The organism is Nostoc sp. NMS2 (assembly GCF_017115105.1).
Taxonomy (GTDB): domain Bacteria; phylum Cyanobacteriota; class Cyanobacteriia; order Cyanobacteriales; family Nostocaceae; genus Nostoc.
The window spans coordinates 1-45,068 of record NZ_JABXKH010000113.1 but is presented as its reverse complement, the minus strand read 5'-3'; the positions used below and the strand labels follow the sequence as shown (position 1 = coordinate 45,068).

At 41.6% G+C, this 45,068-nt stretch carries 40 protein-coding genes and 1 pseudogene; 12 read left to right on the top strand and 29 right to left on the bottom strand.

What is annotated here, in order from left to right; all coding sequences use genetic code 11:
* Nucleotides 1-117: 117 nt before the first annotated feature.
* Nucleotides 118-567 (top strand): annotated as a pseudogene (locus HWQ36_RS20550) (type ISP restriction/modification enzyme); the annotation flags it as partial.
* On the opposite strand, the gene HWQ36_RS20545 reads toward HWQ36_RS20550, so the two are convergent.
* From HWQ36_RS20545 to HWQ36_RS20520, 6 genes are all read right to left on the bottom strand, one after another.
* Nucleotides 545-850: a hypothetical protein gene (locus HWQ36_RS20545; protein ID WP_292705792.1), complete on the bottom strand. Its 306-nt coding sequence runs from the start codon at nucleotides 848-850 to the stop codon at nucleotides 545-547. The pseudogene HWQ36_RS20550 and the gene HWQ36_RS20545 overlap by 23 nt on opposite strands.
* Entirely contained in the window at nucleotides 837-1,115 is a 279-nt protein-coding gene (locus HWQ36_RS20540; protein ID WP_366829374.1) for a BrnT family toxin, read from the bottom strand. Before HWQ36_RS20540 ends, HWQ36_RS20545 begins: the two co-directional genes overlap by 14 nt.
* A gap of 1,079 nt (nucleotides 1,116-2,194) precedes the next feature.
* Nucleotides 2,195-2,335 carry a hypothetical protein gene (locus HWQ36_RS20535; RefSeq protein WP_292696868.1) on the bottom strand — a complete coding sequence of 47 codons (141 nt, stop codon included), beginning with the start codon at nucleotides 2,333-2,335 and terminating at the stop codon, nucleotides 2,195-2,197.
* Nucleotides 2,336-3,195: 860 nt separating this feature from the next.
* Nucleotides 3,196-4,581, bottom strand: a complete 1,386-nt coding sequence (locus HWQ36_RS20530) for an ATP-grasp domain-containing protein (protein ID WP_292705789.1) — start codon at nucleotides 4,579-4,581, stop codon at nucleotides 3,196-3,198.
* Between the two features lie 106 nt (nucleotides 4,582-4,687).
* On the bottom strand, nucleotides 4,688-5,521 hold the full coding sequence (locus HWQ36_RS20525; protein ID WP_292705786.1) for a class I SAM-dependent methyltransferase: 834 nt from the start codon (nucleotides 5,519-5,521) through the stop codon (nucleotides 4,688-4,690).
* Between the two features lie 4 nt (nucleotides 5,522-5,525).
* Nucleotides 5,526-6,758 (bottom strand): sedoheptulose 7-phosphate cyclase, encoded by a 1,233-nt coding sequence (locus tag HWQ36_RS20520; protein WP_292705783.1) that lies wholly within the window; start codon nucleotides 6,756-6,758, stop codon nucleotides 5,526-5,528.
* A gap of 969 nt (nucleotides 6,759-7,727) precedes the next feature.
* Between HWQ36_RS20520 and HWQ36_RS20515 the strand changes: the two genes are divergently transcribed.
* From HWQ36_RS20515 to HWQ36_RS20495, 5 genes are all read left to right on the top strand, one after another.
* Entirely contained in the window at nucleotides 7,728-8,444 is a 717-nt protein-coding gene (locus HWQ36_RS20515; protein ID WP_292705780.1) for a class I SAM-dependent methyltransferase, read from the top strand.
* A gap of 413 nt (nucleotides 8,445-8,857) precedes the next feature.
* The gene (locus tag HWQ36_RS20510; protein ID WP_292705777.1) at nucleotides 8,858-9,940 is read left to right on the top strand and encodes a M4 family metallopeptidase; all 1,083 of its coding nucleotides are present in this window, start codon (nucleotides 8,858-8,860) and stop codon (nucleotides 9,938-9,940) included.
* Nucleotides 9,941-10,107: 167 nt separating this feature from the next.
* Nucleotides 10,108-10,407 (top strand): protealysin inhibitor emfourin, encoded by a 300-nt coding sequence (locus tag HWQ36_RS20505; RefSeq protein ID WP_292705774.1) that lies wholly within the window; start codon nucleotides 10,108-10,110, stop codon nucleotides 10,405-10,407.
* Nucleotides 10,408-10,509: 102 nt separating this feature from the next.
* Entirely contained in the window at nucleotides 10,510-11,427 is a 918-nt protein-coding gene (locus tag HWQ36_RS20500) for a DUF4437 domain-containing protein (protein WP_292705771.1), read from the top strand.
* Nucleotides 11,427-11,888 (top strand): antibiotic biosynthesis monooxygenase family protein, encoded by a 462-nt coding sequence (locus HWQ36_RS20495; RefSeq protein WP_292705769.1) that lies wholly within the window; start codon nucleotides 11,427-11,429, stop codon nucleotides 11,886-11,888. Before HWQ36_RS20500 ends, HWQ36_RS20495 begins: the two co-directional genes overlap by 1 nt.
* 134 nt (nucleotides 11,889-12,022) lie before the next feature.
* On the opposite strand, the gene HWQ36_RS20490 is transcribed toward HWQ36_RS20495, so the two are convergent.
* Nucleotides 12,023-13,492, bottom strand: a complete 1,470-nt coding sequence (locus tag HWQ36_RS20490; protein ID WP_292705766.1) for an amidohydrolase family protein — start codon at nucleotides 13,490-13,492, stop codon at nucleotides 12,023-12,025.
* Nucleotides 13,493-13,609: 117 nt separating this feature from the next.
* Here HWQ36_RS20490 and HWQ36_RS20485 point away from each other — a divergent pair, with 117 nt between their 5' ends.
* From HWQ36_RS20485 to HWQ36_RS20475, 3 genes are all read left to right on the top strand, one after another.
* Nucleotides 13,610-14,404 carry an aspartyl/asparaginyl beta-hydroxylase domain-containing protein gene (locus HWQ36_RS20485; protein ID WP_292705797.1) on the top strand — a complete coding sequence of 265 codons (795 nt, stop codon included), beginning with the start codon at nucleotides 13,610-13,612 and terminating at the stop codon, nucleotides 14,402-14,404.
* Between the two features lie 302 nt (nucleotides 14,405-14,706).
* A complete protein-coding gene (locus HWQ36_RS20480) occupies nucleotides 14,707-15,714 on the top strand; it encodes a quinone oxidoreductase family protein (protein WP_292705763.1) in 1,008 nt (335 codons plus the stop codon).
* Between the two features lie 12 nt (nucleotides 15,715-15,726).
* Nucleotides 15,727-16,125 carry a nuclear transport factor 2 family protein gene (locus HWQ36_RS20475; RefSeq protein WP_292705760.1) on the top strand — a complete coding sequence of 133 codons (399 nt, stop codon included), beginning with the start codon at nucleotides 15,727-15,729 and terminating at the stop codon, nucleotides 16,123-16,125.
* Between the two features lie 43 nt (nucleotides 16,126-16,168).
* Here the strand turns inward: HWQ36_RS20475 and HWQ36_RS20470 are convergent, their stop codons facing one another.
* The 6 genes from HWQ36_RS20470 to HWQ36_RS20445 form a co-directional block, all read right to left on the bottom strand.
* Complete coding sequence (locus tag HWQ36_RS20470; protein ID WP_292705756.1) at nucleotides 16,169-16,645, bottom strand: hypothetical protein; 477 nt, start codon at nucleotides 16,643-16,645, stop codon at nucleotides 16,169-16,171.
* A gap of 150 nt (nucleotides 16,646-16,795) precedes the next feature.
* Nucleotides 16,796-19,192 (bottom strand): response regulator, encoded by a 2,397-nt coding sequence (locus HWQ36_RS20465; RefSeq protein WP_292705753.1) that lies wholly within the window; start codon nucleotides 19,190-19,192, stop codon nucleotides 16,796-16,798.
* A gap of 616 nt (nucleotides 19,193-19,808) precedes the next feature.
* Nucleotides 19,809-20,390: a hormogonium polysaccharide biosynthesis acetyltransferase HpsU gene (hpsU, locus tag HWQ36_RS20460; RefSeq protein ID WP_292705750.1), complete on the bottom strand. Its 582-nt coding sequence runs from the start codon at nucleotides 20,388-20,390 to the stop codon at nucleotides 19,809-19,811.
* A gap of 41 nt (nucleotides 20,391-20,431) precedes the next feature.
* Nucleotides 20,432-21,388 (bottom strand): glycosyltransferase family 2 protein, encoded by a 957-nt coding sequence (locus HWQ36_RS20455; protein WP_292705747.1) that lies wholly within the window; start codon nucleotides 21,386-21,388, stop codon nucleotides 20,432-20,434.
* Nucleotides 21,389-21,411: 23 nt separating this feature from the next.
* Nucleotides 21,412-22,344, bottom strand: coding sequence for a glycosyltransferase family 2 protein (locus tag HWQ36_RS20450; RefSeq protein WP_292705744.1), 933 nt, complete (start codon nucleotides 22,342-22,344; stop codon nucleotides 21,412-21,414).
* Between the two features lie 134 nt (nucleotides 22,345-22,478).
* Entirely contained in the window at nucleotides 22,479-23,288 is an 810-nt protein-coding gene (locus HWQ36_RS20445) for a hypothetical protein (protein ID WP_292705741.1), read from the bottom strand.
* Nucleotides 23,289-23,758: 470 nt separating this feature from the next.
* Between HWQ36_RS20445 and cobU the strand changes: the two genes are divergently transcribed.
* Together cobU and HWQ36_RS20435 are read left to right on the top strand one after the other, a co-directional pair.
* A complete protein-coding gene (cobU, locus tag HWQ36_RS20440; RefSeq protein WP_292705739.1) occupies nucleotides 23,759-24,334 on the top strand; it encodes a bifunctional adenosylcobinamide kinase/adenosylcobinamide-phosphate guanylyltransferase in 576 nt (191 codons plus the stop codon).
* A 45-nt stretch (nucleotides 24,335-24,379) separates the two neighbouring features.
* Nucleotides 24,380-24,799, top strand: a complete 420-nt coding sequence (locus HWQ36_RS20435; protein WP_292705736.1) for a hypothetical protein — start codon at nucleotides 24,380-24,382, stop codon at nucleotides 24,797-24,799.
* A 125-nt stretch (nucleotides 24,800-24,924) separates the two neighbouring features.
* Here HWQ36_RS20435 and HWQ36_RS20430 read toward each other — a convergent pair whose 3' ends face one another.
* From HWQ36_RS20430 to HWQ36_RS20365, 14 genes are all read right to left on the bottom strand, one after another.
* The gene (locus HWQ36_RS20430) at nucleotides 24,925-25,644 is read right to left on the bottom strand and encodes a DUF4079 domain-containing protein (protein ID WP_292705733.1); all 720 of its coding nucleotides are present in this window, start codon (nucleotides 25,642-25,644) and stop codon (nucleotides 24,925-24,927) included.
* Between the two features lie 325 nt (nucleotides 25,645-25,969).
* The gene (locus HWQ36_RS20425; RefSeq protein ID WP_292705730.1) at nucleotides 25,970-27,619 is read right to left on the bottom strand and encodes a glycosyltransferase family 39 protein; all 1,650 of its coding nucleotides are present in this window, start codon (nucleotides 27,617-27,619) and stop codon (nucleotides 25,970-25,972) included.
* Nucleotides 27,620-28,390: 771 nt separating this feature from the next.
* Nucleotides 28,391-29,221, bottom strand: coding sequence for a GNAT family N-acyltransferase (locus HWQ36_RS20420; RefSeq protein WP_292705728.1), 831 nt, complete (start codon nucleotides 29,219-29,221; stop codon nucleotides 28,391-28,393).
* A 550-nt stretch (nucleotides 29,222-29,771) separates the two neighbouring features.
* A complete protein-coding gene (locus tag HWQ36_RS20415) occupies nucleotides 29,772-30,692 on the bottom strand; it encodes an NAD(+) kinase (protein WP_094346551.1) in 921 nt (306 codons plus the stop codon).
* Nucleotides 30,693-30,698: 6 nt separating this feature from the next.
* Nucleotides 30,699-31,004, bottom strand: coding sequence for an NADH-quinone oxidoreductase subunit NuoK (gene nuoK / locus HWQ36_RS20410; protein ID WP_006199065.1), 306 nt, complete (start codon nucleotides 31,002-31,004; stop codon nucleotides 30,699-30,701).
* A gap of 59 nt (nucleotides 31,005-31,063) precedes the next feature.
* Nucleotides 31,064-31,678: an NADH-quinone oxidoreductase subunit J gene (locus HWQ36_RS20405; protein ID WP_292705677.1), complete on the bottom strand. Its 615-nt coding sequence runs from the start codon at nucleotides 31,676-31,678 to the stop codon at nucleotides 31,064-31,066.
* A 110-nt stretch (nucleotides 31,679-31,788) separates the two neighbouring features.
* Nucleotides 31,789-32,373 (bottom strand): NAD(P)H-quinone oxidoreductase subunit I, encoded by a 585-nt coding sequence (gene ndhI / locus HWQ36_RS20400; protein ID WP_292705675.1) that lies wholly within the window; start codon nucleotides 32,371-32,373, stop codon nucleotides 31,789-31,791.
* 87 nt (nucleotides 32,374-32,460) lie between these two features.
* On the bottom strand, nucleotides 32,461-33,579 hold the full coding sequence (nuoH, locus tag HWQ36_RS20395) for an NADH-quinone oxidoreductase subunit NuoH (protein ID WP_114083481.1): 1,119 nt from the start codon (nucleotides 33,577-33,579) through the stop codon (nucleotides 32,461-32,463).
* 408 nt (nucleotides 33,580-33,987) lie between these two features.
* The gene (locus HWQ36_RS20390; RefSeq protein ID WP_292705672.1) at nucleotides 33,988-35,124 is read right to left on the bottom strand and encodes a citrate synthase; all 1,137 of its coding nucleotides are present in this window, start codon (nucleotides 35,122-35,124) and stop codon (nucleotides 33,988-33,990) included.
* A 108-nt stretch (nucleotides 35,125-35,232) separates the two neighbouring features.
* A complete protein-coding gene (sixA, locus tag HWQ36_RS20385) occupies nucleotides 35,233-35,727 on the bottom strand; it encodes a phosphohistidine phosphatase SixA (protein WP_292705671.1) in 495 nt (164 codons plus the stop codon).
* Between the two features lie 231 nt (nucleotides 35,728-35,958).
* The gene (locus tag HWQ36_RS20380; RefSeq protein WP_292705669.1) at nucleotides 35,959-36,210 is read right to left on the bottom strand and encodes a UPF0175 family protein; all 252 of its coding nucleotides are present in this window, start codon (nucleotides 36,208-36,210) and stop codon (nucleotides 35,959-35,961) included.
* Nucleotides 36,211-36,294: 84 nt separating this feature from the next.
* Nucleotides 36,295-36,765, bottom strand: coding sequence for a DUF29 domain-containing protein (locus HWQ36_RS20375; RefSeq protein WP_292705667.1), 471 nt, complete (start codon nucleotides 36,763-36,765; stop codon nucleotides 36,295-36,297).
* 241 nt (nucleotides 36,766-37,006) lie between these two features.
* Nucleotides 37,007-38,293, bottom strand: coding sequence for a bifunctional oligoribonuclease/PAP phosphatase NrnA (locus HWQ36_RS20370; RefSeq protein WP_292705666.1), 1,287 nt, complete (start codon nucleotides 38,291-38,293; stop codon nucleotides 37,007-37,009).
* Between the two features lie 284 nt (nucleotides 38,294-38,577).
* Nucleotides 38,578-39,075 (bottom strand): HNH endonuclease, encoded by a 498-nt coding sequence (locus tag HWQ36_RS20365; RefSeq protein WP_069070622.1) that lies wholly within the window; start codon nucleotides 39,073-39,075, stop codon nucleotides 38,578-38,580.
* Between the two features lie 559 nt (nucleotides 39,076-39,634).
* On the opposite strand from HWQ36_RS20365, the gene HWQ36_RS20360 reads away from it, so the two are divergent.
* A complete protein-coding gene (locus tag HWQ36_RS20360) occupies nucleotides 39,635-40,549 on the top strand; it encodes a DUF1338 domain-containing protein (RefSeq protein WP_292705664.1) in 915 nt (304 codons plus the stop codon).
* 348 nt (nucleotides 40,550-40,897) lie between these two features.
* Here the strand turns inward: HWQ36_RS20360 and HWQ36_RS20355 are convergent, their stop codons facing one another.
* Together HWQ36_RS20355 and HWQ36_RS20350 are read right to left on the bottom strand one after the other, a co-directional pair.
* Nucleotides 40,898-42,007 carry an S-(hydroxymethyl)glutathione dehydrogenase/class III alcohol dehydrogenase gene (locus HWQ36_RS20355; RefSeq protein WP_292705794.1) on the bottom strand — a complete coding sequence of 370 codons (1,110 nt, stop codon included), beginning with the start codon at nucleotides 42,005-42,007 and terminating at the stop codon, nucleotides 40,898-40,900.
* A gap of 363 nt (nucleotides 42,008-42,370) precedes the next feature.
* Nucleotides 42,371-45,068: DUF4114 domain-containing protein (locus HWQ36_RS20350; protein WP_292705662.1), on the bottom strand; the 2,698-nt coding region annotated here is incomplete at its 5' end.

Below are 45,068 nucleotides of genomic sequence, written 5' to 3'. Positions count from 1 at the left end.
GAATTAAATCTTACCCTACCTCGGATGGTGTCACTTTGTTTCCAACAAAGATTGCTGATCAGGCAAGTCCTCTTGTCAATAGGCTTTGAGACGCGCTAACCCTGCACCAAATACGAACTTAATTTGAAACGAGAATTTCCCCGCATACCCTTCTACGAAGACTTTCAGCAATGGGTTAACTGGGGTAAAAAATTGATGAATTTGCACATCAATTATGAAACCGTTGAACCCTATCCATTAAAACGAATTGATTTACCTTTCGCTAAAAATAGGACACCAAAGGCAAAACTAAAAGCCAATACAGTCAATGGAACCATTACTTTAGATGATGTCACAACTCTACAAGGTATCCCCAAAACTGCTTGGGAATATCACCTTGGCAACCGTTGTGCTTTAGAATGGATATTAGATCAATACAAAGAAAAGAAACCTAAAGACCCTACTATTGCGGAAAAATTCAATACATATCGCTTTGCAGATTATAAAGAACAAGTAATAGATTTACTACAAAGAGTCTGCACTGTCAGCGTGGAGACAATGCAGATTATTCAACAGATTGAGATGTAATCGATTTGTTATTTTTCGGGAACAGACTAATCAATGTGCGTAAAGCCTGATTGACAGCTTCTCCATTAGGAAAATACTCCCGGACATCAGGATCAAGTATCACTGCCCCATCTTCAAGGGTAAAATGCTGTACAACAGTTGTGTCATCAGCTTGATGAATGGTGACAGTATGTCCACGCCGATAAGCTTGATAATGCTTTCCAAGAACACCATCTGTGAAATCGTATTCTGGGAGCATATCGTTATCTGTGATATCAGGCTGCTCAGAATTAACTTTGTTCATAAACTTTCCGTTCTGCTTTTGTGGCTTGGCGGCAACTGATAATGCGAATTTTGGCTTGACGTTCTGTATAAACTACAACGAGTAACTGTCCTCGTAAAGAAAGACCAATATCAATGTATCGTTCTTCGTCAAGTGAGTGGTTAGGATCAGTAATAGTAATCGAAAACGGGTCATTGAATACAGTTTTTGCTTCCTCAAAGCTAATTCTATGCTTCTTGAGGTTTTCTTTGGCTTTTTCTTCATGCCATTCAAACCCCAATTCCACAGAATTACCCTCTTTTTGACGATTTTAGCAACTTCTCAGCAATATTGTAATTGTACGTTGTTTTTGAATCGGTATAAGAGGATGTTTTAAAAGTAGTTAACTGTGATTTTAGGCACTTGTTGCTCCCCCCTAACTCACGCCAGTCGCTCCACTACAGCGCTTCTGGTACGTCCGCTTTGCACTAAGCGAAGCTATGCCGTAGCACTTCGTGGAAGCAAGCTAGCAAGAGCGTCTCTAAGAGTTGGCTTTACGCGCATCCTGCGGCGGGGGAGACCCCTGTTCCCGCGCTGGCTCCCCTTAAAAAAGCAGGGCCGATTCATTCCCTAAAAGGCTTTAAAAATCAAGAGTTCTAGCAATTTAAATTTGATTATTTTGCTAAGAGCGTGTCGAGAGAACAGATAATTACACTGTTGTTTATGTGCTTAAAAGTCTATTCAGTCGCTACTCATACTTATGATTTTTATCGCTAACTATCTTGACAAATCCTGTTTAAGAGGGAACGAAACAGCCCTGCCCTTAAAAAGGGGGGAAAACTTCTTAAAGTCCCCCAATTTATCGGGGAGCCACTGCGGTCTTGGGGTCTCCCCCGCCGCAGGATGCGCGAAGCGCTGTAGTGGAGCATCTGGCGTGGTTTCCCCCATGAGCAGGTGGCATGGATTTAGGGGGATCTACTACGATTTTGGTTTTATACAAAGATGTGTGTACACCGTAGCCTAAAAGGAGAGAGGCTTTGAATCTTACTCCCCAACGCTACAAGGGTTGGGGCTGGGGGTTAGGTCTGTATTGCACTCAACTGAGAACCGCTATAGCTTATCTTTAACGCTCTTCTATTACTCTCGTTAAATAAAAATTCAGAACCCTTGATTTTTAAGGCTTTGATAAATTTACGAGTAGGTTGGGTTGAGGGACGAAACCCAACACGAAAAACCCTTGGTTTTGTTGGGTTTCACTAAAGTTCAACCCAACCTACATTTTTTCTTTCATCAGAGTCATAAAAGAGCGTTAGTCATTGGGCATTGGTTATTTCTACCAAAAGTAAACCACTCAAAGAGTTGCTTTGCAAGGATTATAGTCAATCACTATTGCGCTTCCCGACCTATCCGCTTTCGCATTTCTGCTTCCAGTTCTTCTGGGGTGGTTACTGCCACACGTCCCGGCGCGGTTTGCAACAAATCCATGTATCTATGAAATGCTTGCACGTCATCAGGGTGCGATCGCACCTAATACCAATTTTTTATGAAGCTGCATAGAATTCGATCCCCCCTAGCCCACGCCAGTCGCTCCACTACAGCGCTTCTCTGCGAGACGCTTTGCGAACGCGCATCCTGCGGCGGGGGAGACCCCAAGACCGCAATGCAGCGCTAAATCCCCGTCACAAAACTTAATTACGAATTACGAATTACGAATTACGAATTATTTAACCTGATGCCAAGAGGCTTACCCTATCAGAAACCTCCGGGAATTACTACTTTGATTCGCGGATTGTATCAGTTTGAATCTACCTTTTTTGGCTGGAAACTCGCTCTAGGACTACTTGTGTGTACACCGTAGGATCTGGGAGAGGGATTTAGGGTGAGGGCGAAAACTACGGTTCTCAACTTAGATGAGGTTTATAAGCTAACTTTCGCTTTCATTCTTGGTTGTCCTAAAAAATATTCATGATGAAATCTAGGTAATATTTCTTACATTCTATTTTTTGTTAATATAGCGGTTCTCGAATGGAAGCAATACAGTTTGACCTCACTTCCATTCCTCTCTCCTCTTAGGAGAGAGGCTTTGAATCTTACTCCCCAACGCTACAAGGGTTGGGGCTGTTCTTGTTAGGTCTGTATTGCACTCAACTGAGAACCGCTATAAGCGAGGGATTTAGACCCCTCAAAAATGTTAAAAAATTGATATAAAAAAATAAAGAGAGTAAACCCGCACTAAATATAAGTATAAATGCGGGATGATTTTGATGGTTTTGTGAGATGGGCATCTTGTCCGTCCCTTGTATTGCAGGGCGGGCAAGATGCCCACCCCACAAGATTCATCCCTTGATTTAGCAATTTGGAATTACGAATTACGAATTACGAATTACTTAGTCTCCACCTAATTCCACGAGTTTACCGATATTAAAATCAATTTTTACCCAGCCTTTTAGCTGTTGCAGATTTTGTAGCAAAAGTAAAGTAATCTGCCAATGGTGCAAAGTTAAAAATGGTATCGGATCATCCAGGCGATAAATGGCATCTGTACCTCGTATTAACCTCCCAAACCACGTTTGCAATTGTTGCCCAGAACGAATCCCAGTCAATCGCCAAATTTCGTGATATATCCAGTAAGTAGGCTTGCTATCTGCCAGAGGTTCCAAAGGTGCGGCTAGGGGAGTTTTCCCAAAATAGGCTTCTGCAACACCTGGATGATTGTAGAACATTGTAATCGCCGAATGGGTGCGAGGATTACATTCAATGGCATAAGCTGTACCATCTTCAGCTTGGATAAAGTCAAGAGATATTTGTCCAGTCAGCCGCAAACTTTTAACGAAATGTTGCACCCATTCTTGAATTTGGGGATTTTCGACATTTTCATAGTTAATCTGAAATGCAGAAGAATTTGAGCAGCAATGCAACCTTAATTCGCCGTCTCGGACTGTGCTATGGGTGCATAATTCTTTCCCAGGAATAAATTCTTGCATAATCCAAGGTTTTTCTGGGCTGATGGGTAAACTTTTGACAAAGGCTGCTGTCTCTTCTGGGGTAGCACAAGGAAGTTTGGTTAAATTTAAGCGGCGAACTGAGTCGTAAGAAATACTTTTAAGAATATATTTGCGCGTTTCTTTGCTAAAATCGAAGTTGATAACTTGTTCAGGATCGGTAATTTTAAAAGATTTGGGGACTGATAAACTAAGCGATCGCGCCTGATCGGTAAAGGCAAATTTATCATCCAGCATCTTGGTTATATCAGCATCGAAGTGGAAAACCTCACAATATTCTGAGAGTGCAGACTTTGCTAAAGAGTCGTAATAACTAGCTACAGGGCTGCATACGGGTACATAAACGTCAATCTTCTCTTGTTTGACAATTTCTAATAGCGCCTGGGTGTAGCCTTCTGGGTCATCTTGTGGTGCAGGAACTGTATAAAAACGACTCACAGCATTTGAGAATCTATGCCCTGATAACCAGTATTTATGACCTTCAATCAGAATAACTCTGTGTCCGGCTGCATGGAAGGAGCGGGCAAGTTGTAATGCTTTGGTCATTTTGCCGCCACTGACCAAGATATTCTGAGGATGGGCGGCTACGGCAGGTTTTTTTGTAAATGGCCCCCACATCAGCGATAGCAATACTATAAAAGCATTAAGCGGCAAGGCTATCAGCAGTAGTGTTAGAGTCCCGATAGTCTTGAATAGAGCTACTATTTTTATCCTCACACCCTGTGATGGCGTTGGGGATTGAGGAAGAGATAAAGGGATTGATTGTGCCATAAATTTTTCCTTGACGTGGAATGCGGTTCTTTTGTAGGGATGCACAGATGTGCGTCCCTACCGGATATTGCATCCAAATTAGAACTATTTGAATTTTTTGCGCCTGTTATACCAAGCGTCTAATCAGGGTTATGCCATCTCGGATGGGTAACAGAACTTGCTCTACACGAGAATCTGCGGCGACAATGCGGTTGAATTGAGCGATCGCATCACCATTGGCTGTACGCTGTTCTGATGGCAGGTAAACTTGTCCTTGCAACAAAGTATTATCTACGCAGATTAACCCGTCGGCAGCTAGTAAATGGCTATCCAAGATAATTTGGAAGTACTCTACATACTCCTTTTTATCGGCATCAATGAAGATTAGATCGAAGGATTCTTTTTTAGCCGCCAGCTTGTGCAGCGTCTCTAGTGCAGGTGCTACTTCTACAACAATCTTGCCGCCGTGGGGAGACTCTTGAAAGCAAGTTTGAGCAAATTCGGCCACATAAGAGTCTACTTCACAAGCAATGAGTCGCCCATCATCTGGTAACGCCTCCGCCATTGCCAAAGCTGAATATCCTGTGAACATTCCCACTTCTAAGATGCTTTTGGCCTTGGTAATATGCACAAACATCTTTAATGTCTGTCCTTCAAGATGTCCTGAGAGCATTTCTTGCTCTAATTGACGCACTGTTTCACCATCACTAAAGCGTTTACTCCAGTCTTCTTTGCTGGTTTTCTGTGCTAGTGCTGTCAATGCGGTGGATTCCGGGGTAGTGCAATCATCCAAATAGGGATCTAAACCTGCTGCTAATTGCAACCCTTGGCGCAGAGATGTCAATATCTCTAAAGGAATATTATTTTCTTCTGCCATTCTGAGGGTTTTTTGTAACTGTGCTACCAGAATACTATGTGGCGTAATGGGTCTTGCGGTATCTCGTCCTAAAATACTGGTCATGTTTTCACACTCCCAATAGTTTGGATTCTTCTTGAGTTTCTATGTAAGCGTCAATCCCATCTCCGCCACGAGGATATGTAGCACACAGACGTTTGTGTTCAGCTAAAGCTGCATCTAGTTCTTCACGGGTGAAATCGTTGACAAAGAAGCACTCACCAATGGGTTTGGGCATAGCTGCGCGTTGTTTACCGTCTCGCGTTAAGCTAATAGATTGGGTAGCATACCAGAGCAAATCACCATCTAGTAGAGGATGATCGATTGATAAACCGATACGACTCATCAAGCTCAAAATGCGATCGCGTTCTCCTGATGTAATGTAGCCACGTCTTCCAGCAATGGTTGCAGACAATGCCATGTCTATATTGACGGCATGACCGTGAAACAACGGTATCATTGGAGCTAATTCTAAGGTAGGACTCCAAGTATGACCGTAGGCGATGACGCGATCGAGGTCTAACTCATGCAAGTTTGGAGTCTCCAATTCCAGCATAGTTTTAATTGCCGCGTAATTGAGTTTGTGTGCGATCGCTTTCAGTTCCTTTGTGCCATTCACATATCCAAAGTGAGTGGAAAGCAACTCTTCGCCATACTCATACAGCAATTCAAAGACTTCAGAGTTCGCCACAACAGCAATTTTCACCAACTCTGCCATCCCATTCCGAACTTGAGCCGTTGGTAATGTTTGCAAAAAGGAGAAATCGAGGATAACTTTCAAAGGAGCATGATATGCACCCAAGCGATTTTTTAACTTGCGATGGTTGACTGCAACCTTAATCGCCACACCTGCATCAATCAAACCAATCAGCGTTGTAGGAACCCGAATGTAGTTACTCTTGCGACGGTAAGCAGCACATGCAAACCCAGCTACATCAGTGACTAAACCACCACCCACTACTAATACTGGTTCCTTGCGGATTAAGCCAAAGTCAGAAAAAGCATCAACAATTTTTTCAAAGGTTGCAAGGGTTTTCGTAGGCTCAGTAATCACAATGGGAACTACGGTCAGATCAATGCTATAGTGTCTAAAATATGACTTGATTTGCTTGCCATATAGTCTGTTTACATTGGCATCAATCACAGTCAGACAGCGACCAAACTTCTCATAGCTGTCTGCAATTTCTCTGTTACTGATATCAAATGCACCATTCACATAGACAAGACTAAACTCAATTTTTTCGTAACCTTCCACCCGAAATTCAGCTTCCGTTGCTTCAAACGATGCTTGAACATTACTCATTATTATTGACCTTGGTAGAACTGAAAAATTTGTGAAAATTCAGGCAATATTTGAGATTTCCCCTGATGTATGGGAATAACAAATTATGCTCATGAACGCCGAAAATTTTAGGCATTCTAAAGCAAGCTTTTACTAGAAAAGCTGATTTTTATTACCGAGCGATGCCACTAAATAGCACCGTTATTTATCTAAATTCTGTAAGCTAACCTCTGATTTGAAGTTGCCTCAAGACTAATCAACTAGTCCCAATAAAAATTTATCGTCATAACGCTTGCGCTCTTTTGGGATTGTTGACCTGAATCCGGCGAGTTAACCTTAAATTTAGATTAACTCCAGTATAGACCTGTAGTAAATTAACCTGAATGCAGATTAACTTCACGATGAACTCTGCTATGTCTATCTATAGATATAGAGATTTTACAACTGTTTTAATTCGCAAAATTTCTGACAGAGAAAATTGGATAAATAGCTTATCTCCGGGCTTCCATTTAAGATTACAGCCCTGATTAACCTTCAGTTCGCTGTTTTTTAGCATTAGTCTCGAACCTTTTATCACTAAACTTGCTACACTCTGTTTTACTCAGAATGCCAGTGGACTTCTAGTTTGTTTTAGTTAACTTTCTGTTCAGTATTTAATATACCAACGTCAGTAACTTTTGAAAACCCAAAATTTTAATTAATCAGAGTTACTAATTACTCATATCAGTTTAACTCAATACGTGAGCAATTTTATATTTACAAATCTTAAAAAAGAGTTAAGCTGGCTTTTTTGCTCAAAATCATAAGATTTCAGCTTAAATTAATAGATGACTTTCTGTTAGATAACATAAAATGTGATATATGTATTCTGCCAAAAGTATATGAAGTGAATATTTTTTAATACTAAAAGTTGCTCATACCGATGTAATCTGTACCTCAGTAATGATGGATGATTAATATTGATTAGTCTGTATATTTGTTTTGATCCCTATGCAACAGTTATTTCCCGGAGAGGTATTCGCCAGCACTGCTGATTTTGACATTGGTATTCGCCAACTGATACCTAGATACGATGAGATGTTGGAGGTAATTACCCGTTGTCTACCTTCCACAAGTCTGCGGATATTAGAATTAGGTTGTGGTACAGGGGAACTTAGTCTCAAGATACTCAAACGCTTTCCAAATGCCCAAGTGATTGCTCTAGATTATTCACCTCGAATGCTACAATTTGCCCAAGATAAAATCACAGCAGCTGGATATCAAAAACGTTGGGTTGGTACACAAGCAGACTTTGGCGATTGGGCAAATAATCCAGAAAAATTAGATATTGGTAGCGAATTTGATGCCTGTGTCTCATCCTTGGCAATCCATCATCTCCAGGATGAGATGAAATTAAAGTTATTTAGCAGAATTGCTCCTAGCCTCACTCAAAATGGCTGTTTTTGGAATGCAGACCCCATTTTACCAGAATCACCAGCTTTAACAGAAGTTTATCAGGCGGCACGAGAAGAATGGTTAGTTGAACAGGGAGCTAATTTAATAGAGATTCGCGCAAAACTTGGTGCAAGTAGCACTCAAGGTTACTCCAGTCAAGACCAGCTAGCTAGCTTAGATGCTCATTTACAAATGTTGAGCAAAGCTAGATTTCAGACAGTTGCAGTACCTTGGAAATATTATGGTCTGGCGGTGTTTGGTGGCTGGCTATGAAAGTTTTAGGTTTTGATACCTGGATTTGGAATTTACCTGTCCCTAATCGATATTTATAGGATTAGCAGCCCTATAGTAACAAAACAGCAATAAATAAGATTATTTCCCTTGATCGGAACTAATATATAAACGCTTTCGGTCTGTAAAGGAGGTCTTGCTAACTCATGCAAAGATTTTGGCTGAAACTTGCGGTATCTAAGCTGTCCTTGTGTTTTGATGCAATATTTCCACATCAGAAGTACCCATGAGGGTACTATCAATCCTCTACAGACCGATCCGAAAATACAGAGTAGAAAATTTTCTTCAGAAAAGAAACCAGAGACACGCGATTTGGATTCGTTTTTCTGCTCCTTTCTCCAGTGGAGTTAAAGCCACTGTAAGAATCACTTAGTTTTAAAAGGAGAATATCTTGGATGGCTCGAAATAAAAAGAAATCAGCCGAGTTCAAGTATGAGCATCTACTTGACTCTAGATGCCCGATTTGTTGTATTGTCCCACCCCACATGCTTAAAAGTGTCGTGGTGAATGGCAATCCCCAGCAGCGTACTTGGGCTTTTCATACATTAAATATTTCGGCACAATTTCTAGGACGAAGAAACGTTGTAGGTAATATCTCATTTGCACCTTCTCCAGGTGAGAAGCGCCGTACTATCTACGATGCAAAAAATGGACAGCAACTTCCTGGCACACTGGTGCGTGCTGAAGGAGATCCTCCCAGTAGTGATGTAGCAGTGAATGAAGCCTATGATGCTGCTGGTGCTACTTATGACTTGTTTAATGAGATATTCGATCGCAATTCTATTGACGACAAAGGACTACGTTTAGACTCTAGCGTGCATTATGGCGTTAAATATGACAATGCCTTTTGGAACGGCGACCAAATGGTTTATGGTGATGGCGACGGAGAACTGTTTCAACGCTTCACGAAATCAATTGATGTGATTGGGCATGAGCTAACTCATGGGATAACCCAGTATGAAGCGGGTTTACAGTACTATGGCGAACCAGGGGCACTAAATGAATCGTTTTCTGATGTCTTCGGTTCCCTGGTGAAACAGAAGACCAAAAATCAGACAGCACAAGAGGCAGATTGGCTCATTGGTGAAGGTCTTTTAGTACCGACTGTCAAAGGTGTTGCCCTCCGCTCCATGAAAGCACCGGGAACAGCTTATGATGATCCAGTATTGGGTAAAGATCCTCAACCAGCCTATATGAAAGATAAATATACTGGTACTGATGATAACGGCGGGGTGCATATCAACTCAGGAATCCCTAACCATGCGTTTTATCTAGCGGCTGTTAGCATTGGTGGCTATGCTTGGGAAAAAGCAGGCAAAATCTGGTATATAACTTTACGCGATCGCTTGAATGCCAAAGCAGATTTTAAAAAAGCTGCCAACGTCACCATTCAAGTTGCTGGCGAACTTTACGGTAATGGTAGCGATGAGCAAAAAGCTGTGCAGAATGCTTGGCAAAAGGTAGGAGTTATCAAGTAGTTAGGAGTTATGAGTGAGGAGTTAGGAATAAATAGTCAAGACCTTCCACTCCCTCACTCAGGACTGATAAATCTGTAGTTTGTTGTTGCTACAGTGGGATGTGAGAACTATCATCTTCCAGCTTAAGTATTTATCCCAACTAAATAACACAACAAAGAGCAAAAAAAATGCGGATATCCTTTGAACGCACAGGTGGCTTTGCTGGAATCAGCAAGAAGACAACCGTTGATACAGACACTCTCCCGCCAGATGAAGCTGCGACACTTCCCCGACTGGTGGAAGTTGCAGATTTATTTAGGCTACCTGAACTAATTACTTCGCCAAATCAACAGAGCGATCGCTTTCAGTATAAATTGACAGTAGAAGATAACGGCAAGCAGCATACGGTGACTGTCAGTGAAGCAGCATTGCCAGGAACCTTAAGACCTCTAATTGAATGGCTACAAACAATGGCACAAAAAAGGTAATTTGCTGAATTAACAATTTAATTTTTAGAGGAAGTCGAGTCAACGCAATCTAAAATTGAGCAATGCCTAACGAGAAACATATAAACAGGAGAATCTGAAGTCGTGGGCGAAGAGAATATAAATTTTAATTCCGCAGAAGAAAACCAAACTGATGATTTTTTGCACGTAACATCTGTAAAAGAGGATTGGGGTGGAGACGGAAGAGGACGGATGAACCTATCAGGAAGGCGTACAGCGATATCCAAAGAGTATATATCTCGCCAGTACCAATTCTTTGATACAAATGCCGTAGCAGAAGAACACGGTTGGCGAGTGAGTGGGATGCCAGATAATGTAGCATTCGGTAGTAAGCGATCGCTAACGTGGCATGACTCCGGTGCATCAACTTCAAAAGTCGTTTTACCGCCTCAATTTGAAGCCCCTTCTGGCTTCTTTACTGCCGATTTAGAGATTTTTATACTAAGAGGTGCGATTCAACTAGATGAGTGGCAATTAAACAAGCATGGCTACTCCTTTATCCCCGCAGGAGTTAAAGTAGGCCCTTGGAAAGTGCTAGGCAATGAAGAAGTTGAAATCCTTTGGATGGAGAACGGCCCCATTCCATTAAAATTTAAAAATGCAACAAACGATCATCCAGATGCTAGACTGCGTGACTTCATCCCTGCATTGGATAGCAAATTGCTACCGTGGAGCAAGACAGATACAGTTCAATTTGAGATATCTAAAAAAAAGTTTTTAAGAAAAGATAGTAACGGGGGTGGAGTATGGCTGCTTGCTATCTTGCCACACTACGATGGTAAATATCAAATGATCCAGTCATATAACGAAGAAGCATACGGTTTAGTTGGATATTGTAATATAGGAAATTACAGTTTTGCCAAAGGCCACTTTGGCTATTGTCCTAGCTTTAGCACTCTTCCCATACACTCAACGGACGATGGCGGTTTGTTCTTTGTCAGAGTTGATAGAGATTTATCTAAACTTGGAACAGTCTTGTCATATATACATAGAGATATCTAATGATTAGATTCAGTAATTTTTTTAGTATTATTTGTGGATTGACGGTTTCAGTTTCAATTTTACCAATTTCTTCTGTTATACAGATTGAAACACGTGCAGTTTCAGCACAGTCTCTACCGAATAATCGCACTACTACCCAATCCAAGAAAGTAGTCGCACGCATTTGGCATGGTACAACACTGACATCGAAAGCAGATGAATATTATGCTTATTTGCTAGAAGCTGGAATTAAAAAAATCGAGTCAATTCCTGGGAATTTGGGGGCGCAAGTACTTTGCCGCATTGATGGAAATAATACGGAATTTACTGTTATCTCTTACTGGGAATCACGAGATGCAATTCGCAAGTTTGCAGGTAACGACATTGAAAAAGTTAGACCTCTTCCTAGAGATAATGAATATCTCATAAAACCAGAAACAAAAGTTAAACACTTTGATGTCTTACTTGACAATCGCAAATAGTTTTATATGGCGTTGCTAAAATTAAGGGATGATTCTTGTGGGGTGGGCATCCTGCCCGCCCGGAAATACAAGGGACGCTCATGTTGCCCATCCCGCAAATATGCAACGCCTTTTATATTTATGTGGAGATTACTCTAACATCTTTTCAAATATCGCCCAGTGGGTGAACCTAAAACTTGCCCATTATTATAAATAAGATTTCCGCGCAAAAACGTACTTTTCACTCGTCCCGTTAACTCCATTCCTTCAAAGGGCGTATAACCCTGTTGTGACTCAGACTCAGCAGCACTTACCACAAAGCTTTCATTTGGATTTACCAGCACAAAATCAGCATCATAACCAATAGCAATGTCACCTTTTTCTAACAAACCAAAGCGCCGTGATGGGTTCCAAGATAGCAACTTAGCCATCTGGTTGTAAGACATTCCCCGCTTGCTACCTTCACTAAATACACCAGAAAGTAAATATTCTGTACCGCCAAAACCAGACTTTGCTAACCAAATATTATTCGGATTTTTATTACTTCTTTTTTGTTCAGCAGAACAGCAAGCATGGTCGCTAACTATCCAATCTACCTGATTGTTGAGTACTGCTTGCCATAAGTATTCCACATCAGCGCGAGGACGAATGGGAGGATTGACTTTTGCCCAAATACCATTAGGAGTATCGACATCTAATAACAAATGTCCAACAGTAACTTCTCGCCGAAAATTGATATGGGGAAAAGCAGTTTGCATAGTCAAAGCTGCTTCCATAGCCTTACGTGAACTCAGGTGCAACAAATTGATATTTGCACAGTTAGTTTCATTGGCCAAATAAGAAGCAATGCAAATTGCTAAACCTTCAGAATGAGGTGGACGCGCTGCACTGTAAGCGTGTAATCCGTTAAGACTAGAATCATTTTCAACTATTTTGGTATAGGCGTTGAGAATTTCTGCAACTTCACAGTGCAAACTCAAGCTGATAGTATCTCGCGCTTCTGGATGTTTTTCCATCAAGCGAGTTAGACCACGCATAATAAATTCAAAATGGGCGAAGTCGTATCTTTCCTCTTTGTTAATCATCAAAAAGAGGTTTTGCTGGTCTGATAAACCATGCAACCCATAGCCGCCATAAAACATGAAGATTTTAAACGAAGATATACCGTATTCCTCAAACAATAGGGGTATTTCGTCGATATGCTGGCTTGCTATAGGTGCGATGTGATAGCCGTAATCTACAAAAAAATTACCTGCGGATAACGCCAACACCTCTGGAAAAAAATCGCGGTAGGAGCCGCCTTTGTTAAGATAATATTGTCCTGTACGGATGTAATTTAGGCTGGTAGTCACACCTCCCATTGCGGCTGCTTTGGTTTCAGTCACAGCATCTTTTTCGAGGGATTGATAGATACCGACGTGCATGTGGGCATCCACGACTCCAGGAAAGCCAAGCAAGTTTTTGCCATCAAATACCTGTTTGCCTGTGTCTGCGCTAATATTAGAGGCAATCTGAGCAAACTTTCCATCCTTAATGCCTAAATCAAGTAGTTCGATTGCATCCTGATGGGGACGAACTACCCGCACATTTTTAATAATTTGATCTAATACGGGAGTTTCAGACACAGTAGACCTCACACTAAAATGAGTTTAGTCAGGAATTCCAACATCGAATCGGGATGAAGACCAAATCCCATCATTATATAACGGTTTTTTATGAAATCATCTTCAGGAGAAAAGACAATGGAAAGCTTTAATGAATATCATATAGACCCAGAGACATTTACTTTTCTCAAAATCTTTGAAGATAACTGGCAAGTGATTAGAGAGGAATTTAAACGCTTTATTAACCAGGCCTCTGATGAAGAGCTAAAGTTAACTTACGATATTCTGGGGCCTAAAAGTAAAACGATTAAAACCAAGGGTGATGCAAAATACAGCGCTTTTGGTATTTTGTTTCAAGGTCTTTTTATTGAAGAATATATCCAAACTTATCAAATACAATATCCTGATTATGGGCCAGATAAGGCATCAAAAAAAGCACTTTTATTAAGAGAGAAGTATTTTCCAAATTTAGCTAATGTGATAAAAAATGTGAACTTTATTGATGATGATATCATCAGAAACGTGTATTATGGTACATTCCATCCAGGCTTGGATATTAAGCTGCATGTAAACTATAACCCTCACATGAATCGTGGGTATTTAGGATTAATAGTGCCAGAGGGAGATGTGGCTATGAAAATATGCCACGATCAACTTTATTGGCATGAAGGAAAATTCCTGGTTTTAGATCATAGCTATCCACACTGCCCACACAATTACACTAATTATGATAGAACTGTCTTGGTTGTAGACTTTTTTAAACCGGATAAGCCTAGAGATGAAGTGATCCGATTTGAGAAAGAGCAAGTCACACAACGGATGCAAGATAATCCTTACAGTTTAGGTGTTTTTGGTAAAAGCGATAAAGCTAAAGAAGAAGATTTTATCAAGTATGGTTTAGCTCATCAATTAGAGTGGGATAAAGCTTTATAAGAATAGTTTAGTAGGTCGGCGCAATTAAAGCTAACTGGCTAAGGCTGTCATTAGTCACTTGTACTGAGCGACTTGTGCCGAGCCTGTCCTGAGCGTAGCCGAAGGGCGAAGTCGAGGTAAGCCGAAGTATTGGTCATTAGTAAGGGTTTTAAGCCTATTTACGTTTCGTAATATACTTGGTTTTTTTCGCGCTAACCTACTTAGATTATTGATAATGCGTTAACTGAAAGCATAACGCATCCTATATTTAAATTTATCAACATAGCTTTAAATATTTTATTTACACCGAATAACTTATATCAATGAATGTACAAAACTACAGAAAGTTAATAGTAAATAAACTGAATCAAGATTTTAAATCTGCCGTTGAACTTGTCGAAATTCCTATTCCCAAACCTGCTGACAATGAACTTTTAATTAAAAACAAATTTTCTGGCATTAACGGTGGCTTTGACACCTTAATTTGTCGTGGTGACGTTCCATATATTAGCTTGATTCCTCCCTTTGATTTGGGTGTGGAAGCTGTGGGGAAAGTTATCGCTATGGGTGAAAATGTCAAAGATTTTCAAATTGGTGATGCTGTCATAACTACTGCACGTGGCGGCGGTTATCGAGAATATCAGGTTATCAATGCAAACTTAGTGGTGAAGGTGCGGGAAGCAACGCCAGAGTTGCTAACACTAATGCCTACAGGTGTATCAGCTTTGGTGGCACTAGAACAAGTGGGGGAGATGAAAAGTAATGAAGTGGTTTTAGTGACAGCAGCAGCAGGGGGAACTGGTCATATTGCGGTGCAATTGGCAAAGTTAGCTGGTAATCATGTCATTGGGACTTGCAGTTCTGAGGCGAAAGCAAAATTACTGAAAGAATTAGGGTGCGATCGCATTATCAACTATCGCGCCGAAAATCTCAATCAAGTCCTCAAGCAAGAATACCCAAATGGGATTAATTTAATTTTTGACTGTGTAGGTAAAACTGTATTTGATACCTGCGTTGAAAACTTGGCAGTGCGGGGACGGTTAGTAGTGGTTGGTTTCATCTCCGAATACGCAAATAATGTAGAGCAAATTACACAACCACGCCTTTATCACCAACTATTTTGGAAAGCAGCTTCTGTGAGAGGCTTTCTCATGCCTCATTATAAAGAATATATGGCAGAGGCACGCGATCGCCTCTTAAATCTTTTCTATACAGACAAACTCAAAGTTGCCGTTGACCCAACACGGTTTCAAGGCATAGAATCAATACCCGACGCTGTAGAATATCTCCTCAGTGGTCAGAATTGTGGCAAAGTAGTTGTGAGGTTTTAAGGGCGGGTAAGAATGACACAAGATTCAGAAAATACTTTAAAAGTTGCTCGACAAGCATTTGAGAATCTTACGCATGGTATGGCAACGGGAAAGTGGGAACCATTGTTAGATATGCTCACAGAAGATTTTACCCTTTGGTTTCCAATGGGTAAATTTCACGGTTTGAATGTCGGAAAACAGCGAGCTAGAGAATTTTTCGAGTACGTTTTTGAATCCTTCAGTCCTGGTTTGAACCTGACCGATTTAGACCGTGTTACCAGCAATGAAGCAACGGCTGTCTTTGAGTTTCGGGATGAGGGACTTTTGTTCGGGCAGCTTTATAAAAACAGGGTAGCTGTCTCCTTTGATGTGCGTGGAGACAAAATTTGTGGCTATAGAGAATACTTTGGAAGTGACGGTAAATCCTATTAAATAATTCGTAATTACGAATTACGAATTACGAATTACGAATTATTTAGTTTCTCTCAGGGTTGAGTTTGTTGATTTCTTTGCACTTAGCCTCTGCGGCTTGATATGCTGCCAAATAGTCTTGACCACCTAACATTACATCACCATAATATTCATAAGGTGGATCACCATAGATTGGTAATGGTTCATCTTCTGGATAATCTTCTTTCGATTCTTCAATGATGGCTTTCAGTTTTTTAATCGTTAGCCTTTGTGCCGCAAAATACCAGAGTTCTTGGGGATTTTTGTTCAGGTGCGGTAATGTGGGATCGATAATGCGTACCTCAGAGGCATCGCCTAGTTCAATCCAACTGTGTTCAATCGGTCTGTATGGCTTTCCCACAAAAGTTAAAAATCCTTGAACATATCTTGCTCCCTCAGTAGACAATGCTGCTTTGTAAGCATTATCAAACGGAGTGCTAGCTCTGCTGTTTATGCGTTCAGCAGTTTCGATTGACAGCGTTTCATCCAATAGTTTGTTCATCAATAGCAAGGATTAGAGCAGCCATGAGAATATATTACCACTCATTGGGATTGGGGGCTGGGGGATGAGGGAGATAAGGGGGATGACCATATCCAATGACCAATACTTCGACTACGCTCAGTACAAGTGACAAATGACAAATGACAAACTCTACTTAGTATTAATCACCATCTGTAAATTTCTTAACAAGTCGCTTGAGGTGTAGGGCTTGGACAAAAGGGTTTTGACACTATTACCAAGGATTTTAATGATTTCATGATTGGAAGCTAATCCACTAACACCAATAATTTTGATATCTGGATTAATTTTTTTCAACACATTGATAGTTGTTGGCCCATCCATGTTTGGCATCATCATATCAATCAAGACTACACTAATTTCTTGTTGATATTCTGCATATAGTGCGATCGCATCAATACCATCACTAGCTACTATAACTTTATAGGCATTTTTTTCTAACCAGGTTTGAGTAACCTCTCGAATTGCATCTTCATCATCAACAACGAGAATCAATTCTCCATGCCCCTGTGGTAATTCATCATCTCTAGCTAATTTATTATCCGTGTTCATTGTTTGCGTGACGGGTAAGCAAACTTGAAACTCTGTGCCTTTGCCCACTTCAGTCACTACATTTACAAAACCACTATGGCTTTTGATAATGCCAAGCACTGTTGAAAGACCAAGCCCTGTGCCTTTTCCGACTTCTTTTGTTGTGAAAAATGGCTCAAAAATTCTATCTACTATTTCTCTCTTAATTCCTATCCCTGTATCACAGACGCTAATCATTACATAAGAACCTACCTTAGCATCAATATTCATTTTGGCGTAGTGGCTATCAACCCAGAAATTCTTCGCAGAAATCTTTAGGATACCGCCGTGAGGCATGGCATCACGAGCATTGATACAGAGGTTCATTAACACTTGGTGTAGCTGAGTAGCATCGCCAAAGATATTCCACAAGTTTTGCCCAGAAACATCAATACGAATTTCAATAGCTCTGGAAAATGTTTGCTTAACAATATTTTCAATTTCTGAAATCAAATACCGCACCTGTAAGGTTTTAAAGTTACCTACAGAACCGCGTGAAAACCACAGCACTTGTTTAACTAAATCTGCGGCGCGGTTAATATTTGTTTCCATAATTGTTAGCCATTGCTGACTTTTTTCATCTGGAAGCTGTGCCTCTAAAAGTTGCACTGTCATCAACATAGGTGTTAATGCATTGTTAAGATCGTGGGCGATACCACTTGCTAGAGTGCCAAGACTCTCCATTCGCTGGGCGCGGAGAAACTGCGCTTCAAGTTGTTTTTTCTCTGTAATGTCGGAGTTGACAATTAGGACAGATTTAGCTTGTCCTTCATCATCATTTACCAGTGTCCATCGGCTAGCAACAATGATTTCTTTGCCTTGTTTGGTAACTTGATATAATTCACCTTGCCACGAACCATGTTCAACTAAAGTTTTCTGGATATTTTTCAGTTGGTCAAAACTTTGCTTTCGATACAAAAACTGATTGACATTCTTGTTCAATGCTTCTTCTGCCATCCAACCGTACAGATGTTCAGCCCCTTTATTCCAAAATTGAATTTTGTTAACCAAATCTTGAACGATAATTGCGTCTGTGGTGATATCGAGCCAGGCTGCTTGCTCACGAATTTTTTGTTCTGCATTTTTGCGTTCGTGTAGTGCAGCTTGCTGTTCGGTAATATCAATTACAAAGCCCGCCATCCGAGCAACTTTGCCTGTAGAGTCTAAAAAGATATACCCGTTATTTTCAACTGTGATGTAAGTGCCATCTTTGCGACATACACGAAATTCAAGGTGGAATCGATCTTTTGTGGATAAAACGCGGTTAATCTCATCGTTAAATAATTTTCTATCATCAGGATGAACCAACTCTAACCAACGCTGCAAACCTCCTAACATCTCAGGCATAGAGTAACCTAATATTTGCTCTACATTGCCACCATATTTAATATCGTTAGTATCCAAGTACCAGTCGTAGAGAATCTGACCACTCGCTTGAATTAATGCTTGGTAGCGATTGTTCCACTCGTCTAATGCAGCTGAATTACATCGCAGTTCTTCTTCTACTCGCTGGCGTTCAAGGATTTCTATCTCTAAACGTTTATTTTGCTCTGTGAGTTTTTTCGTGAGGTTTCGTAAACGTAAATGGATATTTACTCTAGCTAAAACCTCTTTATATTCTAGAGGTTTGGTGATGTAATCTACTGCGCCAAGATTCAAACCTTTGACTCGTTCTAATTTGTCAATCATAGCAGTTATAAATATCACGGGTATATCTTGAGTTGCTGGATTTATTTTCAAAATTCTACAAGTTTCAAACCCGTCTATTCCTGGCATTAATACATCCAACAAAATTATGTCAGGCAAAGAAGTTTCTGCAATTTTAATAGCATTTTTTCCATCTTCAGAAACTAAAACTTCAAAGCCATGATACTCTAAAAAATCGAATAACATTTTTAAATTAATAGGAGTGTCATCGACTATTAAAATGACATTTTTTTCATTGTTATGAAAATTCATACTTGCCTCTTATTAAATTTGTTTTAAAACTATTTCCTGGCTGATTTGGCATATCATATCTTCTGCCAAGTTTTTTAGATACGCATAAATTTTAGACTAGTACACCACGGCGGAAATAAGCAGACCATTAAAAGCCACGAAAAATTGATTGCTCGCAAGGCTGAAAAATGGTATGTGTATTTACGCCACACGCTACTAGTTGACAAAATGCACTTTATTGTAACCTCTCACAAATGCCTTATGAGTGGTCTATATTCTATGCAATTGAGAACTGCTATTAATAAGTAAGTCGGCGTTAATATTTCAAGTTATGTTAATAAATGTAAAGTAGGGTGTGTTATGCCGTAGGCTAACGCACCCTACTGGCGCGACGAGGCTAAAGTAGTGAATTAGCAAACTCTTGTGGGATGGGCATCTTGCCCGTCTGGTGCAGGCAAGATGCCTACACCACAAGAAAATTTAATGCAACATTTTAGGCTTGCCGCGCCACTACTTCAAATTTATATTTCTTCGTACACATTGAATTTTTCTCGCCGACTTACTTATGTCTATCAATATCTAGAAAATGTCAGGTAGCAAAGCTAACTCTGCTACCTGACTGTGTTTATCTATAAAATTACGAGATTATGGGGGTATCAAGTTTTATCCGACTCGTCTTAGGACGACAGGGGCTTCCCCAACAAACCTGTCCAGAAGGCATATTAGTCAAAACAGTACTACGAGCGCCAATCACAGCATTAGCGCCGATTTGCACTCCCGGCCCAACGAAACAATCTGCTGCTACCCATGCACCATTGTTAATAGTGATACTCGCTGTTTTCAACCCGAAGGCAGGGTCTTGGAGATCGTGACTACCAGTACAGAGGTAACTTTTTTGAGAAACTATGCAGTGTTCACCGATGTGGATCTGATCGAGGCTGTATAAAACTACGTTATCTCCAATCCAACTGTAGTTGCCAATGGTAACTTTCCAAGGATAGGTGAAGCGGGCGGTGGGTCGAATTAATACACCTTTGCCAATCCGAGCGCCAAATAGTCGTAGTAAAACACAACGCAGAATATTTAACGGTTGAGGAGTGAGGGGAAAAGCGATCGCCTGTACAAGCCACCACAACAATATATACCAACTTGGCCGTCCCCGATCAAACCAAGATTGGTCATATTTGCGTAAATCTACGAAAGGTTGATCATTTGTCATTTGTCACTTGTACTGAGCGTAGTCGAAGTATTGGTCAATTGTTATGAGTCAATGGTCAATAGCTTTCCCTCTGCTCCCCTGCTCCCCTGCTCCCCTGCTTCTTCCTTTGGGGTACTTGCAGTATTTAAGTGACCACCACAGTTGCGTAATTCGTAAAGTTTAACGCCAATTTGATATTCATATTGACTCAGCAAGCGTGCATAAATATATCCAGCTTTGCCATCCAAAAAACCGCGTTGAATTATATAAAATAAAACAAACCGTAAAAAGGGTTTAAATGGCAGGTGTACCCACACTTTTTTCAAAAAACGCTTGCGTTGCACTGCATCACCAAATAGATTCGCGCCGATTGTGCCGCTATCATCTTTACCTGTGAGAATATTAAAATAAACGCTGGCTTCCCAATTAGAATAACGGTTGTGCCGTTCTAGCCAGTGATAAAGGTCGCGGAAATCTTCGTGGAGCATATCATTTTTGAGATACCCAACTTTGCCCTGCAAAATCACATGCTCGTGAACTTCGTTATCACCAGTATTAGGAATATCTTCTGTATGTAGGTTTTCGTAGCGACCTTTTTTATGTTGAAATAAACGCAGATTCCAATCGGGATATTTTCCACCATAACGAATCCATTTTCCTAAGAAAAAGACTCGGCGGTTGAGATAATAACCTGTATATTCATTGTTTTGAATTGCTTGGTCAATTTCTTCCCAAAGTTCGGGGGTGATGCGCTCATCGCAATCTACAATTAGCACCCATTCGTTACGGAAAGGGAGATTATCTAAAGACCAATTTTTCTTTTTAGGCCAGCGTCCATTGAAGTTGAATTGCACGACATTAACACCGTGGCTTTTCGCAATTTCAATGCTGTTATCGGTACTTTGAGAATCTACTACAAATATTTCATCTGCTCTGCTGAGGCTAGCAAGGCAGGCTGGCAAGTTTGCTTGTTCGTTTTTTGCCGGAATTAATACAGAAACTGGTATTTTAGATGACATATCAGTATAAATTATGTTATTGGTTATTTCTTATTTGATGTGGATAAAAGACCTTGAATAGCAGCATTTAAGTAACCAATCTGACCGTAAGCATATACAAGTTTGTCAAACCGTTCTGCTGGATCAGAAAAATATTGTAATGCTTTATACAAGCCACGCACAAACCGTTCGCTACCTCGCTGCAATTGAGCGATTCCAGCTTTACCAGCGAGTTGTTCTCGATAGCATTCACTGATACCCTGCCACCAGCCTCGATTTAAAAACCAGGTGCGTTGGAGGCGTTCTGGGGCAACATTGTGAGCAACTAGTGCTTCAGGAAGATAAGCGACTTGCCAATCACGCTGTAGGGCAAATTCGGTCATTTGCAGTTCTTCATTTGATAATAGATTTTTCCCCACTCGACCGAGATGAGGATCAAAACCGCCAATTTCTTCTAGGAAACTGCGGCGGATGGAGTAATTTAAGCCTCTGGGTGTTAAGCCAGGTTGATCGATGTAGATGTTGCTGTCACCCAAGTCGTATGCACCCAAATTTGCAGCTAGTCCTGGAGATAGCCATCGTGGTTGTTCGATTCCTGGGGGCCATAAGAGAGTGACTTTGCCACCTGCGATCGCTAGTTTAGAATTATTGTAATAGGCAAAATATAAAACTTGTAGCCAGCCAGGGCTAGCAACAGCATCGTCATCCAGATAAGCAAGAATATCACCACTAGCTACTTTTGCGCCTGTGTTGCGGGCGACAGATAAGCCGATGGTGGGTTCAAATACATACTTCAGGCGCGGATTATGGGCCCTTTGTTCTACAACCTCACGAGTGCGATCGCTAGATCCATTATCAACTACCACAATTTCAAAGTCAGCAGCAAAATCCTGCGCTAAAAGACTATCAATTGCAGCCCCTAAATAGGTATCTCGATTGTGGGTACAGATAATGGCAGAGATTTTGGTATCTGGCATAGATTTTATTTTGGATTTGAGATTTGGGATTTTAGATAAAAATCTTAAATCCAACGCATACCTGCTGAGAGTTAATCTAAACCAAAAATTACCGACCCACCAACCGAGTTTCTTCGGAAATAATCTTTAAAACTTTACGTTTGTTGAATATGACTGTGTAAAACTACAAGTGTTTGGGCCAGTTGACTCAGCCGGGTTTCTAAAGATTGCTTGCGCCCCAACAGTTGACGTAACTTTTGGTAACGTGCGATCGCCATACTAACATTAGCAACCTGATCTGCTGGACATGGGCGTGACCAGACTTTACCAGCACCGTCTACACCACAGAGGCGGTAGCCAGTAATTGATGATTTATAAGATACTTTCCCACCAGTGGCACAAATTTCTTCTACGTAGTTCATCAGGCGGTCAACTTCTGCATGGCGCAGTGTTGCCGTTCCTCCCGGTTCTGGTTCGCTGGGATTGGATTCTAACCAGCCATTGACAATTGGGCCTTCTAAGTAAATATCCTGAATTTGGTTCAAAATATTTTGCAGTTCTATTTGCCAACCAGCGACAGTTTCCTGAATTTCTTGTAATAGATTCATCGCCAATCCTGGATTTGCTCCGTGGCGATGGTTACTAAAACTCGGAGTTTTCAACTTAGGTAGGCTGGGTGTTTTGTCACCATTCTCTTGTGTTTGAAAGGTCTGCACAGAGTCATGGTGAGGAAAGAAATTCTGTTCAGGAGGATAATCACTCTCAGTATCTACGCCCAATTCAACTGTTTGTTCTTCCTGAGATGATGGAGTTGGTGTACTTTCTGTGGATTCGTTGGCTCCGACACTGATTCTAAAGGAAAAAGGCCGTTTTGTCGTCGAATCACCTGCTTCGGCGGCAGAGGCAGTGCCGCGATTCCCTAAATCGTGTAGAGTTGCTTCTATGCGTTTTAAGCCTGCGTTCATAAAGACATCCTAAATTTTGCTGTCCCCAATGGTGTCGAAGAAGAGGCAGGGGGGCAGGGGGATAGAACTAGAAAGGGGATTCGACCCCAACTGTTGCGCTAGCTTCTCGTAGGGTACGGGAACCACGCTTGGTTGTTGTGGGGGAATCAAACTCATGTTCCGCAACGCTTGTCGGCTCTTCCCCTGCTCCTTTTCCCCCTGCAAGAACTGCCTCTTATTGAATCATTAAGAATGGGGTTGTTGGGATTTTCGGCTTTTGCCAGTTATGACATCAATGATGTTGGTGCTAATTTTATCCCTTAAAAGTTATTTGAAACCAAAAATCTTGCCGATGAAGTAAAAACTGTGGTGTTGAAGAAGAATTCAGAACAAGAAAGTCGGGGATTCAGCACCGGAACGCAGAATTCAGGATTGAATTCTGGCTCCTGATTTCTGAATTCTATTTTTGTTAAAATACTCAGAAAACAACTTTGGGTAAAATCATCTTAGTAACAGGGCCAGCACGATCTGGTAAAAGTGAATGGGCGGAAACTTTGGCTATGCAGTCAGGGAAAGCAGTTGTTTACGTAGCAACAGCAACCGATAACACAGATGACCAAGAATGGCATCAACGCATTTCAGAACACCAACAACGCCGTCCCCAAGACTGGGTAACTCTATCTGTACCTGTAGAACTGTCTGCTACCCTCGCCGATGCCAAACCCTATACCTGTCTTTTAGTGGATTCTTTAGGAACTTGGGTTGCTAATCTCTTAGAGGAGGACAAATCTAGCTGGGAAAATATCGTTGTAGAGTTATTAGAGACAGTGGATCTGGTTGCTGCTGATGTGCTGTTTGTAGCAGAAGAGGTAGGTTGGGGAGTGATACCAGCTTATCCCCTTGGGAGGATGTTCCGCGATCGCTTGGGTTCTTTAGTGCGCCAGCTAGCTGCACTTAGCGAAACTGTTTATTTAGTAACTGGTGGTCATGTTCTCAATCTCAGTGTCCTTGGTTCGCCATTGCCAAACAGAGAGGATGCTGGAGTATTCAGAAGTCAAGATTCTTAACTATTGATTCAAATTAATCCAAAATCTAAAATCTAAAATTGTCTTATGGCAACCAAACAAGAAGTTAGAGGATACCTTGCCTACTGGTTTCAGTTGGGTAAGAAAGTGATTAAGGGCAACGGGAAGGCAAGCATTTTGCCCAAATCGGTGCTAAATGGCGATCGCTATAGTGAAGAATTTGAAGAGTGCTGGGAGAAAATCCTCTCACCGGAATCAGGTGATTGTTACTTAGAGGGTACGCAAGAAACCATTGCTGAATTGTTAACACCAGCATGGGATATGGTTCCTTGTGGTCGTTGCAGTATGCCAGTAGCCGCGCGAAACGTCGGGATGCCAGCATTGTTATGTCCCTGTAATAGTTTACCTAACTGGCCTAATACAGAACTGCCAGCACCACGAGAGCCAATTAAGACTCAAGACCAACTTAAAACAATTCGCGATCGGCTTATAGATAATATTGCTTGAAAAAAAAGCAAGGGAGCAGGGAGAATTATTGAACAAGTCTCTCCCTCATCTCCCGGTTGGTGAGCGAAGTCGAACCACATCTTCCCCCTCTCCCTCATCTCTTCTTCATTTGGAAATCTCTTAGTTCACTTTGGTGGTTGAGAATTTGGCGTTAGACAAGTTTTATTAGCAAAATCACACTGATAAATATAGGGTTCTTGCCAACTCAAGGGAATTTCTAATAAATCCCGCGTTCCTGTCATACCTTGTCCAATAAATAGCAACAAAGCAATGCAGTTTAAAATCGTATGGACGATGCGCCAACGATTAGATTTATCTTGATAAATATCTTGAACAATCGCTAATGAAAAAATCATTAGCAGTGCGGCTGTAATCCCAATATAATAATGTGACCAATACCACTCATTGGTACGCCGAAATACTCCATCTTGACAGCCTAATATTACTAAACCTGCACCAGTTAAAGTGGCAAAAACTGCCCGCCACATTCGCTGCTTTGCCCGATAAAGAAATATTAAAGAGGTGATGGTAGCAGCCAATATTAATAGGATAAAAACAACTTGAAAAGGTGTTTTGTTCCACAATTGATTTTTAATAATATTTTTGCCAATAGGATAGCTTAATCCAATTAAAGTTAAGCCGACGACTGCACTTGTTAGCCTTTCTCCTAACTGCTTATGTTCTCCACCTACCACTGGGGGAATTTTGCTTTTACTCCCGGCTAAAATTTGCAATCTGCGTTGGCGTGTTTGCCAAGCAAAATTAACTACTGTGCCGATAAGTGGAAACACAATTATAACTGCGATCGCTGGATGTAAAAGACCAAGAAAATCTGCTATTTCCATACAACACCTTTAAATTAAGCTCAAAGAATAATTTAAAGCATCGTAATATCACTTAAATTAATTTAAGATAAGAATCTGTTGAATATTTCTCGGAACAGAATTTAGGAGTCAAGAGCAATGCGATGGGTTGAAATGAGCGTCCCGCAGGGAAAAGAGTTTGTTGTTAGCGTAGCCTCTCGCAGAGAAGAGTCAGATTCAGATGAATTCTCTATGACTGACAGATAGCATAGCGTTAGCAGTCAGCAAACGTCTTAATTTTGACATTTTGTAATTAAAAATTAAAAATTAAGTGCTACCCACTTTTGCTTTTGCCATAAACTGATAGTCAACTGCTGGATAATTTCGTCTTGCGGAGAATATTGTGTTGGCGTACACTACGAGGTTTAGCTAATTTCCAAACAGAATAATATTTGTCATTATAAACAATATCTGTCTTCAAATTATACTTTTTTTCTATCGTTTCGCGCCAAGTCTCAGAAGGATTGAATAAAAAAATATCAGCAAACCTATCAGGAATTCGGGGGATTTTTTGATTTTGAACCAATATAAATTGTACCTTTGACTCCAAAAGATAGCTCAGAGAAAAAATATTTCCATAATTATCACCCAAAGCATCACTAATCAAAAGTGGGTGAGTAGTCTGATTGATGATTTGGGCAACTTGTGGATTGCCATAACTCATATCTTTATTCCACCAAGTTTCTGCCTGGAAATTCACTTTAGAAGAAATCAGACCACAAATAATCACTAATATCATAATTATGTGCCAAACACTCCGGCGTGACACACTGCCATTATATATTTGAGTAGCTAGTAAGTAAGCAACAGCTAATTGAATTCCTAAATAAGATGGGATGAAATATGGTTCAATAGATGATTGTATACCCCCAGCCATTAAATCTGGTAGTCTTAGGGGCAGTACTGGCACTACAATTAATGTAATGATAAACAACCAAATTTTATAGTTATTTGTTTGGCAAAGAAAATAAATTGAATATCCGATGAAAGTTAAAAAACATAATGTGATTAAATAGCTAAATTTATTTTCTGAGTTAAGGTCTATATCAAAAAAAACTCGGCTTATTTGCATCAAGAAAAATCCAAATACAGGCATCAAAGATGACTGCATTGTTGTCTTATCTCCTGAAATCAAAAATTTGAAAAAGTCACCTATGATCACTACTAGCCAAGGCATGAAGGCTAAAAAACCTACCAGTGATGCTAGTAAATAAGTTCTGACAGCTAGAGACAGTTGGAATCTGGCAGTAGTAATCACGTAAATTCCGTGAGCAACTGCTACAAATCCACTCCAAAGAAATGTATAAAGACTAATTGCCAAAGTGACTGCATAAATGCTCCAGATAGCGAATAAATCTGGTCTTTGTCGTTCTTTTATTAGCTCATCTTCCAGCCGCATTGCTCGCAGCAGAGACGCGCTAGATAGTAATATGGTGACTAACCAGAGGATATATTCTTGTGCTTCTTGGGCATATACTAGTTGAATTGGAGAAATTGCCATGAGTGCGATCGCTACACCAGGAACTGATAGCGGCACATTAAATAACTCTCTACATAGCCAATAAACACAAGGGAAAACCAGCAAACTGATCAAAGCGGATAAACTTCTGATTGCCGTCACCGAATTACCAAAGATTTGCATCCACAATCTGGCTATTACGTAATAAAGTGGTGGATGCAAAGAATCTTCTTTCGCCAAGTTCATAATTGTGTCATTTAAGCTTTTTTTATTTACACCTTGAAACTGAGCAAAACTCTCTTTCCCAATGACACTACCATTAAATAGTTTATTTTGTACTTCACTTCTTGTATAACCAGAAATTCGCAATGAAGTATAAGTTTCATCATGTGAGTAAACTTTGTTATCAAGGTTAAAAAAGCGAAACAATATACCCATCGTCAATAAGAAAATAATTAAAAATCGCAACCAACTCGGAGCAAATTTGAGATGGCGCATAAGTGGATTTCCTAAAAAGTTTTTTCAAATCATCTAATTTATCGGACTGAATGAGGTGTCGCAGCTACGACCCTCCTAGACATTGCCAAGACTTCAAGCAGAGCCTATTTGTTAAACATTGCCATTTTATGGGTAAGGTTAGCAATCAACACTCTTCTTTATTAACTACGAAAATAAATGAGCAAGATTGTATCAAATCCTGCAAAACTAGATTTGGTTTTGAAATCGAGATATCAATAGAGTGTAAAATATATTTGGTGTAGCTGTACCTCTGTAAGGCAATTTCACAAATTACCATGCATTGAACGATGGATAGAGCGATTAGATCGCTCATTTAACGACACAGTATTTACATTCAAAATTGACCGTTTCTTTGTCAGCCCCATAGATGATAATGGCAATAATTTAAAAATTGTTGAGACACTTATCACACTGGCACACAAACTAAGTTTAGATGTGACTATTCAAGGGGTAGAGACAAGAGAGTAGCTAGTATTTATTAGAAAGCTAAACTGTGAATATGGACAAAGATAAGTGAAACAACATCTATTTGGTATAACCAGATTAAACCAGGACTTACGCAAAAAATAGCCCAAACCTTGATTTTCCGGTAGGGGCAATTCATGAATTGCCCCTACTGCATGTAGTTTTGCGTAAGTCTTATAAACATAAATCTTGTGGGTGGGCAACATGAGCGCCGAGTCCATACAATTTAAATGTGGAACAGCTTATTTATTCTCGCGTCCGTTGGATAACGCGGCGGTAGTGGAATTAATCGTTATGAATCCTCAATGATAAGGGTTGTTTGAGAGGATTTGGATAACGCCATCTACCAAAGTCTGCAATATTAGATATAGTTAAAAAATCAATAGTTTTAAACTGCCGATCAATAGCTGGAAGACTGCATATTTTAGCTCCAATATTCAAGTATGCCTGCAAAATTTTAGGAATCTCAACTTTATATGAATCTGAAGCATTTTGAGGCTGTTCTAGACGAGATTGTGAATTTGGATAAACCAAAATACTTGGATGCATCAAACCATTCTGCTGAAAATAATCATAAACGCAAGTAGCTTGCCAAGAACATTGTGTTAGTAATGATGCACAGCCAAAGAAATATTGATTTCTACTCCAGATGAGATAATCTGCTAGCCCTTTCCATAATAATAAAAGTGCCTGACTGTTACGGTATTCTTTAGCTATACATGTACGTCCAACTTCAACTGATGCTTGAAGCACAGAATTGGGAATCGCATTAAGATTGAATATATCGGCAGCATCAAAGCCTAGTCTTTGAGAAGCCATCATATAGGTTTGCATCCGATAAGTTCCAATTGCTTTACCCGTTTGTTTGGAAATCAGGATTAAATGATGGCAAACTGCATCAAACTTATCTATATCCATCTGGGTAAAGTTAGAAGTAGAGAATCCTAAGCCTAGTTCCAGATTAAAAACTTCAAAGCGTAACCGAAAGATTGACTCTAATTCTTCTTCGGTTGAAGCCAGCCGTAGGGTATATTTTTCAGTTTGAAGGACGGGGAAATCTTCAAGAGGGGGAGGAGGATTCAGTGAATAATTGACGTTGCGTCCAGAAACTTCCATCTATCTTCCTACTTAGATTTGCGAAAATATCCTACTAGGATTTAGGCACTATACAAATAGCTCACATTATGCATTAATGTGTAGAAGCGTAATTGAGACAGTTTTCGATAAAATAACCTCTAGAGAGCTTTCTTGCTCTTTTGGATTTGAGGTATAGTGCTTTTATTATGGACATTAATTCCTAAAAAATCTGGCAATAAGATACAAAATTTTCCTTTGATATACGCTATAAATACAAGTCATACCATTTTGGATTTTGGATTTTAGATTTTGGATTGTAAACTGCTTGGTATATCTGGATTTTCTCACTCTATCTGTTGCAATTATTTTTAAAATTGGTATCAGTTATAAAGCAATACAGTTCAGAATTAGCAACAAAACCCTCATGTAGAGACGCGATTTATCGCGTCTTCAAAGATCAATTATCTACAATCAAAATCAAGGCAGAAAGCCCCCGGATGAATCCAGGGGCTTAAATAATTTTGGTTGCGATCGCCTACGACGGGCTACGCCTACGCAATCTGCGGTAGATGCACTCTAAAATACTTAATTAATTACGGTGATTATTGTTGTAGTGAACCCTTGTACCTGCCCAAAGCAACTTTTCCCGTAGCGTCTGATAGTAGGAATTGTTCTCGCGCAAAATAATAAATTTAGCCCGACACTCTGCCATCCGCACATCAACGCGGTGTCCAGGCCAAATAGAAGTCCCTAACACCCCATCTGTCCACAGTTTGGTACTCAAATCGTAATCCCCCAAAGGCCAAATACTCACCACAGAGCCAGGGGGTAAAACGAGGGGCCGACTAGAAAGGCTCATTGCACAAATAGGAGTGATGGTAAGCGCCTCCATACCATCGTGCATAATCGGCCCATTAGCAGAAACCGTGTAACCAGTAGAACCTGTGGGAGTGGAAATAATCAACCCATCCCCAACGTACTGATCGACTACCTCACCATCGATTTCCATTTCCAGAATTGAGGTAATCATTCGGTCAGCAGAGGCGGGTTTGACACAAAATTCATTCAAAGCCAGGTAACGCTCACTCACTGGTTCTAAATTAGACCCGTGACCCTCATACACCGCAGCTTGTAACATCATCCGTCGTTGGATAGCATAGCGATCCTCAAACAGCCGATCCCAAACTTTCTCTGTATCCTGAAACTCTTCCACCGACTCAGTTAAAAACCCCAGATGACCTCCCACATTCACTCCCAGAATTGGGATGCCAGCTGGGGCTAAATGTCTGGCACCAGTTAAAACAGTACCATCGCCACCGAGTACCAAGGCGAGATCGATTGGTTGAGCCGCCGAAGCCAAAAAGACTGGATAAGGGTTGTCTTTTGGCCCACTCGGCCCCATCAACACCTGGCACTCGCGGCTTTCTAGTTGTTTAGCACAGATTTCTGCCCATTCTTTACTCCGGGCATCCCGCGCTTTATAAGCAATGATTACCTGCTTGAGTTGCACGCACAATTACCACTTCAGGAGATTAAACTGCTCCATATCGACGGTATCGCGGTTGCGATAAATGGCAAGCACGATCGCTAAACCCACCGCCGCCTCGGCCGCGGCCACGGTAATCACAAATACTGTGAAAACCTGACCCTTAATTAATGTTGAGTCGAGGAAGTTGGAAAATGCCATTAAATTCAGATTAACAGCATTGAGCAGTAATTCAATTGACATCAGCACCCGCACAGCGTTGCGGCTGGTAATTAAACCGTAGATGCCGATGCAGAATAAAGCTGCTGCTAGTAATAAAAAGTACTGGAGTTGCATGAATCTGGGTATCCCTCATGAAAAATCTGGCTTTTTATTTGCGACCTTAGTTGCAAATATTACTCTTTTGTTTCACTGGTTGTTGATACCAGTTCTCTGGGGCGTTCTTGCAAAGTCAAAACAGTTCGCCCTACATCGGATGGTGTCAATTGGTCTGGCAAATATTCACGACGGGCCAAAATAATTGCACCTACCATCGCTATCAGCAGCAAAATGGAAGCCAGTTCAAAAGGTAGTAAAAAGTCAGTAAAGAAATGCTCTCCAATCACAACTATTGAGCTTTCACCACTCACTACAGGAGTAGTTGAGTAAGCCCAAGGAGTAGCCAGCACCATTATACTTAAAAGACCAAACAATCCTACGCTAACTAGACCGGTAAGTAGTTTACGCACCCAAGAATTGGGAAATGCGACAAAATCCTGACGCTTGTTCACCAACATAATGGCAAACAAAATCAGCACGTTAATCGCCCCAACGTAAATTAGTATTTGTGCAGCTGCAACAAAATCACCATTTAGCAACAGGTAGATTCCCGCCATGCTGATGAATACACCCCCCAGCATAAAGGCAGAATAGACAATGTTGGAGAACAGCACCACACCAATGGCTGCCCCAATCATCATCACGCCCAGTATGCCAAGTGATACTAACTGTACTCCTTCTGCTAGATTCACTGTTTTTTGTCCTTAGTCATTGGTCATTGGTCATTAGTCATTGGTCATTGGTCATTGGTCATTGGTCATTGGTCAAATAACAAAGGACAAATGACAATGGACAAATGACATTATTTTTCTGTTTGTTCCACGAGGTCTTCTGGACGCGCACCTGCAAATGGCGCATCTGCGGGCAATCCGTGGGGTTCGAGGACACCCTTGGGTAGGTAAACTAGTTCGCGCAGTGGTGTAACCATTGGGTCATCTGTTACCTTATAGGGCAGACGACCTAGCGCTACGCTGTCATAATTCAATTCATGGCGATCGTAAGTGGCAAGCTCATACTCTTCTGTCATGGATAGACAGTTAGTGGGGCAAAATTCCACACAGTTACCGCAAAAGATACAAACTCCAAAGTCGATGCTGTAGTGGTTGAGTTTTTTCTTTTTGCTGGCTTTGTCGTATTCCCAATCGACTACAGGTAGGTTAATTGGACAAACGCGAACGCAAACTTCGCAGGCGATGCACTTATCAAATTCAAAGTGAATCCTACCGCGAAACCGTTCGCCAAGAATCAGTTTTTCGTAAGGATACTGTACGGTAATTGGTCGCCGCCGCATGTGGTCGAATGTGACAGAAAGCCCCTGACCAATGTAACGTGCAGCTTGTACCGTTTCTTTGGCGTAATCACCAACTTGTTTTAGGAACTTGAGCATTTTGTGTCTCTCTCTTTTTGATTTTGGATTTTGAATTTTAGATTTTAGATTCAATCCAAAATCTAAAATCTAAAATCTAAAATTGATTTACCCGCCAAAGGCGAAGGGAAAGGCTAGTTTCAGGGCGGCGGTTAATAGGAGATTAACCAAACCAACTGGCAACAAAAACTTCCATCCTAAATCTAACAGTTGGTCAATGCGTACCCGTGGCACTGTCCAGCGTAACAGGATGGCGACAAACACTAGTAAATAGGCTTTGAAGACGGTCATCGTGATTCCTAAAGAAGCAGTTACTATCTGGAACACGGGATTTAATTCACTGACTCCCAGCCAACCAGCGATGAGGTTGAGGGGAATAGGAAAGTCCCAACCGCCCAGGTAGAGAATTGCTACTAGTAAGGATGAAAGGATCAAGTTAACGTAGGAACCCAGGTAGAATAGACCGAATTTCATGCCTGAGTATTCAGTCTGATAGCCGGCGACGATTTCTTCTTCCGCTTCAGGTAAGTCAAAGGGTAATCGTTCGCATTCAGCTAGGGCGGCTATCCAAAAGATCAGAAAACCGATTGGTTGTCGCCAAATGTTCCAGCCCAAAATGCCGTAGCCAGATTGTTGATTGACAATATCAACGGTGCTGAGGCTATTAGACATCATAGCGATCGCTAACACCGCCAGCGCCAAAGGAATTTCATAACTAATAGATTGCGCTGCTGCCCGCAAGCCCCCTAAAAGGGAGTATTTGTTATTAGATGCGTAGCCAGCCATCAGCAAGCCAATGGGTTGAATACTTGACAAGGCAATCCACAAGAATACGCCCATGCCCACATTGCTAATAACGATATTCTGCCCAAAGGGAACAATCAGGAACGACAGAAACACCGGAATTACAACAATAATTGGGCCGAGGGTAAACAGCCAGGGGTCAGACTTGGCTGGTACTATATCTTCTTTAAATACCAACTTCAGACCATCTGCTACAGGTACGAGTAACCCAAAAGGGCCTTGGTATTCTGGCCCAATTCGCTGCTGTGCGGAGGCGGAAATTTTTCGTTCTAGCCAAGTAGCAACTAATACCCCCACTGTTGCCCCAATCAGCATCAGGATCATTGGCAGGGGCATCCAAATTGCTTTGGCTGTTCCTGCTGGTATACCTAAATCCCGGAGGGATTCAATAAAAGTTCCTTGGAGGTCAATTCCTGAGTTCATGTTTCCGCTCTTTAAGACATCGAGTCATGGTGAGTTACAACTATTAGTTAAATTAATACCTGTAAATTCACCCATTTTTAATTTTTGCCCAGATGATGCTTGATTGAAGATTTGTCGCTAATTCCCATGCCTAGTATATCCTTGGATGGTTTTAGCCCTCTGAAGCGATATGAGAACTTCTACTTATGGTTGGCATTGGGATTGACTATTGAGGGGATGAGGGAGCAGGAGGAAGGGGGAAGGGGCAGGGAGCAGGGAGCAGGGGGACAAGGAGGACAAGGGGGAATTATTAAAATTAAGTCTCTCCCTTGTCTCCCCCCTCTTCCTTGTCTCCCTTGTCTCTTTTCCATGCCCAATACTTCGGCTTCGCTCAGTACAAGTGCCCCATGCCCAATCCCCAATCCCCAGTTACCGTTGATCAATGGGGGTATAAGTAACTTCGTGCAGACCGTTGTAAACTTGGGTAGGACGGAAAATCCGGTTTTCTGCTAGTTGTTCTTTCCAGTGGGCTAACCAACCGGCAACACGTGCGATCGCAAATATTGGTGTAAACAAGTCTGTAGGAATTCCCATCTTCCTATACACCAAACCGGAGTAAAAGTCAATATTGGGATAAATCCCTTTGCTACCGAGTTTTTCCTCTACCACTCGTTCCATTTCTTGAGCAATGTCATAGAACTTGTCATAGCCAAATTTTTCAAACAGTTGCTCTGCTAGGGTTTGTAAAATTATGGCTCGTGGATCTTTTACTTTATAGACACGATGTCCAAAGCCCATAATCTTAGATTTAGTTTCCAGACAATGCTCTATGTAAGGACGAACATTTTCCACAGAGCCAATTTTTTCCAACATCTGAATTACTTCTTCATTGGCTCCACCATGCAGGGGCCCACCCAAAGTTCCCACAGCGCTAGCAACCACAGCGTAAGGATCGGTTAAGGTAGAAGCTGTCACCCTGGCACTGAAAGTGGAAGCATTCATTGTATGCTCGACTTGAAGTATCAAGCAGATATCAAAAATCCGCGCCATTAAAGGGTCGGGTTCTCGCTCATCGAGCATGTATAGAAAGTTGGCAGAATAGTCTAAGTCATCACGGGGACGTATCGGATCATTACCTTTTCGCATCAGTTGGAACGCCGCTACCATCGTGGGAATGGTTGCTATCAGGCGCACCACGGAATCTCGAATGTAGGCAGGATTATGTAAATCCCGGAGTGAATAAAACAAACCTAAAGCCGCAGCAGAGGCTTGTAGTGCATCCATTGGGTGGCCGCTTTCTGGAAAGCATTTCATCATGTCCCGAATGCGGTATTTTATCCGCCGGTGATAACGAACTTCATGCTCAAATCCTTCCAGTTCTTCCTTGCTTGGCAGTTCACCCCAGATTAAGAGATAAGCAGTTTCTAGGAATGTACTTTTTTCTGCTAATTCTTCAATCCGGATGCCACGATATTCTAGTATTCCTTTTTGCCCATCAACATAGCTGATACTTGATTGAGCGGCGGGAATGCCTTCTAAACCAGGCTTGTATTCGCACACCATCATGGCACCACCATTTGCTTTTTGAAATATCTGATCAAGCTAACTTACCAGAAATTTATCTTCGCCATAACAGTAGCCGTTCTAACAACAATCGAAAATGTTGAAAAACTGTTATAGCAGGTACTTGGGTGGTGTCAACCAAAACATCTGACTCCGACCCAGAGGGGAACCTGTTTCTGGTAGTTTTATCCCAATCATACCTGCTTTTTTCAAGACTAAGCTTTCTTTGACTTCTCCCCACAGGAGAATTTCTGCCCAATTGGTAAAATCTGGTTCGTGTCCAACCAGCGCCAGTTGGGTATTTTGGGAATAATTTCTCGGTTCTAACCAGTCTTTTAGCCAACTAGAAATTTCACCATCGTGGGCGAGGTGGCTAGATTCCTCTAACTGGGAGCTTAGTTTTTCTGCTATGAGGATTTCAGCTGTTTGGCGGGCCCGCACTAAGGGGCTGGTGAGAATCAAATCAAAGTTTAAACCTAATTTAACAAGTTTCTGAGCAACTTTCTCAGTTTTTTGCCTTCCTTCTTTGGTAAGGCTGCGCTCCTCATCTTTGATGCCTAATCCCTTGTCTTCGGCGATGCCATGACGAATTAAATATAGTTCCATACTTTAATTTTTTTAGCGTAGCAGGGCGTAGCCCATGCTGAGTTAGGAGTTAAGTCTGGTGTGACTTAATCTATCCTAATCTTAATCATTATTACGTATTCGTCGATCTGCCATCCGTCTTTTACAGTACAGTGTTAGACATTCTAAGTATTATGGATATGGCAATAGGTTTAAACCTTGAATAAGTTAAGCTGGTAGAGATACTGCACCACAGAAGTATCTGTAATCACATTAGGCACGGGCTAAATCCTCAATCAGTTCAGCCTCCGTCAGTTTGAAGGTGCTGATGCTGTATTTTGCTAGTTGTGAAAGAAATACAACTTTGGGAATACCCGCCAAATTAGCTGCTGCTCCAGAAGAAAGTTTACCAATTTCGTATAACTTCATAGCAGCAGCAAGAAGAACTTCACCTTGTAGCTGTTCTGGTTTTACATTGAGAGCCAATACAGTTTCTTCTGGAATAGTCAAAGTGAGTTGGTACATGATGATATATGCGCTGTTTTGTTTAGGATTATAATAACGCGCTCATATAATCGCTTTTTGATCGCTTACAGGATAAAATTACAATTATTCCTCAGCTTTAGGATAAAAGTCTAAGTCTAAAATCTCATCGACAGCAAAGGGACAGACGATCGCAAAGTCATCGTCTAATAAACCAGTTTCCACCATCGCCTCTCGCAGCGCTCTTTGATAGGTAGTATTTATCCACTCAGCATCATTTAAAAAACGCCGCAAGCTAGGACTTTCTTGCAGTAATTCATCTATATTCAGTCGCTCACGAGTAATGGTAACTTGCCAACTGTGACTACGACGTTCGGGTTGATACTTCCACTTCAACAAATGCGATAAGACTAACCGCAACGCACTCTGCAAGTCCCGTTGTTGACTCTTACCCAAGTCTACCACTTCCTGAATTAAGTTTTCTAAATCCAGTGTGTCCCAGTGGTGCGATCGCAAAAGCTCTGCTGTCTGCTCTACCCAAGCATAAAAATCTTGCTCATACAAAGTTTGTAGCATTTGCAGTTCTATAGACTTCATGGCGCTCCTTCTGAGAAAATAAAATAGGTAGGCGCGAGTTAATTTTATTTCTGACTACCTACTTAACATTAGGCACAAACTACATCCTCAATCAGTTCAGCCTCTGTGAAAAGACCAAAATTCCCGACTTTTGAGAAAAGTCGGGAAATATATTTATCACGAATGACTTAGGGATGCTATCTAACCAATCACTTTGACTGCTGTATGAGTTAGGAGTTCTCCTCATCTCCTTTATCTCCCTCTATTCTGACTGAATCGGATTGTCTCTAGGGTTAACTAACCTCAGCAGTTTTTGCTTAATTTGAGCGTCGAATACTTCCCACTTCATTTTCGCATAAGCGGAATTTTCATTGCTGCCAGATAAGAAGCCCATCGGAATTTCAAAGCCGCCTGCGCTTGTCCTTCCACCGCCGAAAAACCGCCCTGCACTATCTTGTCCAAAGGCTTCTTTGATGAATTCATCAGGGTCAAGGGTAAGTTTGGTGGTTCTCAGGGAACCGATGACTATTTCCAGTTCATCGTCTTCATCGTGAACAATGCCGTAAACTACGGCGGTGTGAACGTTTTCTTCGGTGACGAGAAAATCAGCCGCTTGGGGGATGGCATCGCGGTCGTCGTAGCGTAAGTAACCTACACCAGCAATGGAAAAGTTATTTTGGACGATGCGATTTTTTAGCGATCGCTCGATCACATCCATTACCCGCTTAGAACGGTTCGCTTGTAAAATAGCATTCAGCAATTGAGCGTCATAAAATCGGCTTAAATACGCTGCTGCCATAAAGTCTTCTTCTTGCGCTTGCATCAGTCGATTTGTATCTGATCGCAAGCCGTGCATCAAGGCAGTGGCACATTTGACGTGTTGATTTATGCTGCTATCTAATGCTAGTAATCCTGTTTGGAGGTATTGAGTAAAAATTGTTGCCGTCGCTCTGACATAAGGACGGATATCCTCAAACTCTGATTGCAGATCGCCTTGGATACTGTGATGGTCAACGAGTACCACTAGGGGAATTCCAGCTTGCTGCACTGCTGATAGTAGCTGTGAAGTAGTTCCTTGGTTATCAATTAACACAAAACCTTGATAAGATGACAAATCTTTAGTTTTCAAGATTTGCGTTGTCCAGCGTTGGATAGGTAAGTTAGTCAATCTTACCAAGGCAATATTTTCTTGATGGCTCAATGCGCCAGCATAAATGATTTCGCATTTGATATCATATTGCTGGGCAATTAACTGATAAGCCCACGCACAAGAGAGGGCATCAGGGTCAGGAAAATCTTGCAAAATTACCAGTTGGCGATCGTGTCGATGTGCCAAAAGGGTTTTTTGGAGTTCTTCTGACTTTTGTTGTGCCAGAGAATTACCACGGTTACTGAGAAATATAGCTCCGTCACCTACCGATGGCGGTAATGATGGACTTTTAAATGCAACTTCCACTGGCGCTTTCTCGATTTCAGGTTCCTCTGGGTTTGGCTCTGCTGTGGTCAATGACAAACTCTCAAACTGAGTAACGGGAGAATTCAAGTACATAGGGAACTTTTTTAAAGTGTGAGGCTCCTTTTATTCAGAAATACTACAATCAGCAATTCACTGAATTTAGCCACATTATTTTGATCTTCGCAAAAATATCAAGACATTGCACTATACATCTAAGTATATTTTTTGGTCTACAAGACGCGATCGCCTTCGTTGCAAGCTATATAGCCGTAAATTTCTCAACGAAGAGGCAGGGGGCATGAAGAAAAGACAAGGGAGAGACTTGTTCAATAATTCCCCCTTATTCCCCTGCTCTCTCTGCTCCTCTGCGTTTTTGCTCAAAGACCTATAACATACTTTTGCCACTCTGTATGCAGTCCACTCTTAAGATGTTTGCTAACCTCGAAATAGAGGCTGCTATAAGGTTGGCGGGGAGGATGGCGTAAAGGCATGTGAGCTTCATGGGGAGTCCGACTGCCTTTTTTAACATTGCAACGGACACAAGCTGTCACAATGTTCTCCCAAGTATCGCCCCCGCCGCGCGATCGCGGTATTACATGATCTAGAGTCAACTCATCTCCTGTGTAACCACAGTATTGACAGGCATGACCATCACGGTGCAATATATTTCGGCGAGTCAGAGGAATTTCTTTATAAGGAACACGCACGTAATGACGTAATCGGATCACGGTCGGCAACGGAAAATCCGAGTACAGGAATTTACCGTTGTGTTCTACGCGTTCTGCTTTGCCCTTAATTAACAGAACCACAGCACGCCGCCAACTCGTTATATTGAGAGGTTCGTAAGATGCGTTTAAGACTAAAACCTTCCCCATTTATCTGCGCTCAGGGTATTAGCTTTACATAAATGTTAACACAAATACATCCTGCCAGGGAGATGAGAATAAATTATACTTTCGGCAGAATTCAGCAATTAATTTATAAGAGACGCGATTAATCGCGTCTCTACAGAAATGAGGAAGTAAAATTTTTAACGAACTTTGGGGGTTTAAGTCCCCTGTCTCTACAGACAGCGCGTTTTGGGTCGGGGTCTAAATCCCCGTCACAAAACTTAATTACGAATTACGAATTACGAATTACGAATTATTTAACCTGATGCCAAGAGGCTTACCCTATCAGAAACCTCCGGGAATTACTACTTTGATTCGCGGATTGTATCAGTTTGAATCTACCTTTTTTGGCTGGAAACTCGCTCTAGGACTACTTGTGTGTACACCGTAGCCTTAATAAGGGGGGTTGGGGGGGATCTAATTCCATGCAGCTTATAAAAAATTGGTATAAGTTCTTAAAAGATTAGGGAGAGTGGGATGTAGAAGGAGATTTCCTAACTTTTGCCTCTTCCTCGACAAATGACAAATGACATGACTAATTTATATGAAACCCGAAATAGCCCTTAATTTATGGAAATTACTTTGGCAAGAATACAGCACCAGAGTAAATCATGCCCGTACCTACCAGCAAATGATAACTGCTGCCGGTGGAACTGTTGCCAACGACCACATTGCCTTTCGGTCTTTGCGTTTATTGGTAGATAGTCCCCAGGGTAAAGTTAATTTAGGAATTGACTATCTCGCACAATTTGCAGAAGCTTTGGGTTACGTGGCGGCTGGAGAGTATAATTTTGCTCAAACTCATCTATATGCCCGTCATTATCGCCATCCGCAGCAAGAGGAATTTAACTTACCCAAACTCTTTATGAGTGAGTTGATTGTTGATGAATTGCCTGCTAATATTGCTCAACTTATCTCTCAAACAGTATCTGCAATCCCACACCAATTGACCTCACCCGTTACTCTTCTCAAAAAAGACGAGAAGATTGAAACTATTGCCAAACAACTCCAGCAAGTCTTCACCCGTCCTTGGCTACCTCCCAAGCGTTCTGTTGTCGAAGAGGTCAATAAGGTTACTCAGTATGGGGCTTGGGTGTTGCTGCACGGATATGGTGTCAACCATTTTACAGGCTATATCAACGGACAGAACACCCCACAATATCCAGACATCGATACTACCGCTAGTAGTTTGGCTAATCTGGGTGTACCAATGAAAGCAGAGATAGAGGGAAATGTTGCCTGTGGTTTGCGGCAAACTGCAACTCAAGCTGTAACAGAAATGGTGACAGTGTTAGATGATAATAGTGCCGCAGAAATTCAGATCCCTTGGACTTACGCTTATTATGAAATTGCCCAGCGCTATCTAGTAGAAGTGGAGCCTGGAAAGCAGATACTTTTCGATGCTTTTTTAGGAAGTAATGCCCAGCAATTGTTTGAAATGACTCGTTTATCTAAATAGCTGAGAGTTGTTAGTGAAGAAATAGCTTCAATTTTGGAATCTTGAAATTTTATTTAGGCTAAAACACGAGATTTTATCTTGTGTTTTAGCTTAAGTTGACACAACTGACAGATATACGTCCCAATACTGTTCGGTTAAGCCTAAAAAATAACTCCAATGTAGGTTGGGTTGAGGAACGAAACCCAACATTTTCAGGGATTTGTTGGGTAACACTAAAGTTCAACCCAACCTACAAATCTAATGACAAATGACCAATACTTCGACTACGCTCAGTACAAGTGACAAATGACAATCTTTACCAGTTAACTTTAATTGCGCCAACCGACTAAAAAGCTTTGAATCTAACAGCTAAAAAGTTACCACACTCCGAATTGATTCACCTTTGTGCATCAATTCAAAAGCATCATTAATTTGTTCAATGGGCATCACATGGGTAATCAAATCATCAATATTTATCTTACCTTCCATATACCAATCAACAATTTTCGGCACATCTGTACGTCCTCTTGCACCTCCGAATGCTGAACCTTTCCAAACGCGCCCAGTTACTAATTGAAAAGGACGAGTACTGATTTCCTGTCCAGCACCAGCAACACCAATAACCACACTAACGCCCCAACCTTTATGGCAGCATTCTAATGCTTGACGCATAATTTTGACATTACCGATACATTCAAAACTGTAATCAGCACCGCCTTTTGTTAAGTCAACCAGATAGGGAACTAAATCACCCTCTACTTCCTGGGGATTGACAAAGTGCGTCATGCCAAACTTTTCTGCCAAAGCGCGTTTGCTGGGATTAATATCTACCCCGACAATCATATTCGCCCCTACCATCCGCGCCCCCTGGATGACATTTAAGCCAATACCACCCAAGCCGAAAACCACTACATTTGCTCCCGGTTCTACTTTAGCAGTATTGATAACTGCACCCACACCAGTAGTAACACCACAGCCAATGTAACAAACCTTTTCAAATGGGGCATCTTCCCGAATTTTTGCCAGGGCGATTTCTGGTAGCACCGTATAGTTGGCAAAAGTGGATGTACCCATATAATGATGAATCATCTGCCCATCAATGCTAAAGCGACTGGTGCCATTGGGCATGACACCGCGTGCTTGAGTTAAGCGAATGGCTTGACAGAGATTAGTTTTGAAGCTCAGACAATATTCGCACTGGCGGCATTCGGGAGTGTATAGGGGAATCACATGATCCCCTGGTTTCAAACTGGTGACACCCGCACCTACCTCTACTACCACACCAGCACCTTCATGTCCCAAAATAGCCGGAAACAAACCTTCGGGATCGTCACCATATAGGGTAAAAGCGTCGGTATGGCAAACTCCGCTTGCTTTCACCTCAACTAACACCTCGCCAGCTTGTGGCCCCGATAGTTGAACGGTTTCAATTGTCAACGGCTTACCTGCGCTGTAAGCTACTGCTGCTTTAACTTGCAACATCAGCCCTCCTATATAGTTTTGTTATTGGGCTTCTTTGAGTTTATATCGGGGAGTGCTTTAAGGATACGGGGTAATGGCACTAATAAAAGCAAAAATGCTTGCCAGATGAAGATTACAGCTTTTAATCAATGAGTAGTGAGTGAATGATCAAGTGATGTCTTCCCTGCCAGACGCTACGCATAGCAAGATCCCCGAAGGGGACGACGGGCTACGCCTACGCTCCCGCATCAGACACAGCAAAATGGATAGAGGCGTGATGCAGGGATTGTCTAAAAATTTTCTGAAATAGAAAAAGCTTGCTCATTCGTGAAATACTTTCTTTGAGACGAGCAAGCAAATCTAACTATTAATTAATAAGTCCTAAACTGTAGCTGTCAAATTAGCTTTGATAATCACATCATTGAAATCGCGATCGCCACCACTAGGCAAATCCTCAAAACCAAAGGTATTATTTGCTAACAGGCGAATGTGATCTGATTTATCAGAATTAGCACCTAAGAACGGGAAATAAACCGCCGGATCGTTATTAGAATTATTATCTAAAAGCGCATCAGGTCTACCATTCACAATAATGAAGGGAGCAAAAATCGCACCAGGTTGGAAAGTACCAGTGTAAGTAGCAGAACCTTGGTTACTTACACTCAAATCAATACCCGCAATTTTGCCACGCACAGCAGCCTGAATATAACCAGCCTGTCCAGTGAGAACATCGGCTATGCCATCACCATTAGTATCAATTCCCCCATTTGCATCAGTCACCTGATAAAAGCCGACATAATTGTTGTAAGATGCTTCTCTGTAAACGTTAAATTCCGCTTTCACTGATTGTTTGATATCTCGCAAATCAATCACTTCCCCAAGGAATTTATCTTGGAGATTTGTACCAATAGGTAAAGCTTGATTGGTCTGTTTAACTTTCACCACCAAATCGTTAAAATCTGTGGCAGTGTTATTAGAAACATCCTTCCAACCTAGAGAGAAACTATCATCATTCAAGGCTGTAATTTGTGTTGAAACACCAGAAAACAGTAATTTTCTAATGGAGTTAGGATCGTTGCGTACAGCATCTAAGGTACTGTCTATGACTAACAAGAATCGGAAATTATCGCCAGAATTTAATTCCAGCAGACTGCTGAGATTATTGTAGTCAAAACCGTTAGGGGTATTAGCGATCGCTGATAAAATTACTTTTGACCGTTTTAAAGCTGCTTTGGCATAACCTTCAGCACCAGGGGCAATACCGTCAATGATACCTTTAGTATCATCAACAGTAAATAAACCCAGTTCATTCACCAGCTTAGAACTGTGTCCAGTGAGTTTAATTTCCAGTTTGAGTTTGACATCCTTACCTTTGATGTTAAAGACATCATCATTAGGGTTAGTGAGACGGTTGGGTATTTCAGTAGCATTATTAACATTAATAGTCAACCCTTTCTCAAAGGTGAAATTACCATTGTCAGTGGTACGGACGCGGATTTTGTAACTAGACTTAGTTTTAAAGTCTGGAGAATTGTTGATTTTGAGGCTATTGCCATCAATGGTGAAGGCATTATTATCAACATCATCAATTCCCGAAACTAAGCTGTATGCAAAATTATCCTTTTGATCTGGGTCAGTGCTGCTGAATGTGCCGATGGCAGTGTTGGCTGGTGCTTCATCGTTGATGGTGTTGGCACTTAACTCCAAATCTGTGGGGGCATCATTAACTGCGGTGAGATTAATGTCGCGGGTTACAGGGGTGCTATCTAAGCTGCCATCATTAACAACAAAGCTGATAGTGCGGTTTGTGGTGGGGTTATCGCTACTGTTTTGATAGGTAACAGATTGCAGGGCAGTTTGATAGTCGGCGACGGTGGCACTGCCAGTTAAGGTTAAGACACCGTTAGTATAAGTGCCAGTAATGCCATTTTGGTTGGTGAAAGCGAGGGTGTCTTCTGTGGCGACAAAACCATTGGTAATAGTGACAGTGGCGCTGCTGAGGCTGTTGGAGTCGGCATCGGTGACGGTAATACCAGAGTCGATAATTGTTGCAGGGTCGTTTTCGGTGTAGGCAAGGGCGGTGTTGGTGGCGGTAATGACTGGGGCATCATTAACTGGGGTGAGATCAATGTCGCGGGTAGCAGGGGTACTATCTAAGTTGCCATCATTGACCACAAAGCTGATAGTGCGGGGAGTGGTGCTGGGGTTATCGCTACTGTTTTGATAGGTAACAGATTGCAGGGCAGTTTGATAGTCGGCGACGGTGGCACTGCCAGTTAAGGTTAAGACACCGTTAGTATAAGTGCCAGTAATGCCATTTTGGTTGGTGAAAGCGAGGGTGTCTTCTGTGGCGACAAAACCATTGGTAATAGTGACAGTGGCGCTGCTGAGGCTGTTGGAGTCGGCATCGGTGACGGTAATACCAGAGTCGATAATTGTTGCAGGGTCGTTTTCGGTGTAGGCAAGGGCGGTGTTGGTGGCGGTAATGACTGGGGCATCATTAACTGGGGTGAGATCAATGTCGCGGGTAGCAGGGGTACTATCTAAGTTGCCATCATTGACCACAAAGCTGATAGTGCGGGGAGTGGTGCTGGGGTTATCGCTACTGTTTTGATAGGTAACAGATTGCAGGGCAGTTTGATAGTCGGCGACGGTGGCACTGCCAGTTAAGGTTAAGACACCGTTAGTATAAGTGCCAGTAATGCCATTTTGGTTGGTAAAAGCGAGGGTGTCTTCTGTGGCGACAAAACCGTTGGTAATAGTGACAGTGGCGCTGCTGAGGCTGGTGGAGTCGGCATCGGTGACGGTAATACCAGGGTCGATGATTGTCGCAGGGTCGTTTTCGCTATAGGCAAGGGCGGTGTTGGTGGCGGTGGTGACTGGGGCAACAGGTTCGACAATTGTTAAAGTGGCACTAGGGTTAGCATTCAGCAGCACGGAGACGTTGTTGCTGGTGAGATTAGCGGCAGCCAAGTCGAGCTTGCCGTCGCCGTTGAAGTCTCCAACTGTGACTGAGATGGGATTAGTGCCGACGAAGAAGTTGGTGGCGGTGCCAAAGCCCCCTGTGCCGTTACCTAGC

Excerpts from the sequence above, each read along its gene's own strand:
- HWQ36_RS20545 (WP_292705792.1), bottom strand. The coding sequence starts at position 850 with ATGAACAAAGTTAATTCTGAGCAGCCTGATATCACAGATAACGATATG.
- HWQ36_RS20530 (WP_292705789.1), bottom strand. The coding sequence starts at position 4,581 with ATGGCACAATCAATCCCTTTATCTCTTCCTCAATCCCCAACGCCATCA.
- HWQ36_RS20525 (WP_292705786.1), bottom strand. The coding sequence starts at position 5,521 with ATGACCAGTATTTTAGGACGAGATACCGCAAGACCCATTACGCCACAT.
- HWQ36_RS20520 (WP_292705783.1), bottom strand. The coding sequence starts at position 6,758 with ATGAGTAATGTTCAAGCATCGTTTGAAGCAACGGAAGCTGAATTTCGG.
- HWQ36_RS20515 (WP_292705780.1), top strand. The coding sequence starts at position 7,728 with ATGCAACAGTTATTTCCCGGAGAGGTATTCGCCAGCACTGCTGATTTT.
- HWQ36_RS20510 (WP_292705777.1), top strand. The coding sequence starts at position 8,858 with ATGGCTCGAAATAAAAAGAAATCAGCCGAGTTCAAGTATGAGCATCTA.
- HWQ36_RS20505 (WP_292705774.1), top strand. The coding sequence starts at position 10,108 with ATGCGGATATCCTTTGAACGCACAGGTGGCTTTGCTGGAATCAGCAAG.
- HWQ36_RS20495 (WP_292705769.1), top strand. The coding sequence starts at position 11,427 with ATGATTAGATTCAGTAATTTTTTTAGTATTATTTGTGGATTGACGGTT.
- HWQ36_RS20485 (WP_292705797.1), top strand. The coding sequence starts at position 13,610 with ATGGAAAGCTTTAATGAATATCATATAGACCCAGAGACATTTACTTTT.
- HWQ36_RS20480 (WP_292705763.1), top strand. The coding sequence starts at position 14,707 with ATGAATGTACAAAACTACAGAAAGTTAATAGTAAATAAACTGAATCAA.
- HWQ36_RS20475 (WP_292705760.1), top strand. The coding sequence starts at position 15,727 with ATGACACAAGATTCAGAAAATACTTTAAAAGTTGCTCGACAAGCATTT.
- HWQ36_RS20470 (WP_292705756.1), bottom strand. The coding sequence starts at position 16,645 with ATGAACAAACTATTGGATGAAACGCTGTCAATCGAAACTGCTGAACGC.
- HWQ36_RS20465 (WP_292705753.1), bottom strand. The coding sequence starts at position 19,192 with ATGAATTTTCATAACAATGAAAAAAATGTCATTTTAATAGTCGATGAC.
- hpsU (WP_292705750.1), bottom strand. The coding sequence starts at position 20,390 with ATGACAAATGATCAACCTTTCGTAGATTTACGCAAATATGACCAATCT.
- HWQ36_RS20455 (WP_292705747.1), bottom strand. The coding sequence starts at position 21,388 with ATGTCATCTAAAATACCAGTTTCTGTATTAATTCCGGCAAAAAACGAA.
- HWQ36_RS20450 (WP_292705744.1), bottom strand. The coding sequence starts at position 22,344 with ATGCCAGATACCAAAATCTCTGCCATTATCTGTACCCACAATCGAGAT.
- HWQ36_RS20445 (WP_292705741.1), bottom strand. The coding sequence starts at position 23,288 with ATGAACGCAGGCTTAAAACGCATAGAAGCAACTCTACACGATTTAGGG.
- HWQ36_RS20435 (WP_292705736.1), top strand. The coding sequence starts at position 24,380 with ATGGCAACCAAACAAGAAGTTAGAGGATACCTTGCCTACTGGTTTCAG.
- HWQ36_RS20430 (WP_292705733.1), bottom strand. The coding sequence starts at position 25,644 with ATGGAAATAGCAGATTTTCTTGGTCTTTTACATCCAGCGATCGCAGTT.
- HWQ36_RS20425 (WP_292705730.1), bottom strand. The coding sequence starts at position 27,619 with ATGCGCCATCTCAAATTTGCTCCGAGTTGGTTGCGATTTTTAATTATT.
- HWQ36_RS20420 (WP_292705728.1), bottom strand. The coding sequence starts at position 29,221 with ATGGAAGTTTCTGGACGCAACGTCAATTATTCACTGAATCCTCCTCCC.
- nuoK (WP_006199065.1), bottom strand. The coding sequence starts at position 31,004 with ATGCAACTCCAGTACTTTTTATTACTAGCAGCAGCTTTATTCTGCATC.
- ndhI (WP_292705675.1), bottom strand. The coding sequence starts at position 32,373 with ATGCTCAAGTTCCTAAAACAAGTTGGTGATTACGCCAAAGAAACGGTA.
- nuoH (WP_114083481.1), bottom strand. The coding sequence starts at position 33,579 with ATGAACTCAGGAATTGACCTCCAAGGAACTTTTATTGAATCCCTCCGG.
- HWQ36_RS20390 (WP_292705672.1), bottom strand. The coding sequence starts at position 35,124 with ATGATGGTGTGCGAATACAAGCCTGGTTTAGAAGGCATTCCCGCCGCT.
- sixA (WP_292705671.1), bottom strand. The coding sequence starts at position 35,727 with ATGGAACTATATTTAATTCGTCATGGCATCGCCGAAGACAAGGGATTA.
- HWQ36_RS20380 (WP_292705669.1), bottom strand. The coding sequence starts at position 36,210 with ATGTACCAACTCACTTTGACTATTCCAGAAGAAACTGTATTGGCTCTC.
- HWQ36_RS20375 (WP_292705667.1), bottom strand. The coding sequence starts at position 36,765 with ATGAAGTCTATAGAACTGCAAATGCTACAAACTTTGTATGAGCAAGAT.
- HWQ36_RS20370 (WP_292705666.1), bottom strand. The coding sequence starts at position 38,293 with ATGTACTTGAATTCTCCCGTTACTCAGTTTGAGAGTTTGTCATTGACC.
- HWQ36_RS20365 (WP_069070622.1), bottom strand. The coding sequence starts at position 39,075 with ATGGGGAAGGTTTTAGTCTTAAACGCATCTTACGAACCTCTCAATATA.
- HWQ36_RS20360 (WP_292705664.1), top strand. The coding sequence starts at position 39,635 with ATGAAACCCGAAATAGCCCTTAATTTATGGAAATTACTTTGGCAAGAA.